Raw genomic sequence first — 57671 nt, forward strand, 5'->3', positions numbered from 1 at the left:
ATCTTGTGGTGTCTTAGTTAAGCCAAATATTTCCTGGCAAGTTGATTTGTGTACTTCTGCAACTTCTGCTGGTAAGTATTGATCATACCACAATTGAACTCCACTTGCTTTATTAACTGTATCCAGTATTTTTTGTGTTAATTCATCATCTGGTTTAAAATCTTTAAGTGGAATAATTTTACCTAATTTCTTACGTTCTTGAAGTGCTTGATCGTCTAATAAACTTTGGATTAATTTAAAGGCTCCCTCTTTGTCTTTACATGTTTCTGAAATTGAATATAAATTATCTCCAACAGTTCCTGCACAAAGTGATTGGTCTTCTTTTGAACTATCTAAGGCTGGAAATGGGAAGAAACCTAATTTACTCATAAAATCTGGATTTTCACCGAGTACTGTACCTGTAAACCATGATCCCATTAAATCCATTGCAGCATCACCTTTATATAATGCTTGTCTAGCTTGACCACTATCATCATCCATTCCATTAAATCCATCCATAAAATATCCTTTTTTAACCCAATCTTGAATCTTGTTTCCGGCGAATTCAAATGCTGGGTTTTCAAATGAGCCTTCTCCTGATGCTGCATTGGCAAATGCATCAAGACCACCAAAACGAGTTGCTAAATACATATAATACATAGATCCTGTCCATTTTGTAGCATTAGCTAGAGCAAAAGGTGCTACTCCATTTTCTTTTAACTTATCACATGCAGCTTCTAATTCAGAAATAGTTTTGGGTTCTTCTACTCCATATTTAGCAAAAACATCTTTATTATAGAAAAAACCTGCAACGGATACGTTTTCAACCGGAACAGCATAAATCTTGCCATTGTATGAGCATTGATTAATTCCAGCATCTATAAATTTATCTTTATAGTTGTCTTTGTTCATAAGATCCGTAAGATCAGCAATCTTATTTGAATTAACATAATCAATTAACCCTGATCCTCCCCATTGAATAAACACATCTGGCGTTTGATTTGCACTCATCGCCATGGCTAATTTTTGCTTATAAGAATCATTAACCTGATCAACAACTTCTACTTCATACTCAGGATTCGCTTCCATAAACCTTTTTACAGAAGCCTTAATTGCATCTGCTGCTGTTGCTGTTTGAATATGCCATAATGTCAATTTTGTCTTTCCAGATGCACTTGAACTTTGTGATGAATCACCACTTCCTCCACATCCAGCTAGTAGCGTTGAAGCCATAGCTACAAACATTAGAACTGATGCTATTTTTTTTAAATTTTTATTCATTATATTCCCCTCCATTAATTTATTTTATTATCATGCTTAAATGGTATCATCTATCCATAAGAAAAAATATTGAATAATTTATCTTTTATCTATAATTTTATATGTTTTTGTAAACATTTACTAAAACCATTGTACAAATATATAATCTCCTACTAAATAAGAAATCCCACAATAATATCTTATAAAATTAAATAATCAAAAATAGTAAACGAGCTGTCAATTCAATCCTTTATTATAGGATGCATTAACAACTCTTTTTTGTACATTTTATTAATTTTTGTCGTGTTCTCTATACAATATCAATACTAAAATATAAGCATTAATGGGGTGAGTTCATGAATAACTATGTCTTAATAACTGCAGCTTCTGAAGGAAAATAATTATTGTGATTTGTATTATCTTTCATTTATTTATGTTAAAAATAATTTAATATAAACTTAATTAAACAGTTAGTATATATAACTATTTTAGTGATATATATTTTACTATAATAAAACCGCAGATATACTTCACATTAGTGATTTATACACTTAAGTTTTTTACTTTATAAAATTCATATCTTTTTTCTTACATCTTATTAGGCATATCTAACAAAACTCATATCCAATGGATATGAGTTTTGTTAATTTAATTTATTAAGATAAAACACAGCCTTTGAAATTCAAATTATTATTAATAAATAATAACTTAAAAATTGAATTATTCTTAAATGTCAAAAATATAATTGCTGTTCTCAATTAACATTAGAAATTTATACTATATACTATTATTATATAAAATTTTAAGAATTGCTTCTGTTGCCCATCACTATCATTATCAAGAGTTTATATGCTCAATTTTATAGAAACAATTTTATTATTTTAACTGTTTGCTATAAATTGAGCATATTATTTCATAATTAAATCCTTATAATACTTCCACCACAAACTTGGATGACCTAATCAATATCCAATATCATTTTCTGAATTTAATACATGTAGCTGGTTTTAAGCTCTAACCAAATTCCTATATTCACCTTTTAAGTATTCAAAAGCATCTAACACATCTTTTGGTACCTCAACATGTGCAATATATCCTCTTCCATTTGGTCCATATCCACTTTCATTATCATTCAATCGTGGTATTTCACCCATAAGCAGTGAAATATATCTTTCAATATCCCACATTCCTAATATATTATTTTTCTCAAATGTCAACTTATCTTCTTTAACTATAACTTTAGTCTTATATGAAGCATAGTTTATTATATTAATATTGGAATCATACTTTCTAAATCCTGCTTCCATTCTATGCTGCATAGTTGCATCTTGAATAATAATGATATTTTTAGCCTCAATATTTTTCTCATTCAACAAACGCAATGCATATGTTACATTATTACCACAATTAGTAGATTCCCTTTCTATATAATAATCTTTTATATTATATTTTGAATTCATATACTGACCCATTATATCTGCTTCCATCTTATTTTCTGTCTCAATTTCCGGGCATTCTTCTTTTACTTTTTTTCTTAAACTTTCAGTAGTATGACCTTCTCCTCCAACAATCATAAGCTTTTTAGCTACGCCATTTAACATAGCTTTTCCAGCTACTTTACAGCCTTCTAGTATGCTTCCACCAAATAATATTAATGAATCAGCATGTTCTATATTATATTTCTTTATTAATTCTTCTCTAGTTAATTCTTGTACATCCCTTTTTCCACAAAAATCTGCTAATATATTGATCTTTTCTGCTACAACTTGTAGGCTCATGTATTTATCTCCCTTCTTGTATATATAATAATTTACATTGAATTCTATCACATTTCTACACCAGCCAAATGATTTCTTTCTGCTTCTTTTAATATTCCATTGCCATCATTATCTCTATCTATATAAATAAGAATATATCCTTTCTTCATTTCTCCTGTTGATATACTTACTGAATCAATATATCCCCATATGATTAAACTAACATTTTTAGCTAAAGATATTGTTGAAACAGAATATACATTTAATAAAACATGATCTGCAACCTTCTTTTCTGAAGATCGTAATGTATTATAATAAGATTTATTTCTATTCTTAATTTTTAGTTAATCTATTCAATTCATCTATAGCAGCTACAAGTTCAGATTCATACTCTTCATATAAATCTCCTTCATCTTCTCCAAGCTGTTCTTCATAAAATCTTATCAAAGACTGAAGTTCATCTATTCTACTCATATTATTCTCCTTTTGTTATATTTTAATTTTTTTATAATACTTTAAGCGTAATATCTATACCAATTTTTTACACAATCAATTTTATATTGTTGTATAAAACAAAACAGTAATAAATTAACCATAAAAAAAATTCCTATATTTTTTCATATAATATGTGAATCAATTATTTTTTCTCCACAATTTCGCCTATATGGAGTTAAAATAACCATTCTTATTTATATTTTAACTCTTAATTCGCATATAATATATATAAATATTATATTCTAGTTTATTAATTTCTCAGAATAAAAATCCGCGAAAAATATAGCTGATTTTTATTCTGTTCATTACTATTTCTCTAGAAATGATTTTTTTTATTTTTTCTACTCCACACCATGAAAAGGCTCAATAAATAAGCAAATTCTTAAGAATTTAAGCATATATGTTCTAATATTTATAACTTTATTTCTTCTAACAATTGTAAAATTTTATCTTTATAGATATGTTTCTTTTTATGATTTTAAAATGTTAACTACAGTATTTATTATCTATATAATACATACGTAGATTCATCTTCTTTGTATCTGTGAGCTCATCTGCAACCAAATCTTAATTTATTACTTTATCTAATCCTTTTTTATAAAAGAGCTATGTTTTTATAGACACAAATAATATTTTTATATATACTTAACTAGTTATTTAATATATTGATATAAAAATAATATTGGTTAAAATTATCAAACAAAAATTGATATTTTTATTAAAAAGGAAGTTAGGTGAAATTCCTACACAGTGCCGCTACTGTAATTAGGGAATGCTGATTCAAAATACACCATTGAACATAACCATGTTTGAGAAGGAGAATCAGTGTACTGATCTATAAGTCAGGAGACTTGCCATTATTATAATATCGATACTCTTCGGTAAAAGAGTGATATTAATAAAAATTAAATATCAAATGATGACTAAGAGTATCCTTCTATCTTTATATTGAAACAAATAAATATCAAATGATAAAAGGAGACAACATGAAAAAACAAAAAAAATTAATAACAATTCTATTAAGCATGATCATTTTATTAGGTCTTGTTTCTTGTGGTCTAAACAATAAAAACATACAAAACAATTCTTCAATCTCACAATCTGAGCTAAATACTGATTCACACTATCCTGTAACTATAACAACATATAACTATGCAAAGGAGCCTATTGAAATAACTTTTAATAAGGCACCTGAAAAAGTCGTAGCTATTTATCAAAATTCTATTGAAACAATGCTTGCATTAGGACTTGAAGATAAAATGGTTGCTGCTGCAGGTCTTGACCATGACGTAAAAGATGAATATAAGGATAGTTTCAGTAAAGTAAGTTATTTAGCAGAATTTACTCCTGATAAAGAAACTATAGTAATGGAAAAACCTGATTTTATATTAGGATGGTATTCTTTATTTGATGACAAAAGATTAGGTGATGTTGACTACTGGATTAACAATGGAACAAACACTTATATCTCATTAAATAGTGGAATATCTGAAGAAAGAACCATTCAAAATGAAATTACAGACATATTAAATATAGGTAAAATCTTCAATGTTGAAGATAAGGCTAAGGCTTTAGTAGATAATATTACTTCAAAAGTTGAAGAAGTTACTTCAAAAGTTGCAAATAAAGAAAAACAAACAGCTATGGTAATAGAATATTTTGATGATGATATCTATACTTATGGAGCTAAAACTTTAGCTGGAGATATGGTAACAAAATTAAAGGCAGAACTTTTAAATCCTGAAGGCGGAAATATAGGTGCTGAAGACTTAATAAATTTAAATCCTGATTGTATTTTTGTTTCTTATATGGACAGAGGAGATGAAAATGTTCCTATAGATGAAGTAAACAAAATACTTAATAACCCTGCTTTTTCAAGTCTTTCAGCAGTAAAAAATAAAAGAGTTTATGCAATACCATTAGGTGATATGTATTCCAGCGGTATAAGAACCATAGATGGTATAAACACTTTTGCTAATGGATTATATGGAAATGAATAAAAAACTTTTCAAAGATGTTCCTATATATTTAGGAACTTCTATTCTACTTTTAATCATACTTTTTTTATCAATATGTCTTTCTGTTACCATAGGATCTGTTGATATAAGTATGAAAGAAGTTTATGAAGTTATATTATATAAATTGTTTGGTATTGGTTCTTCATATAGTGGAACTGGTCCTATTTCTGATGTGGTCTGGCTTATAAGAATGCCAAGAATAGTGCTTGCTATTTCTGTAGGCGCTGGACTGTCTGTAGCTGGAATAGTTATGCAAGCGATAGTAAAAAATCCTCTTGCTGATCCTTATATACTAGGTGTATCATCAGGAGCATCTCTTGGTGCCACCCTTTCAGTAATTCTTGGATTTGGGAGTATCTTTGGAAGTAACTCAATTGGATTTATGGGCTTTATTGGCGCCTTTACAATATCTATTTTAGTTTTAGTGATATCAAATATTGGAGGACGAAGTAATTCTATAAAACTTCTTTTGGCAGGTATGGCACTAAGTTCAGTATGCAGCTCCTTTTCAAGCTTTTTAGTATATATATCTGATGATTCACAAAAATTAAAGACTATAACTTTTTGGTTAATGGGTAGCCTTGCTGGAGCAAAATGGGATGAAATAATCATCATACTTCCAATTATTATTTTAGGAACAATATTTTTTATAACTCAATATAGAACATTAAATTTAATGTTATTAGGTGATGAGGTATCAATTACTTTAGGCACAGATTTACATAGCTATAGAATCATATATCTAGTAATAACCTCTCTTATGATTGGCATATTGGTTTATGCTTCTGGTATGATAGGATTTGTGGGGCTTATTGTTCCACATCTAGTAAGAATAATTTTGGGAACTGATCATAGAAAGATAATACCAATAGCAGCTCTTTTAGGATCTATAATCTTAATATGGGCAGATGTGTTTTCAAGAGTAATAATAAAAGGAACTGAAATTCCTATTGGAATAGTTATATCAATAATCGGAGCACCATTATTTGTATGGCTTATGATTAAAAAGAATTATGGTTTTGGTGGTAATAAATAATGAATATAAAAACAGAAAATGTTAATGTAGTTTTAGAGGACAACAATATATTAAAAGACATAAATATAGAAGTTGATAATAAAGAAGTTGTAGGCATAATAGGGCCTAATGGAAGTGGAAAATCTACTCTTTTAAAATGTATATATAGAGTATTAAAGCCAAGTAATGGCATAGTAAAATTTGATTATGCTGATATAAAAAATATATCTGTAAAAGAAAGTTCAAAAAAATTAGCTGTGCTGTCACAGCATAATAACTATAACTTTGATTTTACTGTTAAAGAGATAGTTCTCATGGGACGCTCACCTCATAAAAAATTTATGGAAAGAGATAATAAAGAAGATTATGATATCGTAAATGATGCTTTAAAAAAAGTTGATATGATGAACTTTAAAGATAGAAACTTTCAGAGCTTATCTGGTGGAGAGCAGCAAAGAGTAATACTTGCAAGAGCTTTAGCCCAGCAGCCTAAATGCTTAATATTAGATGAACCTACAAATCATTTAGATATAAAATATCAGTTGCAGCTTATGAGAATAGTTAAAAGCTTAAATATAGAAGTGATTGCTGCCATTCATGATTTAAATATTGCTACTATGTATTGTGATAAAATATATGTTTTAAAAGACGGAAAAATAGTTCAGTATGGCACTCCAAAAGAAATTCTTACACCACAGCTTATAAAAAATGTCTATGAAGTAGATGCAAAGCTTATAGTAGATAAAGATATAGTTCATATCTCCTATTTAATATAGGAATATATTTTCCACGTCTTATTTTCAACTACTTCATAACAGAATTTTATGAAACTTTTTACGTATATTATAAATAATATAACATTAATTTTCTATTTGCATTAGTTAATTCTTTTTCAAAGAATTTAATCTTTCACAAATTTTGGGGTACAATAAGGCCCCACGAAGTTAGGCGGAATTATCTGAAAAATAATGTATTCCCATAATAAGCATACTAAGAAAATCTTATCTTCCTAAATTAGGCAGATAAGATTTTCTTCTACTGTTTTAAAATAATACGCTACCTTTGTACTATAATTACTTAAAAGCAACTATTTTATGTTGTAAATATATTTCTTCCATAAATAAAATTTTCTCTGGTATAAACTTAATAAATTAATCTTTTAAAATTCAATCAAATTACCTGAAAGTTCTTCCACGTACCACGCTTAAACCTGATAATGTATATAATGGCACGAAACATCCAGTCAATCCCCATAGCAATCCATACGCCAATAACTCCCATTTGAAAAATAACACCTAGAATATAAGCAAAGGATATTCTGAATATAAACAATGAACTTATTGATATAACCATAGTAAATCGTACATCCCCTGCCGCACGCAGCGCATTGGCAAGAGTAAATGAAGCTGGCCACAGAAAGATTGCACAACAATTATGAATCATAACAAGTATATAAGTCAGATGACGGACTTCTATAGGTAAAGAATAAAAATTTAAAATCCACTTAAGAAGCAGAATCTGGCCTAAACTGCTTAATATAGTTCCAATATAAGCACTCTTCATAAGTTTCTTTGTATAATTAGTAGCCTGTAAATAGTCACCTGCACCAACACATTGACCTACTACAGTAACTATAGCTAAGTTTATTGCATTTGCACACGTAATTGCAATCATAACTAAGCTGTTTGTAATTCCGTTTGCAGCAATCTGAGCTGTACCAAACATTGAAACAATACTAATTAAAAGAACCTTCCCCAGTTGAAAAATTCCGTTTTCTATGCCATTGGGAATGGCTATATTTAGGATTCTTCGAATCATTTCACCGTTCCAAGAAAAAATCTTAGAGAAAGAAATGAATACTTCATTTTTCTTATTGAAACACATATACAGCATAATGGCTGCTGCAACTGCACGAGCAATGATTGATGCAGTTGCAACACCTGCGACACCTGCATGTAATACAAAGATTCCAATTGCATTTCCAACCAAATTAATTAGATTCATAATAATAGAAACAATCATTGGCGTGCTGGAATTTCCCATGGAACGGAATAAAGCAGCACCGCAATCATAAATAGATAAAAACGGATATGACAATCCAGAAATAACAAAATAAGTTATAGCAGATGTCATAACATCAGCTTCAATATTCCCAAATAGAATACTTAGCATTGGTTTATGAAAAACAGCTACAAAAATTACAATTCCAACAGAAATAAGTGATGATATTCCAATTAACTGACTGGCAGCATTACACGCATTATCTCTATCTTTGTTTCCAATATATTGTGAAACAACTACAGCTCCTCCTGTAGTAAGTGCAGCCAGCAAATAAATTATTAACATATTTATCATATCCACCAGAGAAACACCTGAAACTGCCGCTTCACCAGTATAAGATAACATCATAGTGGAAACTATTCCAACAACTATAATCAGGATTTGATCCAAAAATATTGGAATAATCAATTTTCTAAGTGCCTTGTTTGAAAACATAAAAATACCTCTAACTAATATAAGAATCTATCTCATAATTTTTTCATTTCAAAACTTTTTCTAACCTTTCTAATCCTTCTCTAAGTAATGATCTAGAACATGCTATGTTTATTCTAATAAATCCTTCTCCTGCTTCACCATATGTTTGTCCATCATTGATTCTTAGGTCACCTTGTTCAAGTATTTTTTTACTGATCTCTTTTGAACTCATACCAAGACTTTTACAATCAATCCATATTAAATACGTAGCCTGAGGTACCACAACCTTTAATTTTGGAAGCCTTTCATTAATAAACGAAAGTAAATAATCTAGATTTCCTTTTAAATAATCCAATAATTGTTCTAACCATTCTTCTCCTTCATTATAAGCAGCAATTAATGCCTCAATTCCAAAAATATTAGGCTCTATTGCCTCATTTATATTTAGTGATCTATTTACTTTTTTTCTATACTCCTCATTAGCTACTATAATATTTGATATTTTTAGTCCAGCAATATTAAATGTTTTACTAGGTGCCGTACAAGTGATGGAATTCATTAAAAATTTTTCATTAATTGATGCAAATGGAATATGTTTATTTTCTTTATAAACCAAATCCCTATGAATTTCATCAACTAATACTAAAACATTATGTTTTAAACATATTTCACCTAATCGTTGAAGTTCATCTTTACTCCATACTCTTCCTCCAGGATTATGAGGATTGCATAAAATAAAAATTTTAACTCTTTCATCTGAAGCCTTCTTTTCAAAGTCCTCAAAATCAATTTCGTAAAACTCACCATTGTACTTTAGTTCATTTAATACTATGGTACATCTATTATTCGTTATGGACGTATTAAAATAATTATAGACCGGTGAATGAATTAGAACTTTATCCCCTGGTTCTGTAAATGCTTGTACAACTGCTGAAAGTGATGGAATTACACCTGTACTAGCTTCAATCCATTCCTTTTTTATTTCAAAATTATGTTTCCTATTCCACCATCTAACCTCAGCTTCATAATAGTCATCTGGAATATTAGTATATCCAAAGATTCCATGCTGCACTCTTTTTTCTAAAGCATTGATAATTGGATCAGCTGTTTTAAAATCCATATCAGCTATCCACATTGGTATAATATCTTTTTCCTGTGAGGTGTCCCACTTAACACTATTTGTATTTCTTCTATTAATAATAGTATTAAAATCATACTTCAAATTGATTACCTCCTTATAAATTATTATAATATCATACTGCTTTTCTTATAATTTGTATATTTTCAAAATCCAAATTGGGATCATCCAATATAATATCTTTAACATCTTCTACTTTTATGGTCCCGCTAAATGGATTCTTAATACTTTCAACTGTGTTTATGACTTCAGCTTGAACTGTTGAATATTCAAAGCTTAAATCTGTATCAACCATTTCACAATTTTCTAATATTAAATTTTCTGCATAACACAATGGCTGTGTTCCACTTATTTTGCAGTTAATAAGTCTTAGATTTTTAGAATACCATCCTAAATATTCTCCATTCAAAACAGAATCATATACTGTAATATCTTCTGTATTCCAAAAAGTATCTTTTGAGTTGATTACACACTCTCTAAAAACACCTTTTTTCACGTGTTGAAATGAGTAATTTCCATCTAATTTAAAATTATTAACTTCAACATTAGAACTATGTAATAATAAATAATTACCTTTAAATTTAGAATCATTAATCTTAACATTTTTACAGTCCCATAGTGTTTCCTCTGTATTCATAATAGTTTTATTAATTGTAATATTTTGAGCATCTCTAAAAATCTTAGGTGCATCAACTTTGCAGTTATTCATTATTATATCACTTGTATACCAAATGGCTGCACGACTATCTTCTGTAAAATAGCTGTCATAAACTTCTACATCTTTATTATGCCACATTGGATACTTACCCCAAAATTTACAATTATATATTCTTATATTTTCACTCTCTTTAATTGGAGATTCGCCTTCTAAAAATACACTGTCCTTTATTTCTGTATTAAAAGATTTAAATAGTGAACGTTCTCCTTCAAAAGTTCCTTTTTCTATTAATTTCATAACGTCAATTCCTTTTCATCTTTATTATTTTTTTAAATTCATTAATTTATATTTCTTCCATATATCAATATACCATCTGACCATATTACCCGATCAGATGGTTATTAAAATCGTAAATCAGTTATTTTCAGAGTAAACTTCTTTTGCCAAACTAAACGCTGCCCATGCATTTGGCCATCCCACATAAAATGCCAGATGAGTAATTATTTCATACATTTCTTCGGCTGTTACTCCATTATTCTTTGCATTAATTATATGGTATTTTAAAGAATTATCAAAAATACCTTTTGTCATTAATGCTGTAACTGTAATCACGCTTCGATCTCTAAGTGATAACTTATCCTCTCTTGACCATACTTCCCCAAAAAGAACATCATCATTAAGTTCTGCAAATTTGGGTGCAAATGTTCCAAGAGCATCTCTTCCTGCTGTCTGCTTTTTCATATATATTCCTCCACTCTATAAATAATATTTTTCATACTTATGACATTGTAATATTATCTTAGTTTTGCATATTCTTCATTTGTTACCGGTTCACACCATTCATTGGAAGCACCTTCTTTAGGAACAGATAATGCTAAATGTGCAAAAGCTTCATCTGCTACTGCACCATGCCAATGTTTAATTTCTGGTGCTATATATACTACATCTCCGCTTTTTAAAAGTTGTGGCTTTTTTCCCATTTCTTGATACCATCCATGGCCACCAACACAAATTAATATTTGACCACTACCATGATGAATATGCCAATTATTTCTACATCCTGGTTCAAATGTTACATTGCATATTCCAACTTCTTTATCATTTAAAGAGCTTAAATAACTTTTACCGATGAAATATTCTGCATATGCTGTATTTTCTTCACCAAGTAAAAAATCTGATACTTTTTCTAATTCTTTTCTATCCATTATTCTCTTCTCCTCTTTTATCTATATTATTTTATTTCTTTTATCTATATGCTTTTTCATAGATTTTCACGCAATCTTCATGTGATAATGGGCATGGATCACACATAAATACCCCCCCATTGTTTCTCTTGCGTTCTTTGCCATCTTATCAAATTCATCTTTTTGTATACTCTTATTTGATCAAATACACTTTGAACTTGCATATACTGCTTTCATGTATTATGATAACTCTATACTAATACCTAAACCTAACTTTAGGTCAATACTTTTTTAAAAATTTTTTTGGAGGTGTTTTATGGCTTATTCCATTGGAGAAATTTCAGAAATGCTTAATATATCAATATCAACTCTGCGCTACTATGACAAGGAGGGACTTCTTCCTCTAGTTAACAGAACTTCTGGAAATATACGTATCTTTGATGATACAGATGTTGAATGCTTAAAAATGATAGAATGTTTAAAAAATACAGGCATGCCACTTAAGGATATTAAAAATTTTTTTGAATGGTGCGAAGAAGGGGATTCCACAATTGATAAACGATATGAACTGTTTATGCACCAAAAGGCAAAGACCGAAAAACAGATTACTCTATTACAAAATGCTTTAAATCGCATAAATTATAAATGCGAATTTTACAGAATATCCAAAGAAAAAGGAACTACAAATCTTCCTGGTTTACGTGAAGAACTAGCTATGAAATTCCTAAATAAAGTGTCTGAAAAAGGAACACCAGAATAGCTTGGTGTTCCTAGATTTATTAATTAATCATATATAGTAAGAAGTCAAATTCCAATAAATTTATTTATCAATTTAATCACTATCTGTTATTTCTCTATCCCATGCAATATCTTCTCTAACTACCTTTGCTGGATTTCCTGCAACAACGGGCTTATGAATTATATAATAGTCCTTTTCTTCTAAGTAATTATTTTCATTTAAATAATTTTCTATTTCTTCATTAAATTTATAAAATTACATCTCTATTGCAATCTTTTGAATATATATAAGAAAATAATTCTCTTCCAACTCCATAAGCACATTGTGCAACATACGGGCCAAACCATATGAAATCTTCTTTCTTTATTCCCATCCACTTATCATCTAATAAATACATACCTTCACCACTTAAAACATAAGCGCCATGTTCTTGTACATGAGTTTCAACTATTGGATGACATCCACCTGGTTCAAATGCAAGTATATGCATATTCATATCATAGCCAAGATGTGTTGGAAGTAAATCTTTTATATATACATTTTCCATTTCATCATAAATTTTATATTCAATATCATTAACATTTCCAACACAGACTTCTGCTTCAATGCCTTCAAGTGGAATATATATTTGCTTATATAGAAGAAACTTTGCATTATCATTTCCTACATTTTTAAATGATATTCCAAGTCCAGCTGGTGAAAAGGCATATCCTCCATCAATTAACGTATATTTTTCTTCTCCAATTTTTATATCTAATGTTCCATTTAAACAATATATAAAACTTTCTATTTTATCTTCTTTAGCAAATGGTATAGTTGTTCCTCCATTTACATTGGCATCAACTATATATTGAACAAAGCTTGCTCCCATTTTAGGTGATGCAACTATGCTCACTATACACTCCTTAATATTTGGTATAACGTTATTTACCAAACCATCTTTTGGTATTACTGCATATACCCCCGGCTTAACTACAGCTCTTGTTGATAATAAATCACTTGGATATCCAATTTTTATATCTCCTCTTAAATCACTTTATTTGTCACATTAAAATCTAACTTTTTATATTAAAATGAAATTTTGTATGTCTTATTAAAAGTTTTAACTTTAAACTAATTATATTATTTTACAGTTTTTCTTTCAATTACATAATAAATTTTTGTATTTAAATTCTACTTTAAAGAAGCTGCTTGCATATATTAAAATATAATTTTATATATTTTTTCATATCTACCTTATAAAATCCAACTAATCTTTATTAGGCGCTTTTATGATATTTTTTTGTAGTCCATATATTGATTTATTTCCATTGAAAATATATGAAATAGAACAAACTACAAAAAAGTATGGCATATACTCATATCCAAAAACTTCAGCTCCTATAAATATAGGTGCTAAAAGTGTATTTGTAGCACTTCCGAATACTGCAGTATAGCCAAGAGCTGCAATAAATTCCACTGGCATATTTAATATATTAGCTAACACTACACCAAGGCTGCATCCAATAGAAAATAGCGGAGTAACCTCTCCTCCCTGATATCCAGCTGCTAATGTTATAACTGTAAGTATAATTTTTAAAAGCCAGTCAAATTCATAAATATGTTCTCCATTAAAGCTTGCATTTATTAAATTAGTCCCTAAACCTGAATATCTTCCTCTTCCACAAATAATAAATAAAATGCTTAATATTATTCCAACTACAAATATTTTTTTAATAGGATCTTCAAATTTATTGCCTAACTTTTCTTTTGCATATTTTAGAAATACAGAAAATATTCTTCCAACAAAGCTAAAGATAACTGCTATAATTACTAGTTTTAAAATAAACATAGCATCTATATTTATTTTTGTTTCCAGTTTGAAAGTAAACTTTTCTAAGTTCAATAAATGTGCTGTAAAGCTGGATGAAAAAGCTGCAATAATAATTGGAAGGAGAGCTGTATAATCAAGTGCACCTGCAATCAAAACTTCCAAAGAAAAAAAACATGCTGCAATTGGTGTCCCAAACAATCCGGCAAAACCTGCTGCCATTCCTGTTACTAAAAATACTCTCGAAGCATTTTCTATTTTAATTCTACTTCCAATATAATGAGAAACAGTGGCTCCAATTTGTACAGCTACTCCCTCTCTTCCAGCACTTCCTCCAAACAAATGGGTCATCCATGTTCCTATTATTGAAAGTGGTACAAGTGTTAATGGAATACTGTCTTCTTCACCATGGCCAACATTAAATACTAAGTTCATCCCCTTCATTGCTTTCTTACTAACTTTTCTATATATCAAGATTAAAAGCATTCCTGCAAGGGGAAGGAAGAAAATAAGCTTCATAAAATGCTCGCTCCTAGACTCCCCTAAATAAATTAAAATCTTTCCAAAACCTGCATCTATTGCTCCAACTATAACGCCAATAATAACGGCTGCCAAACTAACAATAATCATTTGCTTGTAACATTTAATAAACTCCTTCATTATGTATTACCTCCAATTTTACATAAAAAAACTGATAACTATCCGTAGCAATTACAGAAGTCATCAGCATATAGCGGTTTAGACATTTATGTCACGGGAGACTTTCATTCCCTATTTATATTCACTCTTTTAAATTTATACAAAATTCTTTTTAGATTATAGCATTTTAATATTATTTTGTAAATGCATTACATAGTTAATTTCATTCCATTAATTTTTCTTTTAATAATATCTATATTATATATTATTATTCATAGCTAACTCTTTTAATCCACTCACTAAATAGTGCATTAAACACTTCTGGCTGTTCTATCTGTAAATTATGTCCTGCCATATCTAGCACGGCAAAAGTTGCCCTTGGATAATTATCTAGAATACTCCATGTCCCCTTATATCCAACGCTTGAATCCTGACGACCTAGTAAAAATAATGTAGGTTTGTTAAACTTTTGATCAAACATATCCTTTTCGAAAGATAATTTTTTCCCACATTTATTAAGCTTATTCAAAAAATCATTATCAGCTAATTTTATACCAGATAAAATTTCATTGTTATATCTTGTCCAAGTTTCTTCTGTTTGAACTACTTGTATAGATCGAAACATTTCTGCTTCTTCTTTGTCAAGTTTTGATAATAATTCATCATCTTTCTTTAAAACAATATGTTTATGTCTTAAATCATGACCTTTAGTTGCTGGGCATAATAAAAATAATCCATCTACTCTTTCTTTCATTTTATATATTAGTCCTAAAGATAAATATCCCCCATAAGATTCACCCGCAAGTAAGAAATTCTCATCTGGAATAATTTTATCAATTACTTCAATAACAATGTCCAGCATCACATCAGAATTCACAATCCAATCTTTACTCTTTGTTTTTCCCATACCAGGCAGATCAATATATATTCTTTTATATTCATTACTTTCACCTAATATTGGTTCAATACATCCTGACATTAATCTATGGTCAACTGTATATCCATGAAGAATAACTATAGGCTTTCCATTTCCTTTAATCTCATAATTTAGATCTAAATCTCTTATTTTCAAATACATTTTTTATTCTCCTTTTTTATTTATCTTTGATATATGGTCAATACTAATTCTATTGGCTATAATATTATCAATAAGCTTTTAATTTATAATTGATAGATATCATCTTATTTAATAAATAAGCGATTTGCAACTATCTTATCAAAATAGTTTGTTATCAAACTATTTCTTTAAAAAAATTAAAAATTATTTTTTATTTTTAATAATGTTTTTAATAAATCCGACTTCTCCTTTTCTGAAATTCCTTTGTATACTGTAGATATTAAATCTTCAGATATTGATTCAAACATTGGTTTTAATGCCTTACCTTTTTCACTGAGACTTACATATATAACACGATTGTCTAAAGTATCTTTTGTTTTCTCAACATAGCCTTCCTTTATTAGTTTATTTACTAATGCTGTTACTGTTGATTTATCTTTTTCAATCTTCTCTGCAATCTCCTTCATAGTTAATTTTTCATTATATAAAAGTGCAAAAATAATGTCTCCATGAGAAGGTGCAAAGCCCTTCAAACCACATTTATTCATTTCATCTGTAATAAATGTATTTGCGTGATCTCTTATTCTTGAAATTAATGATATTATATCTTCTACTCTCATAAGATCATTATAGTTTGACATCAAACTATTGTCAAATATTTTCATTTTCTTTTGTATATATATGATTATTTTAATGTACTTCATTACTGATTTTCTAAATTTAATTAAATCAAAATATCTATTTATTACCTTTTCAAATTGTAATTTACTTGACTTGTGCATTAATTTAAGAAAATTTACCATCGGATTTTTATTGATATTTTACCAGTATAATTTTAAATAAAAAAGTAGCATGTAAACCTCAAACATGCTAGATTTATTGTTGCGAAACCAAATCTAAGGAGATTTATATGCTGACAACAATATTAAACCAAAATGAAACAATTATCAACTATATTTCAGAGTTAAATCTGCCATATTCTTCTGCGATAAAGAATCATATGGTAAATATAGTATCTGGAATTATTGTAACAGAAGGAAGCAAAACTATTTCATCTGTTCATAATAAAATTACATGCAATAGAGATCGAAGTACTGGTTCAAGGTTCCTAAGTTCATATTCATGGAATCATGAATATGTTACGCAAGAACGCATATTTCATGCAATATCTGAAATTTCCAACACTTGTGAAGATAGTGATGTTGGATTCCTAATCATTGATGATACCTTAACTAAGAAAAATACTTCAACTAAAAAAATTGAAGGCTTAGATTTTCACAATTCACATGCTGATGGCAATAAACCTAAATGGTCACACTGCTTAGTTACATCGCATTATAAGATTAATGATTATTCTATACCTTTAGATTTTAGACAATATCACCGAAAGGAATCGAGTAAAAAACTATCTAAAAAATTTCTAGATAAAAATGAACTTGCGATGGAACTGATTAATGAATTCACTCCTGTAACTAAAAACAATTATTTACTAGTTGATTCATGGTATACTTCAGCAAAAATTTTGCTTCACGGTTTAATAAATGGTTGTCACACTATAGGGAGAATAAAATCTAACAGAGTAATATATCCGGCTGGCATTAAAACAAATGTCAAAAAGTTTTCTTCATACATTAGGACTAATGAGACTAGCTTAGTTACCGCTAGTAATAACAAGTACTATGTTTATAGATATGAAGGAAAACTTAATGATATTGAGAATGTAGTTGTACTTATAAGCTGGACTAAAAACGATTTATCTGATAATCCAGCATTCATTATAAGTACGGATGTTTCACTCGATAATAAAACCATAATTTCATATTACGAAAAGCGTTGGGATATTGAAGTAAGTTATAGATATCATAAAACAGCTCTTGGTTTTGATGAATTTCAAATTCAATCTTTAAAATCAATACATAGATATTGGAGCATGATATTTTTAACGTATACTTTTCTTGAGATTTTCAGAGTCAAATGTGAAAAATTATATAAATTTAAAAATATTGGAGATGTAATATTACACTTCCGAAACAACTATTTGGTAAAAATAGTTTCTTTTGCACATGAATGTGCAGATAACGGGATTGATTTACAGTCTACTATTGCCAAATTAGGACTAGTAGCTTAAATTTTTCCTATTTACTGCACAAGTCTAGTAATTTATTGCTTTATTTCAGTTACAATATTACTTAAAATCCATTTCTTATTTTTATAGTCTTAATTATAGCATCATCCCATATCTGTGCTTCAATATATCTTATAGGTCCTTGTTCTCCTAAAGGATTCCAACTCTGAGGAAGTCCGTACTTATCAATAATCTTTAAAATTTCTTCATATGTATATACTTGTTTTCGATACTCTTTACTATCATCTCCTCTTGATCCAAAAACAGGAAACATATCCCCATATGTAAATGAAATATAATTAGTATCAATATCTTTTATCTCAATACTAATTGATGTTCCATCTTTATACCAAGATAACAACCATGGGCAGTCTTCTAATGTCATATAATGTGGTCTTCTTCTATTAACTCTACCACCCTTGCTTATAAATATCTTTTTGACAATATCTTCATACTCAAATCTTCTTTCTAAATATATTTCGTCTCTATTAGATGCAAAAATGGCTTTATTATTATAAATAATATTCATAATATTTTTAGCATCTTCAATTTTTAAGTCTGAAAGATTCATAAATGGTCCTATTTCTTTTTCATAGTAATGAAAAAGTCTCATCGTCTCACCTCAACTATTTTCAAAATATCTCTTTATCAAATTACAGCTTATACTTTGGAATATTATAACATATATACAAGTATCAAGTTATCCACTCTTTGAAAATTTTTTTATTATTTAATCATCAGTACAAATATTATTGTAATGTAATTCATGAAAGATTTTCTCACCATAAAAAAATCTATATCTGCAAACGAAATAGCTATGTACCCTAGTATATTTACTTCTTTTCAAAGATGTATATAAACTGATCATAACATGCCTTCTACAAAAATAACTTTTCTATATATAAAAAGATAATAACTTCTGTAAAAACTACAGAAGTCATTATTCTATAACTGTTTATTCATATTCTTTTGAAATTACTGAAAGTTTCCTAAGATAATTGTTCTCTCGATATTCCTTGCTAATTCTACATCCGCTATTACTTTAGGTAACCTTTTTATTCTAAATAGGATTTTTAGTTAGTATTAAATTTCTCACTTATGCATATTAGTATCAATTAAATCACCCAGTAATTATCATGAAATACAACCTGACGGTAAGTTCCAAAATTCATCCACTTATTAAATATTTCACTTTCTGAATCCTCTTTATTAGTATTATATTCACTTAAAAATGCTTTAAGTTCATCATCTGAATAAACTTTAATTTCAAAACCTCTTCCATTTATAACTGGATAGCTGCCATAACTATACTTATCAAGTACAATAATTTCACTTATTTTTTTATCTCTAACTTTAACAGCCACATTATCTCTTAAGATTAAAATATCAAAATTATCTGGATAATTATAACTTTCTCCCTTTGTTGGAATTGTATCGCCTACTGTGTATTTTGGATGCTTATCATAATATTTTGATACATTTAAACTATCTAAGTTATAATAGAATTCTTCAAATATATCTCCTCTTGCACTTAGATTTTCATATACAAATGCTACATCATTCTTTAAGTTTTCTTCTAAGCATTCTATTACACCACATGCTGAAGTCATATTACTTACCCTGTCAATTAAAATAAGTTCGCCTAGAGTTTTATGAGATTTAAAATTATCTACAACTATGTTTTCTGCCAAAACAATCTTGCAGTATGCAATTTCATTTTTTGTTAAAGAACTTGCTTCCTTATGCTCGCCACTATTTACATCAATTGCATATTCAATTTTTGATACAACTGCTGGTATTAGTTTTGTTCCAATCTTAGCTAAAAACTCTTGTCCATTATTTAATTTACTATCATCCATCCATAAAATAGTAGCTTCAATATGCTTTTCTGTGTTAATCTCAGAATCTTTGAATAAAACGCATCCCCTTGATACATCTACTTCTTTATTTAATGTAATAGTAACAGGCTGACCTTTATATGCATCTTTACTTTCTTTATCACCAATGTTGATACTCTTCACATATGCTTTTTCATTACTTGGAAGTGTTGTTATTTCATCTCCGATTGCTATTCTTCCTGCTTCAACCTGTCCTTGAAACCCTCTAAATTCATGGTTTGGGCGGCATACCCTTTGCACTGGCATATAAAATCCTTCTTCATCCTCATCGGATACATCTACGTTTTCAAGATAAGCTAAAAGAGGTTCACCATTATACCATGAAATATTTTCTGATTTCGTAGTTATATTATCTCCTTCTGTAGCACATAAAGGAATTATTTTTACATCTTTAAGTGAAAGTTCTTTTGAAAGATCATTAATAACTTTCTCAATTTCTAAAAATTTATTTTCATCATAATTTATTAAGTCCATTTTATTTACTGCAAATACAAAATGCTTGATTCCCATTAAAGAACAAATTCTGGCATGACGTCTTGTTTGAATTAAAACTCCCTGCTCTGCATCAACAAGTATAACAGCTAAATCAGCAAATGATGCTCCAACTGCCATATTCCTTGTATACTCTTCATGTCCTGGTGTATCTGCAACAATGAAGCTTCTATTATCTGTTGTAAAATAACGATATGCAACATCAATAGTTATTCCCTGTTCTCTTTCAGCCATAAGTCCATCAAGCAAAAGTGAATAGTCTATTTTTCCTTCTCTGCTTCCAACCTTACTGTCAAGTTCTAATGCCCTTCTCTGATCTGCATATAGAAGTTTTGCATCATATAATATATGTCCTATGAGAGTTGATTTTCCATCATCTACACTTCCGCATGTAATAAATTTAAGTAATCCTTTCATCTTAGAAATATCCCTCCCTTTTTCTTCTTTCCATACTTCCTGCTGCTTCATTATCAATAACTCTTGTTGTTCTTTCTGATGAAACTGCACTTAAAGTTTCTTCGATTATCTCATCAAGTGTTGTGGCTTCTGATTCACATCCGCCAGTTAATGGATAGCATCCGAGAGTTCTAAACCTTACTTTTTTATATTGAATTTCTTCACCAGGCTTTAATTTTAATCTATCATCATCCACCATAATTATATTTCCATCTCTATACACAACTGGTCTTTCTTTTGCAAAATATAATGGTACAATATCAATATTTTCTCTTTTTATATATTGCCATATATCTTTTTCTGTCCAGTTAGAAATAGGGAATACTCTCATGCTTTCTCCCTTATTTATTTTCGTGTTAAATAATTTCCACATTTCAGGCCTTTGATTTTTAGGGTCCCATGCATGAGCTTCATTTCTAAAAGAAAAAATACGTTCCTTTGCTCTTGATTTTTCTTCATCACGCCTGCCCCCACCAAAGGCAGCAGTAAATCCGTATTTACTTAAAGCTTGCTTTAAAGCCTGTGTTTTCATAATATCTGTATAAGCTGAGCCGTGATCAAATGGATTTATTCCTTGTCTTACACCTTCTTCATTGGTGTACTTAAGCATTTCTATACCTAGCTTTTTTGCTGTTTCATCTCTGAATTTAATCATTTCTTTAAACTTCCATGTAGTGTCTATATGCAAGAATGGGAATGGTGGTTTTTCAGGATAAAATGCCTTCATTGCCAAATGAAGCATTACTGAACTGTCCTTTCCTATTGAATACAGCATTACTGGCTTTTCGCACTCTGCTGCAACTTCTCTTATAATATATATTGCTTCTGCTTCTAACTCATCTAAATGAGATAATTCACTCATATATAGCCTCCATTTCTACTGCCATAGCAGATTTATAATTAAGTATTTATTTGACTATTTCCTATATTTACTTATATAAAAATTTAAATTGACTTAATTGATATTTATTTAAATTTTTTCTATTTTTAATACTTCACTTATATCAAGATTTGAACTACATTAATATTTATTTGAATCCTTTGGATTTAAATCTATAACATATGTTTCACCATCTGGTTTTTCTACCTTCCAGTGTACAAGTTCACCATCTTCTTTAACAGTAAGTGTGCTTCCTCTTCCCCCAATATCTGCACCAAGATATAATGAAATAGCCTGACTTTTGCATTCTTTAACACAAGACGTACATCCCCAGCAGTCTTTTGGATATTTAATAAAAGCCTTTTTATTATCATCCATTTTTATAAGATTCCCTGGGCATGCTTCTAAGCACTGCCTGCATCCTATACATTTATCTTTATCAATCTTTATGCTCATATTTTTCTTTTCCTCCTACAAGTTCTCGAAAAATAATTTGTATCTTTCCATCAACTGCTTTTGAATTTACATACTTAAGGTATACATCACTTTTCTCTGGATAATCTAAATTCTCTGCAAAGCTGTGCCATCTTGTCTCTTTTCTTGCCTTTAAATGAGCAATTACAGATAAACATACTGTAAGCCTCTCTTTTAATTCATATATAAACATAAGCTCATGCATATCTTTAGCAGCAAGATGTGAAGTTAATGAAATTAAATTTCTTATCTTTTCATCAGCCATATGAAGCTGTCTTTCATTATATTGATAATTGCTGCCTATACCACCTGCATAACTGTCCATTATTTTCTGCATTGCTTCTTCTAATTCTTCAACAGTAAAGCTTTCATTTTCTTCATTTAAAATACTTTCAATCTCATATTTCTTCTCTTTGATTAACAGCTCTTTTTCATGATCTTTTATTTCAGCTTCATTTTTAATCTTTAAATTATTAACTTCTAAGTTTGTTTTATTTTTACCGTCTAAATCATGAATTATAGATAATGCTGCAATTTCTCCTTCTACAAGAGCTCCTGTTACATATTTTTGAGGACATCCACCTGCCACATCTCCAGCTGCATAAAGTCCATGTATAGTTGTTTTTCTATTTGTATCTACCCAATATCCGCTTGCAGTATGCCCTCCAACTATGTATGGTTCTGTTCCTTCAATTTCAACATTTTCTTCACTTGGATTCTTTCCACTTTCTATCCATTTTAATGTCTGGCTTGGTGCCATATTAAGATATGCCTTTTTTAATTCATCATTTAATTCTTCTTTAATTCCTTGTGTTTTTAAATAACATGGACCTCTTCCTTCAATATTCTCTCTTACTGTTCCATATAGCCTTTCAGATGTTGTAATCCCATATTTACTTTCATAAACCTCACCTTTAGAATTTATCTGTTTTGCTAAAACACCTTGGGCAATTGTTCCTGTAGGTGCTATTGTGTCTTTACATCTTAATGCTATAAAACGCATTTCAAAAGTTGTCATTTCAGCACCGGCTCTTATTCCCATTGCATACCCTGCACCTGTATTAAAAGGCGGATACCACATTTTATGCCTTGAAAAGCCTGGATTGTTAGGTTTATAAAGACCTGCTGCTCCACCCGTTGCACATATAACCTTTTTAGCTTCTATAAAATATAAAACGTCTTTATTTACATCTATTGCAAATGCTCCATAAATCTTATTATCTTTAACAACATAATCTATAACATTCATATGATTGTATGCTGTAACGCCATTTAACTTCTTTACAGCATCTGCCAATATAGGCTTTATATTTTCACCATTAATTTTTATATTTCTATTGCCTCGTGCAACATATTCTCCATTTTCATCTTTTAAAATAACAAGACCTAAATCTTCTAATTTTTTTGTTACTTTATTTAGACCTTGAGACATTGTAAGAAGCAGATCTTCTCGTACAATTCCTTCTGCATCCTTTTTAGCATACTCAACATAATCCTCTGGCTTTCTTCCTTTTACAATATATGCATTGATTGCATTTACACCTGCCGCAAGACATCCACTACGTTTTATATTGGCTTTTTCAGCAATCAAAACAGAAAGATCTGAATTTTCTCTAAGCGTAATTGCAGCATAGCATCCAGCTGTTCCACCACCAATGATTAATACATCTGTTTTAAGATGCTTTATATCTACCTCAGTTTTCAAAAAATCGCCCCCTAAATTTAAATCTACGCTGAAACTTTAAATAAATACTGGATTTCTATCTTCCATTGCTGCATTTTCTATTAATACAGCTTTAGCATTTTCAAATGCATATAATCTATAAATTAGTACATTTACCTTTTCATTAAGCTTAACTTCAGGTTCCTCTAAAGAACGATTTGCAGTAAGAATCAGCCCCTTTACATTAACCTTAACTTCTATATAGCTTCCACGAAATGATATTTCTTCAATAATTCCTTCTTCTGCCGCACTCATATACTGATTTAAATTTCCCAGTTTCTTTATTCCAATAAACTCTGGTCTTATAACTGCTTTTTCTAAATTTTTAATATCTGTAAATCCTTTTAAATCATAATGTTTATCAAAAGATGTAGACTGTCCTATAAATTCTGCAACAAATGCATTTTCTGGATGTTTATATATTTCAATAGGTGTTCCAACCTGTTCAATTCTTCCTTTATTTGTGATTATTATTTCATCTGCAACTTCAATTGCTTCATCTTGGTCATGTGTAACAAAAATACTTGTTACACCAACTCTTGAAATCATTTCTTTAAGCCAGCTTCTAAGTTCTTTTCTAACCTTAGCATCAATTGCTGCAAAAGGTTCATCAAGAAGTAAAAGCTGTGGATTTGGTGCTAAAGCTCTTGCAAAGGCTACTCTTTGCCTCTGTCCTCCAGATAGTGCATTTGGATATCTATTTTCCATTCCTTTTAATCCAACTAGCTCTATCATTTCTGTAACTCTTTCCTTTATTTCTTTTTTACTCTTTTTTTGCACCTGTAGACCAAACGCTATATTATCAAATACAGTCATATATCTAAAAAGTGCATAACTTTGAAATACAAATCCAATTCCTCTTTTGCTGGCAGCTAAATCATTAACTCTGATACCATTTATAAAGATATCACCTGAGTCTGGTGACTCAAGTCCTGCAATCATTCTAAGAATTGTTGTTTTTCCACTTCCACTTGGACCTAAAAGCCCAATAAGTTTACCCTTCTCAATTCCAAAATTAACATTATTTGAAGCTTTATAATCTTCAAAAGTTTTATTTATATCTTTTAATTCAACGTACATCTGCACCACCAACTTTCTTCGACTTATATTCAACAATATTTTTTAGAATCAATATTATAATTGCCATTATTACTAATAGAGAAGATACAGCAAATGCTTCTGATAATTTAAATTCGTTATATAATATTTCAACATGCAGTGGCAGTGTATTTGTTTTTCCCCTTAAGTGACCTGAAATAACAGAAACTGCTCCAAATTCCCCCATTGCACGTGCTGAACATAAGATGATTCCATATAAAAATGCCCATTTGATATATGGAAAAGTTATTTTTCTAAAAATTCTAAATCCACCTGCTCCCATAAGTGCTGCTGCTTCTTCCTCATCAGTACCTTGTGCATTAAGTACTGGTATAATTTCTCTTGACACAAATGGAAACGTTACAAATATTGTTGCAAGTACTATTCCTGGGACAGCAAAAACTATTTTTATATTATCACTCATAAGAAATGGATGTGCCCAGCCCATTCTCCCAAAAGTTAATGTAAAAAGAAGTCCTGCTACAACTGGTGACATTGCAAATGGAATATCTATTAATGTAGTAAGAACCTGTTTTCCTCTAAAGGTGAATTTAGTAATACACCATGCTGCAAACAGTCCGAATATTGTATTCACCAATACAGCTGCTATGCTTGTAAATAAAGTTAGTTTTAATGCTTTGATGGTGTATATATCAAGTACTGCATTTGTATAAGAATTGAGTCCTTTCTTTAATGCATACACAATAACAACAATTAAAGGCAGTACAAGCATTATCAAAACAAATAAAATACTTATTGTCACTAATATATATTTTGTAGATTTAAAATTATTATCTTTACTCATTTCTGCCTCCTAGCTTGTCCTTTTATTCACTAGAGATTGAATAATATTTATAAGAAATAAAATTGAAAATGATGTAGCAAGTATTACAAGTGCAATTGCTGTTGCATCCGTATACTTTAATTGTTCTAACTTTGATACAATTAAAAGTGGTGCAATTTGTGTCTCATAAGGTATATTTCCTGCTATAAAAACTACACTTCCATATTCACCAATACCTCTTGCAAGAGCAAGTCCAAACCCTGTAAGCATTGCTGGAAATATCTCTGGAAATATCACTTTAAAAAATGTTCTTCTCTCACTTGCTCCAAGCATTGCAGCTGCTTCTTCATACTGTTTATCTAACTTTTCTAAAACAGGCTGTATAGAACGTACTACAAATGGTATTCCAATAAAGATCATAGCTATAATTATTCCTATCTTCGTATAAGCTATTTGTATACCAAACTTTGAAAAAATACGTCCAATCCATCCTTCATTTGAATATAAAGAAGTAAGTGCAATTCCAGCTACTGCTGTTGGAAGCGCGAATGGTAATTCTATCAATCCGTCTAATAACCTTTTCCCTGGAAAATCATATCTCACTAATACCCATGCAAGAACCATTCCAAATATACCATTAACTACCGCTGCAATAAATGCGCATCCAAAACTTACCTTATAGCCTGATACAACTGCACGTGAAGTAACAACTTCTAAGAACTCCCTAAAGCTCAAATTTGAGGCACATATGATTATGGAAACAACAGGTATCAATATAATCAAACTTAGCATTGATATTGTAATACCCATAGAAAGTCCAAAACCCGGTATAATTCTCTTTCCACTTTTTCTTTTTATACTTAATGATATTCTTTCCATAACTCACATCCTATTTTCTATAGATAAGGAGATGTCTTTAAGGCATCTCCCTTATAAGTCTCTTTATTACTTTGATTGATAAATCTGATCAAATATAGCTCCATCCTCAAAAAAGTCTTTGTATGCTTTATCCCATCCTCCAAATTGTTCATCTACAGTTACAAGGTTAATATTAAGGTTAAATACATCCTTATATTCTTTTAAAATTTCTTTATTAGATGGTCTATAAAAATTATCTCCAGCAATTCTTTGTGCTGTGTCAGAATATAAATATTCTAAATAAGCTTTAGATACTTCTTCAGTTCCCCTTCTCTTTACAGTTTCATCTACAACTGCAACTGATGGTTCTGCCAAAACACTTAAACTAGGAGTTACAATTTCAAATTCATCTGGATGCTCCTTTACAGATAAATAAGCTTCATTTTCCCAAGCAATCAACACATCGCCTTGTCCATTTTCAACAAATGTTGTTGTAGCACCTCTTGCACCTGAATCTAACACAAGTACATTTTCATAAAGATTTTTAACAAATTCTTTTATCTTTTCCGCATCTCCATTATATTTTTTATCCGCATACGCCCATGCAGCAAGGAAATTCCAGCAAGCTCCTCCTGATGTTTTTGGATTTGGTGTGATAACCCCTACTCCATCTTTTACAAGATCATCCCAATCTTTTATATTCTTGCTGTTTCCCTTTCTTACAAGAAAGACAATAGTTGATGTGTATGGTGAGCTGTTCGATTTAAATTCGTTAATCCATCCACTTTCTATTAATCCTGCATTTTCAATTGATGTAATGTCATGTGCTAATGCCAAAGTTACTACATCTGCTTCATTTCCTTCAATAACTGAACGTGCTTGTTTCCCAGAACCGCCATGAGATTGAGTTATATTAACATCTTGTCCAGTTTTCTCTTTCCAGTACTTTGCAAATTCTTTATTATATGCTTCATATAATTCTCTTGTTGGATCGTATGATACATTTGTAATTTCAATTGTTTTTTTCGCATCAGATTCTGCATTTGAACTTTCACCGCATCCTGAAAATGCTCCTAAAGCACATAATGTTGCTAACCCTAAACTAATAATCTTTCTTATTTTCATAATCTTCTCTCCTTATCAGTAATTCAATATGCTTTTATTTTTGCTTTATAATACATGCAACATCGCATATTTCCATATCTGTGAGAGATTATAGCCCCAATTTTACTCATTTCTTACTTTCACCCCATTTTTGTTTATTTATGGTATATTTAGGAGTATACATTCCTTTTCCGAGTATGTCAATAGGAAATCTATGATTTATTTTATAGATATGCTTTCTATAAAATAATGTGCAAAAAAACACCAGCATTTTTTAGTATACTGGTGTAAAAAAACTTTTAATATTTAGAGTGCTATAAACATTAGTACTCTTATCTCATATAAGACATATTTTTATTCAAATAAAGGAGTAGATAAATATCTTTCACCTGTGTCTGGTAATAACACAACAATGTTTTTCCCTTTATTTTCAGGTCTTTTAGCTAGTTCTGTTGCTGCATGTATTGCTGCCCCAGATGAAATTCCAACTAATACCCCATCTGTTTTAGCAACACTTCTAGATGCTTCAAATGCATCATCATTTTCAACTTTAATAATTTCATCAACAATATCAAGATTCATTACGCCAGGTATAAAACCTGCACCTATACCTTGAATTTTATGTGGACCAGGCTTACCACCTGATAATACTGGAGAGCTTGCAGGTTCAACTGCCACAATTTTGATATTCGGATTTTTAGCTTTTAATACTTCTCCATTACCAGTGACAGTACCACCAGTACCAACTCCAGCTACAAAAATGTCTACTTTTCCTTCTGTATCATTCCAAATTTCCTCTGCTGTAGTTTTTCTGTGTACTTCAGGATTAGCTTCATTTTCAAATTGTTGTGGTATAATTGCATTTCCATATTCAGCTACTAATTCTTCAGCTTTTTTTATTGCACCTTTCATTCCATCTGCACCTGGAGTAAGAACTATTTCAGCTCCTAATGCCGCTACAATTCTTCTTCTTTCAATACTCATTGTATCTGGCATTGTAAGAATTAATTTAAGACCTTTGGCAGCTGCTACAAAAGCTAGTCCGATTCCAGTGTTTCCACTAGTAGGCTCAATAATAACAGTGTCTTTATTTATTTTGCCATCTTTAATTCCTTTTTCAATCATTGCATTTGCAACTCTGTCCTTAACACTTCCTAGTGGATTAAAGTATTCAAGTTTTGCAATAATATTTGCTTCTAAACCGTTCTTTTCTTCATAATTACTTAACTCAAGTAATGGTGTATTTCCAATCAAATCTGTTAATTTCTTTGCTATTTTTGCCATAATTATTCTCTCCTTTTAATATATATATTTATAATTCTTCGTTATTTATTAATGATAAAATCGTAAATCTAAATAGACTTGTCCTATTTAATTTTAATAAGTATAATTTTTTAAGCTACTACTATATTTATAAAAAGCTCTGCATTTACATTGCATTTTCTTCTTATTTTTACTTATATTTGTATTATAGACTCTTTATTCCGAGTTTGTCAATAGGATTTATATGATTTATATTTATTCACTAAAAATTTATCTTCTAGAAATAGAATTTTTTAAGCAAAAACTTACTGTACTTTATACATTTCTTGATAAAAACAAAAAGAGTTAAAGAAATCGAAAGATTTATTTCTTTAACTCTTCTTCTACTAAGCTAATTCAGTCTTTTTACTAATATCCATATTGCTCATAAGAAAAATTATTAATGCTATCCAAATGAACCCAAATGTAATTGCATTAATTGCTGTAAATTTTTCTTTATATAAAATAACTCCTATAAGCAATTGTAAAGCTGGATTAACATACATTAATATTCCTGCTAAAGAATATGGTGTGCTTTTTATGCCTTGTGCAAAAAGCAATAATGGTACAGCAGTTATTATTCCTGCTAATGGTAATAACAAAAACTGCATTGGATTATGAATAACTCCAATAGCTCCAATTCCATTTATTTCTGCATAAATTATATATACTATTGCAATTGGTGTTACTGCTGCTGTTTCAATTATAAGTGAAACTTGACTTTCAGCTTTTACCATTTTTTTAATTGCTCCATATATTGCAAAACTTCCTCCAATTATAACTGCCAAATATGGAACCTGTCCATATCTTATTATTGGTATCATAACACCTATGAAAGCTATAACAACAGAAATCCATTGGTTCTTATTTAATTTTTCTTTAAAACAAGCAAATCCCATTAAAATTGTTATTATTGGATTCATATAATAAGCTAAACTTGCTTCAAGAATATGATTGTTGTTTACTGCCCATATATAGCTTCCCCAATTAATACTAACCATAACCCCTGCTGCACACAGCAATAAAATTTCTTTCTTATTTTTAATTACCTCTTTAATCTTTAATGATTCTTTTTTAAAAATTATTAATACAAAGCAGAATATTAATGACCAAAATATTCGTGATGCTAAAATGTACGCTGGATCTAATTGGTTTAAAAGTTTCCAAAATATCGGAAGAATCCCCCAAAGTACGTAGCACATCAAAACTGCAAATGCCCCTTTTTTCATTTTCTTCCCCCTTACAACATTGCTTATAGCTTTTTTATTCTTACTAGTATATAACTTCATGAGTAAAATTTGTATACATAATAAATATGAATGTATCAAAAATTTCTACTGCACAAAAATCTTATAACAGCCCTACTAAATAATCTTTTATTTATATAAATGCCAATTTATTTTCAGCAATTATATAACGTAATTATCAATTTTACTATTATGCCATTCTACTAAATCCTCTAATGTAACATTATCAACAACACCTTTAATTGCATCATCGATCTTTTTCCATAGTATAACTGTTACACATTCATTTTCACGTTCACATGTATTTACTTCGTCTTCAAAACATGGTACTGGGCATAGACTTCCCTCTGTTAATCTTAAAATACTTCCTACTGTATATTCTCTTGGCTTTTTGGATAAATTATATCCGCCTTGTGGTCCTCTTACACTTCTTACATAGCCTGCTTTTGTTAAGATAGCTATTATCTGTTCTAAATATTTATCTGATATCTCTTGTCTTTCAGAAATCTCTTTTATTCTTATTGGCTTACCATTTTCATTAATGGCTAAATCAAGCATTAATCTTAATGCATATCTTCCTTTTGTAGAAATTCTCATTATCCTATCCTCCTAAATTCACTTTTCATTTGCAATATAGGCATAGCCTTATTAAATAAATTGTTCGTAGCTCATCATAACTATATCATGATATATTCTTATCTTTGTATTTCTATTCATATCAAAATTCTAGTCTTTATTATATTTTATATCTATTCATTGTTTTTTGTACAGTATATAAAATCATAATTTTTTAATTCTTAATTTAATACATATAGAAATAGGCTTAATTTATATTGAAGTCATGTATGCATAAATTCCAATAAATTCATAAATATTGTGATATACTTGTATATAAATACCTGCTTTTTCAAATATAAAATTATAATTGTTAAAATATAGGAGAATCGTATGAAAGATAAATTAGAAAACATTATAAAAACTTTTATTAGAGAATATTCTCAAAATCATAATACCACTACTTCCTGGAATGAACCCTTAATTGCATATGCAGATGCATTTAATGAAGACTTTATTAAACTTAAGGAATTAGTAAGTCCTACCCATGCAATGCCTCATGATTTTTTATCTAATGCCAAAACTGTAGTTACATACTTCATACCATTTAATGGTGATATTATAAAAAGTAATATAGCCCATAAACATTCATCAAAAGAATGGTCAATAGCTTATATAGAAACAAATAAATTAATATATGATTTAAATACATTCATCAAATCTGAGCTAGAAAAATTAGGTTTTAACTCTAATATAATTCCTGCCACTCACAATTTTGATACTCAAAAGCTTATAAGTGACTGGTCTCATAGACATGTTGCAGCTATTGCTGGGCTTGGTACATTTGGAATTAACAATATGCTTATCACTGATAAAGGATGTTGTGGACGTGTTGGAAGCTTTGTAACAGATATGAAAATAGAGCCTTCTTCTAAAATTAAAAATGAAAACTGCTTATATAAAAGTTTAAATATATGTAAAAAATGTGTTGAAAGATGCGTTAATGATGCATTAAAAATAGATTCTTTTGACAGGCATAAATGTTATGAAATGTGCTTAATTAATGATAAATTTCATGATAATCTTGGACTTGTTGATGTTTGTGGCAAATGCTTAGTTGGAGTTCCATGTTCTACAAAAAATCCAAATAATATCTGATTTGTATAACTTGAAATTTCTAATAAGAAAAATATAGACAATCATCATATCTTTATTTATATCATTGATGATTGTCTATAAATATCTATTTGGAAAATAAGTCATTCTTACTATCAGAGTTCCAAGCATATTCAATATTATGAGCTATTTCATTTGCTTTTTCTTCTCCAAACCTGTCACTTACAAATCCTAACGTCATATCAATTCCTGCTGAAACACCTGATGATGTATAATACTTTCCATCTACAACCCATCTTGCTTTTTGTACCCAATTAACAGTATCATTAATAGATTTAACCCATTCAAATGCTTGCTTATTTGATGTTGCACTTTTTCCGTTTAATACATTTGCTTTTGCAAGAAGAGCTGAGCCTGTACATATTGATAAGCAGAATCCAGATTCTTCTGCTATTACTTTCAACATATTAAGAAATGATTCATCATTTACAAGTTCTCTTGTTCCTTGTCCACCTGGAATAACTAAAATACCTTTTTTATCAGCCAAATCAATATCCTCTGTTATAATTTGAGTTTTTTGTCTGCTTGTAATCATTCCACCATTTTGTGAATAGTAGTGAATATCATACTCTTGCACTTTACCTAATATTTCTAGTGGTCCAAAAATGTCTAATGTTTCAAAATCATTAAATAATACAATATTTACGTTCATTTTATCATCTCCATTAGCAATATGAAATATATAATAAGTTTAATTCCACCATAAACAATATAATTTATAACCATCTTTAAGCTTCTCAATAGATATATGCTCATCTATTTCACTTGGAGATGCTTCTTTAAACCAAGATTCTATCTCTTCTTCATTTGCTGTTGTAACAACAAAAGCAGTATCTGAGTATGGCCATTCTTCTTCAACATCTACATCAGCTATTTCTATATATACTTCCTTAACATTTTCTTTTTTCTCTATCTCTTTAAAAATCGCATAAAATTCCTTAACATCAAATTCATCAGTACATGCATTTGATGCAAAAGAACCTTTCACATAATTGCCTTCAAAAAAATCATTAACCGAAATTCTTTCATTATTTTCTATTTTATTAAGTAAAGCTCTTTTTTCCTTAGATGAAGGATTTAATTTAATTGCTGTATCATAATAATTATTAGCTTTATCTTCTTGACCTAACTTCTCATAGATTTTACCTATTTTATTACAATAAAGCTCGCTCTTATTATTAAATTCAAAAGCTTTTATATAATATTTTAAAGATTTTTCATACCTTTTATATCTTTCATAATAAGATCCTAACAAAAAGTATCCTTTTGCATCATTTGGCTTATCTTTAATTGCATCTAAATATTTTGTTAAACTTTGATCCATTTCAAAATTTTCTAAATTAACTGCTTTTTTATAATAGTTTTGTGCTTTATTTAAATCACCTAATTTTTCATAAATATCCCCTATAATTTTGCAATAATAATGATTATACGAATCTACTTCAAAAGCCTTCTTATAATATTTTAACGCTTTTATAAAATCATTATTTTTCTTATAATAATTCCCTATCCATGAATTTATTTTGGGATCCTTAGGATTCTTAGCTATCATTTTTTTATATTTGTCTAATTCACTATCCATAAAATCCTCCCTTCTATATGTTTCTTAATATATTATTACTCAATTGCCTCTTTTCATTTTTCTACTTCATAAGCATATTTTACTAAATGAATTATAAATTTACAATTGTATCTATTTTGGCTTTTTAAAAGAGTTGAATAAAAATATAGCTATTTAATTTTCAAAGAACGTTTTTTCATTTTAATTCACTGCTTAAAATCTAACTATTATATAATGTTAGAAATCCGAAAAAAATTTTTATTCTAATTCTGTTTAACATCTTAAAAACTTCTTCTTATCCCCAGTAAATAAGCAAATTCTTAAGTTTTTACACATATATGAACTAATATTTATGAATATATTTATTCTAATACTTTTAAGTTTATATCTTTATAAATATACTAATTTGTAAAATGTTATCTATGTGACTTCAATAAAATTTTTCTTCTCAAATTTAAAGGTTCTAAATATCATTTCATTTAATGATTTTAAATTTATCTTGAGTGTTATAAATATTTTTCCCATAGTTTTTAATTTTAGCGTTTAATGGACATAATGTATAACAAAAGTTAAATACACTAGAAATTTTATTTTGAGCAAAATAAAACTTCTAGTATATTTAACTTTTATTTTTAATTTTAATAATTATATACATTTTAACTTTACTCCATTAACTCCTGCTTTAAAACTTTTCATAAACAAATCGAATGTACCTTTAATTGATTGTGCATTATCAGTTTCATGATTTAACTTAAGTACTTCGATTGCGGTTTCGACAGTACATAACTCTCCTTCCGATGCACCTCTTCTCAAAGTATATTCTGACTTATAAATTGGATTTAATGAAATTCGCGGCAGTTTTTTTAAATAATCACTCTTTCTAAACATTTTTGCAGCTTCTTTCCATGTGCCATCCAAAATAATAAATGCTGGCGTTTTTTTTGAAGCTTTATATTCAAATTTTCTTTCTAACGATTCATCATTTTCTGTAGGAAATAGTATATATATTTCATACTCTTTACTATTAATGTAATCAATTAATTTTTCAGGAATATTTTTTCTCTCCCAAAGGAATAACTCCGTTGATTTTTGGTTAACCAATTTTAGTAATCTAGCTGTATTTGAAGGCCTACTAAATTCTTTTTCTGATGATAATATCCATATCTTTGCTTTAGTCTCTATCTTAGGCACAATATTGCATATACAATTTATTATTGGTAACCCGCATTTATTGCAACTTTCATATAATTTTGTAATTTGTTTAACTTTAAATTTAGAATCCATATTCTATCCTTTTAATACTTTTTTTATTCTTTGTTATTAATTTTTTCTTGTACATTAGTTTGTATTTCCTTATTATTAATCCTAAAAACTACAATTGCACTCAGCGAACTTACAACCATAACAAAAATAATACAAAAAGCAACCAAAAATATACATTTCCCTTTACTTATCTCCATTATTGACCAGCTCCTTTCATAATTAAATTATATCTAATATATCTTTATATGTAAACAATTACCCTTTTAAAAAGTTTCTAATAAAGTAAAAGAGGCAGCCTTAATTAGCTGCCTCTTTTTATAATAAGGTTAATTTATAAAGAATATTCTAAAAGCCGAATTAATAGAATTCTTGAAAAGTGTTCCATTATCATGTACTATAAAACCATTCATTAACATAGATTAATTTTAAGTAAAAAATACGATCCAATTTTGGAAAGTTCCGAGACCATAAAAAGTAATTCATTATAGATTGTCCATTTTTTATTTATATTTATTCAAAAATAAATTGCTTTATTATATTTATCATTTCACTTCTATATAAATCATTTTCTCTAGCTTTTATTAATGTATTTTTTAAGTTATTTTCTATATAAGACTCATAACACTCTTCTTTTAAATATGCTTCTAATGCATCTATAAGTTGATTTTCTTTTTTTCTAATCTCGTATTTATTATCTGAGATTTTTAAGTTACAATATAAAGAATTAATTGTTTTTAAAGCTTCCATTTATATCCCTTCCTTTTACCATAATATTCTACCTTATTCACGAACATACGTTCTATTTATATAATATAACTTCTATTATATTTTGTAAATAGTAAAATTTATAGTGACAACTTTTAAAATATAGATATTTATGTTCATAATCTAAATATCTATATTTTAAAAATTAACCTTACAAAAAGGATATAGCAATAATGAGATTATTTTAAAATGGACCCTATATAGTAGACACTAACTAAAAGATTGTCTACTATTATAGGGTCCATTTTAACTATTTATTTTTTCTTTAATTTAAATTTCACTATCTCTAAATTCAATTTTAGTACCTTCTGGTGCAATTATTTTAAACAAATATCCATTTTCAACTTTGTATATTTCTTCACTATTTTTTCTTTTGAAATTATCATATCCTAATGATTTTATTCTATTATATTCTTCTTTAATATCATCAACTTTAAAACACATATGTACAATTCCCGCACTAGATGAGGTATATTCTTTAAGCTTTTCACCTTCTTTATTTGTTTGAAGCTCTATCATAAAATCTCCAAGCTTTAACCAAGTATTGTACCCTCTGGTATGAACATTCTCTGTCTCATGAATTAATTCGAATCCTAAAATATTAGTATAAAAATTTAATGATTCTTCATATTTTTCTGTTTGAATGCAAACGTGATGTATAGATTTCATAATATATTCTCCATTCATTTTCTATATCCAAAATTCAAATTCCAATAAAAACCCGTCTTGTAAAGATAATAGTTTTCTAAAACAATAACCAATTTAACAAATTCTAAGCTTATGCCGAATTCATCAATTTATGCAAAGCAAAATATTATGCCAGTTCCTATTTTAAATGTAAAATAACCTGCTAATATTGAAATCAGAACTCTTATCAGAATATAACTTATTTCACTTTTTATTGATTTATATTCTGTCAATGATTTAACTATTGGTTTAAAAATACTGAAAACTTCAAATACAATTATAAGCATTAATAATATATACATCAATGTAATCATATTTACAGCATCTCCTTTTAATAAATTTTTATATACATATCAAATTTGAAATATAGAGTTTTCTTATAAATTTTTATTTATATAATCTTTCACCTAGATAAAATATTTTTTCTCTTAATTCTAAGTACCTTTTGCTAAAATTACATCTTTAAGACTAAGTTAAATTTAACTTACCAGTTATTGATATAACTGCATTCCCACCAATATATATTCTTCCTTCATTGCCCACCCTGCTTAATATAATTGAAGGCTTACCCATTGCTTCTCCTTGAATAAAAGTATTTTTATCCTTTTCCTCAATAAGACCTTCTTTTAAGAGATAATAAGTAAGCGCCCCATTCGATGTTCCTGTTGCACACTCTTCATCAATTGCATAAAGTGGTGCAAAATTTCTACAGTATGCAGTTGCCTTTTTGCTTTTTTCTAAATAAAACATATGAACGCCAACAGCATTGTATTTTTTAGATAACCTTATTACTTCTTCTTTATTTTGAATTGCATTATTTAATACTTCTCTTGATTTTACAGGTAGAAGTATATCAGTAAGTCCTGTATTTACTATGCAACATTTAATTTCTTTGTCTATATCATCATCCTTAAGTCCATAAGCTTTATAAATTTCTAAAACTTCGTCATAATTGAATTCCCTTACTATCTTTCCTTCTGCCATCTCAATCCAGACAACATTTTCTTTAACTATGACTTTTAAATTTCCAGCTAGTGTTTTTGCATAAAATTCTCCAGTACCTATTATCCCTTCATTACAAAGAACAGTAAAAGCAGATACAGTAGCGTGTCCGCACAAATCCACTTCACTATTTGGTGTAAAATATCTTATTTCAAAGCTATTTTCATCTTTACCTTTCTTAACAAAAGCTGTTTCGGAATGTTTAAGTTCTGCTGAAATATTTATCATTACTTTTTCGTCTAAGAATTCGTTATTTTCATCAACAATAACAACACCTGCTTGATTTCCTTGAAATACTTTATCTGAAAATGCATCTACAACAAATAATTTCATGATTTCACCTCACTATAATATACAAAATTTTATTTATATATTTATTGGATGTCCTAATATTCAAATTATTATCTAATATAATTCATAATAATTATTATACCATGTAAATACAAATAGTCGAAAATATTCCTGTTAATTATGGTATACTTATTTTTGTAAAAATACTAATTATGTGGTGATAATATGAATATAAACAATATTATAAATGACTATGGTTCTTACATATATAATTATGCATTAAAGCTTTCTTGCCATCCAGCTGTTGCAGAAGATTTATCTCAAGAAACCTTTATTAACGCATGGAAAAACATAGATTCTCTAAAAGATTCAAATGCAATAAAACCATGGCTTAGAAAAATATGCTTTAATCTTTCCTTAATGAATGTACGAAAAAATACAAAGAATCCCGAAAATCTTTATGATGAAATAGAAAACCTTGAGCAAGATGGCCTTTTATATGTATCTTCTATTCCAAATCCAGAAGATGAAATAATTGTAGATGAATACATAAGCGATATGCAAAATGGATGTTTTCTTGCTATGGTTAGAAAGTTGACCTTAAATCAAAGAATAGCCTTTTCTTTAGTTGATATGTTTGGTTTATCCTTAGATGATGTTTCAAACATACTTAATATTTCAAAAGTTGCTGTTAAAGGCCTTCTTTATCGTGCTCATATGAATTTGGATTCTTTCTTTTCTGATCATTGTAATATTCTAGATATAAATAATCCATGTAGCTGCAAAGCTTGGATTGATTTTGCCAAAACGAGAGACAGCCTTAAGAAAGATGCAAATAATAATAAGCATAAGCTAATAGAAAGATTAGATTATAAAAAATGTAACTATGTTTTTAATAAATCTACACGTGCTAAGGTTAACTATCTTTATAAAAATATGCCATTGAAGAAACCACAAAAAGAGTGGTATAAAAATGTAATTGATATTATAAATGATATGTACATTTGAAACTATAATTAGCTATAAATATCTCATAATACATAATTTCTACGTAGAAACTATAAAAATCATATAAATTTTTTCATGCTATCCGTTACTTTCCTCCTTTTAGTGCATCTATATAAATGAAAGCATATTTTCATTTATTTTAAGGAGGAATTTTTATGAATAACTATGAACAAGCAGTAAAGGAACTAGCACCTTGTGGCAATGACTGCTCACGATGTGCATCCTATGTAGACAGCAAAATTGTACATTTAAGCAAAGAGCTTAATGAAAATCTAATTAATTTTGAAAACATGGCAAAAAAATTAAAGGACCTTATGCCTATTTTTAACTACTATAAAGAATTCTCAGATATACTCACTCATTTTTCTAATGGAAACTGTGAAGGCTGTAGGTTTACAGATAAGCCAAAATGCCAATGCAGTATAAATTCCTGTCATAAAACCCAAAATGCGGATTTCTGTTTTGAATGTAGTAGTTTCCCATGCACACCAACCACTTATAATGAATCTCTTATAGAAATTTGGAAAAATAATAATAACAAAATAAAAACATATGGTGTAGAAAATTTTTATATTGAACAAAAAAATAAGCCTAGATATTAAAGTAAAAGCCAGTGAATTGATGATTCACTGGCTTTTACTTTAATATTTACTCTATACTAAACTTCTCTTTTAATTCGCCAAGTGGCGACAGATGACTGTCACCACTCAAATTATTTTCTAGTCAATTCCTCTAACAATTTATAAACACGTTTATTTAATAGGTGTTTCAATAAGCCCTTCTCTATTTATATCTTCACCTATTCCTTCTAATATTAATTTTACTCCTTCACATATTTTTTCTTTATCCATCATGTAAATTCCCCCATAAATACGGTAAATTATGCCTTAATTCTTTTTATATTTTCTCATAGTATTACTTTAAATACAATAAGTATAAATTTTTCATATTATTAAAAGTTAATACAAAATATATAAATATATTATAATACAATCTTTTACTATTCAAATCTGCATATTAAAGTTATAATTAATTGACAATTGGTATTTTCTTTTGATAACTTTAATATTGAAATATTAATTGAATATGTGATCTATAAGGAGATATTATGAATAAGACTTTTGAAGAATTAAATTTAAATTCAAATATAATTGAAGGATTAAAAAAACAAGGAATAACTGAACCAACTTCTATTCAAAGTGCGTGCATAATTCCAGCTTATGAAAATAAAGATATAATAGGTGAAAGTTATACTGGAAGTGGTAAAACACTTGCTTATCTACTGCCTCTATTTCAGAAAATAGATACATCTAAAAGAGAAATGCAAGCCTTAATATTAGCTCCAACACATGAATTAGCACTACAAATTGAAGCACAAATTAAACTTCTAGCAGAAAATTCAGAGATTCCTATGACTTCTTTATCTATTATTGGAGATGTTAATATCAATAATCAAATAAAAAAGCTTAAAGAAATTAAACCTCATATAATTGTAGGTTCTACTGGAAGAATACTAGATTTAATAACAAAGAAAAAGATAACTGCACATACTATAAAAACTATAGTAATTGATGAATGTGATAATTTATTAAATCCAAAAAGAATTGCTGTGGCAAAGAACATAATTAAAACTACAATGAGAGATCGTCAGCTTATGGCATTTTCAGCTTCTATAAAAGAAGATACTTTAAATGCTTGTAAGGAATTAATGAAAGAGCCTATAATAATTAAATCAGAAGATAAACCTTCACTCAATCCAAATATTGAGCATTTATTATTTGTTTGTGATAGACGTGATAAATTTGATACATTAAGAAAAATTATTGCAGCTTCTAATCCTAAAAAAGCTATTGTATTTGTAAATAATAATGAAGATATTGAACTTACAACTGCAAAATTAAATTATCATGCTAAGGATTGTTTTGCTATGAACAGTCATATTTCTAAAGAAGATAGAAAGCTTGCTATAGAAAGCTTTAGAAATGGTAAAATTAAAATACTAGTATCTTCTGATATAACCGCGAGGGGGCTTGATGTTGAAGATGTAACACATATATTCCATCTAGATTTACCATTAAAACTTAATGAATATTTACATAGAGCTGGAAGATCTGCAAGAGGAAATAAATCTGGTATTTCTATTGCTATAGCTACTGAAAAACAACTTAATATAATAAAAAAATATGAAAAAGAATTTAATATAAAATTTGAAAATAAAAAAATCTTTGGTGGAAAAATTGAAGATTCTAACTCGCCAAAACAATTTGATAGTGAACCTAAGCATAGAAATAAATCTTATAATAATAAAAATGGAAAATCAAAGTTTCATAACTAATGAAACAATAAATAGGCTTTATTTCATAAAAAAATAAGCATAGATATTTATCCTAAAGTGATACCTATCTATGCTTATTTTTATTATACTTAGTTAATTTTTAATTTCATAAATTAATGCGCTGCACACTCAATCAAAAAAATGACATTAATTATGATAATTTTAACTAATAAAACGAATTGTCGCATTAATAACTTCGATCATAATTATTATAGTTTTCTACTTTATGCGGTAACCCTATTTTGCAATTATAATATATTTATTAATCATTTATTTCCAGAATAATAATACATATTCCTATCAATACTCCTGTTATTATTATTCTAATAATATCGTCATCACTTATTCCAATTATCCCTAAAATATAGTCTCTTGAAAAGAATAAGATTAGAGTAAAGCAAATATAAATTATTTTATAATATTTTTTAGGCTTATTCTCTTTTATTTTCTGTAAATAATTTAATCCTGATTTTTTATCAATTGTATTAATCAATAAAGATACTCCTAATCCCATAATCATACTAATGGTCCATTTCATAAAATATCCCCCTCACCCACCACCCTTATTTTAACATATATGCCACATACTTGGCATTGTTCGAAACATAATTATTTATGAAAACCATCAATCTTTTATACTTTTCCTTAAAGTAATAAGACTATTATATTCTTCATCCAGCCTTTTATATTCCTCACTTCCAATTGTGCAGCTGCTAAGACAGCTTAAAATATAAGTTATTTTATTTTCCAATAAAATTTTCTCTTCAAGTTTATTTTTACTTTTCTTATCTTTATCTTTTTTCTTATTTTTCTCAATATTATTTAGATATTCATGTATTCCATATTCATATCTAATTATTTTTTTATTATTAAAAACAAGTAATTTATCACATATCTTTTCAAGCATATATCTATCATGAGTAACAAGTATAATTGTTCCATTATAGCTTCGCAATGTTTCTTCAAGCTGTTCTCTTACATGAAGATCGATATGATTAGTCGGCTCATCTAAAATCAAAACTTCACATTGTTCTTGTATCATTAAAATAATCTTTAATTTCATTCTTTCACCAAGGCTTAAATACTTGACTTTTCTATCTAACATCTCTGCATTAAATCCAATTAAATTTAGTTTTGTTCTAAGCTGACCAAGTTCCTGCCTATTTTCAAAATTAAAAAGTTCTATAATGCTGCATTCTTCATTAAGTCCAATTACATCTTGACTTATATAACCTATTTTTCTTGTAGGGCTTATATAGAGGTCACCATCAACATCCATTTTTCCTAAAAGTGCTTTAATAAAAGTAGTCTTTCCACATCCATTAGGACCATATATCCCAATCTTTTCACCATGCTTAATGTAAAAAGAAGATTTTTCAAACAGTATCTTTTTATCAAAACTTTTAGAAATGTCTTTTGCATCTACTACAACAGCCCCAATCTTTTTAGATTCCTTTATTTGAAATAAAACTTTTTCTTCTTCTTTAGGCTTTTCTAATCCTTCAACCTTCATCTTCTCTAGTCTTTTTATTCTGGATTTTATTTGGTTATCCATCTTTTTGGCTTTAACTCTGTTGTATTCTTTTCCACCAAATTTATTTCCTGTTTCTATGGCTTTTTTTCTAGACTCTCTATGAGCCTTGTCTGACCATCCTTCCAATTCCTCTATCTGCATATTAATTCTATTCTTTATTTTTTCCTGTTCAACATATAAATGAACTGCATTTTCATAATCTTCCTGCTTCTTTTTTCTATAATAAGTATAGTTTCCATTATATTCAGTAATTTTTTGATTTTCTATTTCAATAATGCGTGTAACACATTGATCTAAAAAATATCTATCATGTGAAATTATTATTATTGTTCCATTAAACTTCTTTATTTCCTTAACAAGATAAGCTACACCTAAGTAATCTAAATGGTTAGTCGGCTCATCTAAAACAAGAAAATTATAGTCCCTATGAATAACATCATTTAAAAGCTTCTTTGTCTTTTCGCCCCCACTTAATGTACTTTCTAGATCTTCATACTCAGTTGCCTGCTTCATATAACCTATCTTTACGTTATTCTTATACCATATTATTTCTCCAGAAGTCGGTTCTATTTTCCCGCATATTATATTTGCTAATGTAGTCTTTCCTGTACCATTAGATCCGACAATTCCTATTGTTTCTCCGAGCTTTATTTTAAAATCTATTTTATTAAAAATAACATTTTCACCATATTCTTTACTTAAATTTTTACTTTCCATTAAAACTGTCATATTATCACCTCTATATCTTGAGGTCTTACTCTTATTTATTTCCGCTTTAGATTAACTTCAATATTTAATAAAAAAGACTATAAATGAATTCAACTCATTTATAGTCTTCTTAAATATATAAATTCTTTTACATTCTAAATCAATATATTTTTTTACTTCTAAAACTATTATAAATTTTTTAAGTAAATATATTAATTTTACTTAGAAGAACATATCATGAGTATATCGAGCTTTATCAATTTTTGCACAACAAATAAGGCATTCCTCAAATCTTGTTTTACAAATTTTCTTATTGATTAAGCTAATATCTTCATTTCGTTCTCCTTTCTATAATCATGGTATATGTTTATATTATTCCTACAGAATAATTTTGTCAATACATTTAATTTTCTGCTCTTTTCTCTAAACTTCCATAAGTTAATAAAGCCATACATTGATCAAATGAGTATATTCCACTTCCATCTGGATTTCCAAATGCGCCATTAAATTCACTTGCAACATTATTTATTCTCATTTTCTCCATTTTATTAACAGCTAAATCTATAAGTTCTCTATCATTAAGTTCATTTCCTATTAAAGCTACTATTGAATATACTGCAGTTGATTCATATTCATAACCATTAACCACATTTCCATCAACAGTATATTTACCTAAAATACCATCTTTTTTTATTGCATTCTTTAGCCATGATATTGTGCTTTGCTTTAATTCTCCTTTCTCTGCTAGATGAAGAAGAGTTACCATAGCTTCTGCTGTATTAAGATCATCTTTTTCATATTTTTTTGTTTTATAATTATACCAGCTATAATATAACGGAAATTCATCACTTATATATCCATTTTTTACGATATCAAAACTATTCTTATAAACTTTTTTAAACCTTCTATCAGATTCTGATAATTCCTTAAGCACTTCAAAATCTGCATAACATAAAGTTAGCCTTTCAGCCTTTTGATTGTACTCAAAATCATAGCTATCTACTAAATTACCTTCTTCTACGTTATACTTATAAATTGCTTTTCTATATTTTCTTAACTCTTTATTATTCTTTCCAAATTTATCGAAGCCTTCTTTTAATGCACCATAAATTCTCAAATCATCTATTGCTGCATTTACTCTGCTTGCATTATTATCCTGAACTCTCCATGAAACAAGTTCATCATTTTTCATATACTTATTTATGTAATCTAATGTTGTTTTAAATAATTCTGCATCATTTGTAAGTTCTGCATATTCGAGCATTATTCCTTGGGATTCACTTAATATAGTTTCTTTTATATTATCCTGATTATCGTTTAGTAAAGTTGTTTTTATACCTCCTGAAGCATTAGTTAATTTATTTCTAACAAAATTTTCAGTGGCCTTATACCCGCCATCTCTTCCATATCCAATTAATGCTTCCAATTCATTATTATCATTTATTATTCCTTTAATATGTTTTATTAATGTTCCATCTTTATTTATTATCAAAGTACTTGGTATTGTATCTATTTGAAATTTATAATATGCGTTTGAAACCTTATCAAATGCAAGTGAAAATGCTATATTACTCTCTCTTAAAATCTCTTCATCCGTTCTATCTACCAAGATAAATTTTACATCATCATATTTACTCAGTACATCTTCAAATTTTCTTATATCATCTAATTTATAATTTGTAGTTCCATCAGCATTATTCCAAAACATTATTATTACTATATTATCCTTTAAATCTGATAATTTATATTGCATATCCTTTGAATCAACAAAGCTTATATCTGAAGGATTTTCATATAAATTACACAATTCTGGCATAATGTTCTTTTCTAAATTTATATTATTTTCTTCTTGTTCTAGTATTCTTTTTTCTTTAATTCTTTCACTTATAATATTTTTTCCTACAATTATACTTGATATTATTCCAATAGATGCTATTGCAATAATTATTTTTTTCTTTCTGTTCATGAAATACTCCTAATTTCTAATTTTATATTTATTATACTCTTATAAACTCTATTTTAATATATTTTATCTATGTAACACAATTTTCTCATACAGAATAATTATTTTTTTCAGATCTTGTAATTATTTTATTATCTGATTCTTCAAGAGTAGTTTTTATATTTTTAATTAATTCAATACTCAAATAAAAAAATCGCCAAGGCGACTATGATATAGTCTTCTATAAAAATGCAAATCAAATAGAATACAATAGCTTTTATAAAACGTAATCCTTTAAGCCGTCGATTTTTTCAGCGCACTCTGGATTTTCTGAGCTTGCCGAATAAAAGGCAGGCGCATATAATTTATTTTTTATTCTTTAGGAACTATGCATTAGTCTATTGCAATATTTTTTTAAATAACTTATCCACAGATTGTCCGTCAATATAATTTCCTAAAGAATAAAAAAGACTATAAATGAATATCCACTCATCTCTAGTCTTCTTTAAATATCATTATTTTTTAATTTATTTATCTTTATTATTACGCATTTTATTTCTAACTAAAATAAATACTATGCCTAAAAATAAAATAAACATAATTGAAGTTGAAGCTAAAGTATATAAAAAATATTGCTTATTTTCGATAATCTTCTTACCTAAAGAAGGCTTTACCTTTTCCTCTACATCTTTTTGAAATCTATACATTTTAGCATCTAAGTTATCATCAATTAGGATACAATCATCTTTTAATGCCCATGTAAGTTTTTCATCCTTTATAAATTTATCAATATATTCTAAAGAACTATCCTTAGCACCTGTAAGCACCAAAATTGCTTGTCCTTCTTCATATGGAGATGATAGTAACTGCATAGTTCCAACATTCTCTGCATAATTATTTGATAAAATCAGCTTTTCATTAGACAATAACTTTGTATTGCTTTCATCATATTTAAAATATAAATTTTTGTTTAAATTGCTTATAAATTTATTACTTTTTGGTGTACCAACAGCTATAATATTTTTATCTTTATAATTTACTGAGCTATTCAAGCAGTCACTTCCTCGGCAAACCTCTATATTTCCATATGGATCTGCACTTTTCCCATAAATAGCAAGCATTTTACCTGCTAATGTAAGTTCTTGTGCTTTTGCTTCATCAGGAATTACTATTAATACCTGGTTGAATCTTTCATCTTTTTGGAATGGATGTGGCAATGTGTCAAATTTAGGTACTATTGATGTATTTATTGGCAAATACAATATAGAATCCTTTGTTACATACGCCCACGGCATATCCATTTGTCTTGGTGTACAAATAAGATCTTGTATTTCTAAATCAAATGCTATGGACACCTTGCCAGCAGAAGTTCCTACAACATCTGCTGGAATTGTAAATGTTAATTCATCTCCTGATGATCTTTCTTTAGTTAATTTCTTACTTGCAATTGGAGTCTCTCCCCAATACACAGTAATTAATGAACGTGTAAAGTCTAAATTTTCACTATACCTAAACTTTAATGAAATTTTTCCTGCTGAAGATAATATATAGTCATTCAATGTAGATAAATACAAATCACTCTTTTGTCTAAATGGTCCTATAAATACCATTCCTCCATCAGTAAGGCTTTCAATTGTATAAGTATACGCTGAACTATCATTTAATTTAGTAGAATTCTTTATTACATCCGCACTTCCAATCCTCACCATAGCTACATTACTATTTTCTTGATCAACTCTATTTTCATCTGAAATCATCCGTGCACATTCTATTAGTCCTTCTTCTTTATTTGATACTAATAAAAGCATAGGATTTCCATTTGCATCATTAATAAATAACACAACTCCATTATCATTTAATTCTTTAGTATAAGGTGATACATATTCTTTCATCTCACTAGGCAGATTTTGGGTAAGTGAAACTAAAATAGTGTTTGATGAGTTGAATTTTCTATAATCACTGTATGAACCCATATTTAAATTATTTTCTTCAGATGTCTTTGTTCCTAAATTAGCAGCCAAAATCATAGAAGCAGATAATTCTCCGTTATCCTTTTTATCAGATACTAAGATAGCTGTATCTTTTGCTGTAGGATCCATAGTCGATATAAAGGGGTATGGATAATATAAAATCTTGTTATTATGATTTTCTACTTCATACCCAATTCTTGCATATGAATTTTTACTTATATTTATCCAGTTAGCACCTGAATAATCATCTATACATCCTTCATCATTATATAATCTTACATAACCTGATACTCCCAGGTTATTAAATCCCTCTTTTAATAATTCTACTGGAATTACTGCATATATTATTTGAGGTCCACTATTTTCATATTTGATTTTGCAAGAATAAAATGGCTTATTATTAATTGAAAATGTTATAGTTGCAGGAATATCAGTAATTAATTGACTTAAGGAATATTGTATACTAACTATTGCATACTTTGTATTCCAATACTTTGGTATTTTAAAATATAAGCTTTCTGTTGATAAAATCCCATTAAGTGTTTTATCAGAGCTCCATGAAAAATCTGATGAATAAGTTGTTTTGGTAACTTCTGGAAGGTCAACAATCGTCTTGCTTGGTTCACTAAGCATAGTTGAAATAATGCTATTTATTCCTTCTTCATTTGTTACTCTTTCTTCTTTATCGTCATTTTGCGGTTCTGCAAAACAATATGTAGATTGCACAAATAATGCTATTATACCTGTCACAAATATACATAATACTTTTTTACATATGCTACATTTTTTATATTTTTCATTTAATCTCCCCATATTATTAACTCTCCACCCCACTAATATATTTATGATTCAATTGACCGCTCTGTCTTATACCACTTTACTTCACGTTTAAAAATAACATCATTCAATGTTTGTACTATAGCATTTAGTACAACAAATACCCACAATTTAGAATACGTAAATAACATTATTATTACTAAAAATAATGTCTTAAAATTAAATTCATTTTTCTCTACTGCAACGGTAATTAATATATTAAGAATAAATATTAAAATAGCCATTCCCCATAATAATGTAGAAAATCCACCTAATGTAACATGAGTTATTCCTAATATACCTAATACAAAAATACTATCTGAACAAATTAATGATATTAGCATAAGAACATACACGCTGCAGTAATATAGTACATCTAGACGCATTGCTCCTGCACTTTTGTCCAAAATGTATTTAAAATTTGATGAAATAACATATAAATTTCCTTTTGCCCAACGTGTTCTCTGTTTAAACCATACTCTAAGTGAATGTGGTTCTTGCTCCCAAGTTACTGCAAATGGTATAAACTTTATTGCATATCCCATTCTATATATTCTAAAGCTTATTTCAGTATCTTCTGCTAATGCCTTTGTATCCCATCCACCTATTTCTTCTATAATACTTCTCCTTATTACAAAGTTAGTTCCTGGAATTGTACATAATTTAAAAAAGAACCATCTTCCGGCTTGATTCATACATTGATATGCTAAAGTCTCTATATTTACAAATCTTGTAATAAGAGATGCATTTTTATTTCTAGTTCTGAACTTTCCTATAACTGCGCCTAACTTATCGTCTTCCATTAAATTTTCCACAAGTATTCTTAAAGAATCTTTCTCCGGAGTATTATCGGCATCATATATTGATATAACACTGCCACTTGCAATGGAAAAGCCTATATTGAGTGCATTGGATTTTCCTCTACCTCCTACAATATTATCAGTATTTATGACTATTATTTTTCTATCCTTATTCTTTTCTTGGATTTCATGTAATACCTTTGCTGAATCATCATTTGAATTATCGTTTATAACTATTATTTCAAACTTATCTTTTGGATAATCAAACTCTAATAATGATAAAACTGTCCTTTTTATTACGATACTTTCATTATGAGCTGGGACCATAATTGATACCATTGGATATTCATCTAGCTCTATGGATTTATTATCTTTCTTTGCTTTTATATAATAAATAAATCCTCCTACAGACAAAAATACATTTATAAGCATTAAAATCCATATACATAAAATTGCAAACAGTGATAAATAATCAATTAGCATCAGAATACCCCCTTAAAATTTAAAACATATTAATGAAAGAAACTCCTTTTGTTATTTTTTCTTGCTATTATAATAAAAATTATAAAGATAAAAGAAATTATACCTACAAATACTAATAAAACTTTATTGCTATTTGACATTAATCTTGCCATTCGTCCAACAATATTTCTTTTATAATCAAAATTTTCTTCATACTTAAATGGCTCATAGCTTAATGAAACTACTTTTCCTTGAAATTTTAATATTTTATTTTCATATTTTAAAACATACTGATTTGTATATACTGATTGATCCATATCCCACATACTTTTCATCAGTACATTAGATTTCATTATTATATCTATTGTTTCTTCTATATCTTCTATGCTGTCATTTATATTCAAGTAAACTGCTGTTGAATGAACTCTTATAGGGCAAAATTCTTTATCATTTAGCATTAATGCTGGTGAAACTATATTGTGTCCATCATTATAAATCTCATTATTAAAATTATTTTTGTTCCTTTCTTCATTGCTAGATTCATATAAAAATATTGTTTTAAATCTTCTTAATATATTTTGTCCATTTTTGCTATAAATCCAATCTTTAGGTGCTTCTAAGCCAATTGGATAAACATTGTATTGAGAATAGGCTAAATATGAAGTATTAATTTTTTCATTTATTTCTTCTTCAATTACTTCTTCTCTTTGTATAATTGGACTATGGAGTATTATTGCCCCTCCATTGCTCTGAGCATATGAAAGTATTTCACAAAACTTTTTCATTGCTGGATATTCCGAATTTATATATATTGGCATGACACTTATTATATATGGAATCCTATACTTATTCATTATTTCAATTACATTAAATAATTTTTCTGGGTCTACAAATGGATATATTCCATCAAGAACAATATATTGTGCGTAATTGTGTGGAAGCCCTTTATATTGCCACATCCATAATGCAATTTCTTGAGTCAGCATTGCTTTTAAAATATCATTATCACAATCATATACTGCAATATAAGATAAATTTCCACTCCGCACAGAATAATTCCCTGAATACTTTACAGAAGCAATTTTCCCGCTTGCATATTCAAAATCCCCTTTAAGTAATATAGTATCATCTGTTTTTAAATATAAAGAAATGTCTTTTTCATTAGAGAAGTTATAATTTATCTCATATTCACTTTTACCTTGTTCTACATACCCAATCGAATTATCCATATAATTAATTATATGTTTTATTAATCCATTACCTATTACCATAAACTTATTATTACACTTATATAGTTTCTGTATAAATTTATCATCTGCATTTTCTTTCTCACTATATATAATAATATTGTTGAATTTATCAAGTTTATTTACTGAGTCCTCTATGCTGCTATACGAAACTTTATATCCAAGATAAGTTAAAATATCTGAAATAGAACCAAATTCCTTTTCATTAGATGAATTCTTATCATAAAGCAAAAGAATATCTCCATCATCACTTCCTTTACCATTTGCATATACTATATTGGTAATGCTCATAAGAAATATGATGCCTACTAGTATTATGGTAGTTATTTTCTTATACATCATACTGCATCTCGCCTTCTACTTTACTTTTATAGCCAATGACATCATCACCAAATTCAGAATTATATTCCTTAAATCCAATTTGTATATCTACAATTATTGATCTATCTGCTATTCCCCAAAATGAATTATTCTGTCCCATAGAATTTTTAATACGCTTAGCTACAATATTTGCGCCTTCTGAGTCACAAGTTAAAATAGTTCCTATTTTTCCATGTTCTTCAAGTATAAATAATTTATCCTCAAACCTAATTGTATCTTGAAATATCTTAGCCATTTTTTGTAATAATTCTTCATATTCATTTTTACTTAATATTTTTCGTAATTCTTCTCCATAACGTAATTTAGCTATCATCACTGTTATTGGAAGATTATTACGCTGGCTATATTTGATTGTGGATCTTAAATCATGATAAAAACAATTTATATTATATAATCCAGTTAATGGATCTATCATAATTGCTTTTTCAACCTGTTCTTTCAATAAAATATTTTCTAATTCTATTTTACTTAATGTCTTTGTATATAACATTATTGATAGCACTGATACTATTGGCAATATGATCCATAAATAATTAACAAGTGAAACATTTATTCCTTGAGAGTATATTTGAAATATTTTATATGATGTATAAAATACTGTCTGAGCTGCTGCTATAACAATTCCATATATATAACTAGAAAATACAGTAAGAAGTATTCCTAAGAACATTGTAATAATCATAATTTCATTTTCCAGCCTATACTGTGAATCTGATACATAGGTAATTAAAGTAACTATTGAAATTGTTATAATAAAAAGTAACATAGCAAAATCTTGAATTAAATAGTTATAATTCCTTTTCTTATCAGACATTATTCCCCTCCATTCTGAATTATATTTAATTTGTGAAATATTCCTGAGAAACAAAAGTAAATAAGTAAATCAATAGATAAACTAAAGATAAATATATGCTTATTTAATTCTGAATCTCCACTCATAACTATAGCCTGAATTGCTTGATATAATCCTGAAAAAATAACTAACATCATTATTTCTAGTGTCATATTATTACCTTTTTTATCAATTAAAAATAATCTCCTGGACTTATTTCCCCATAAAATAATAGTAAGTACATATAGCACAATTACAACCCCTATTGTCTTAGGTGCTGATTGCATTTTAAATGTGCTCCAGGATGACCAAAATAAGCTCTTGGCTTTTGGATTAAAACCAGCTTCTTTTTCATAATTTCCGCTGTAGGATATTCTTGTATTAAATGCTTCTTTTGAAGCTATATTTAACATATATACCATTGATATAGGATGCTTAATGTAATATTTGATTATATCAATTGAATTATATTTATCAAAAAATCCATTATTTAAGCTTTCATTTGCCCCTGTTGTAAGAGGGTAAAAATCATTTGTATTAGTATCTGCTAATACAGAATAATTAGAATCTATTCCAAACTCTTTTAATGTTTCTTCAGGATTTTTTGACTGAAGTAATATTCCTCTTGTCATAGCGTTATATTTACTTGATAATGTAAAATTACTTTCAAGATTAGAGCTTGACCATAAAAAGCTAAAAAATAATATCATACTTACAAAAACACATAAAGCCTTATATAAAACTTTTCTTTCCATAAAGATGAATCTTACAGATAAAATTCCCAGAAAAATGCCTAGAACTAAATATTGTTTTTCTGATGTAATTAAAATAACACCACTAATTGTGTACAATATTAACCATAAAATATCACTATCTTTATTATTAAAAGATAGTGCAGAGCAAATACATAGAAGAAAGCAAATAAAAACTAATGGTTCAGAATAAAAAGAACAAAAATAAGTAGTATATGATACATCTGAAAATATTATAATTCCCAAAATTCCTATTATTACACCTTCTGTAAAGTTATTCACTCTCTTTGCTGCATGAGTTACAATTATAAAAAATGCAGGAATAAACAATATGGTATATACTAGTCCCATAAACCTCATATCAAAAAAAGAATCCTTAGTAAAAATCTTATCCAGATTCAATGCAATTTTTATAAAGATATTAACACTAGATATTCCTTTTTCTCCTATAAAGGCCTTTTCCGGTGATACCATGTATCTGCGATTATAATAATTGAAGTAATTATCTTCCCTATTCTCCCCTATATGATCTATTCCGAAATGTCTCATATTTCTAGAAAATGATCCATCATCAGAAATTCCTAAGTATGGATATACAAATAACATGTAAACTATTAAAAATAAGGCAATAACACTTGACCATAACCCTATTGTTCTAGCTGAATATTTATCTTTCATCTTCTCATTTATTTTATTAATATAATTACTTATAAAATTATATATTTTCCTTATAATCTTATAACTTCTTAAAACCCACTTAAACTCATCTTTATTCTCATTCATTTTGATCATTACTCCTCTCTTCAAGCCTTCCATAGGCTAATAGCGCCATACATTGATCAAATGAATATATTTCTGTTCCATCTGCATTTCCAAAGGCTCCATCATATTCGTTTTGTGTATCATTTATCCTCATTTTTTCCATTCTGCTTAATGCTAAGTTTATTAATTCCTGATCATTCATCTCATTACCAATTAATGCAACAATAGCGTATACTGCTGTAGATTCATATTCATATCCGCTAACTACATCACCATTAACTTTATATCTTCCTAAAATTCCAGTATTTCTTATTGTATCTTTAATCCATGATACTGTATTTTCTTTAAGCTCACCTACTTCTACTAAATGAAGTAAAGTCATCATTGCCTCTGAACTATTTAGCTCATCCATGGTATAAGTTTCGCCATTATAATCATACTTACTATAATATAAAGGGAATTTATCACTTATATAACCATTTTCTACAATATCAATACAATTATCATAAACATCAATAAATCTTTTATCATTCTTAGATAATTCTTTTAATGTCTTAAAATCTGCATAGCATAAAGTTAATTTCTCTGCTTTTTCTTTATACTTAAAATCGTAACTATCTACTAATCTTTTTTTGCTTACATTATATTTATAAATGGAATTTCTATATTTATTTAAATTTATATTTTCTATTCCAAATTTCAATTTTCCCTCATTTAAAGCTCTATAAATTCTCAAATCATCTATAGCTGCATTTACTCTAGTGGCATTTCCATCTTGAACCTTCCAAGATACCAGCCTATCTTTTTTCATATATTCATTTATATAATTAAGTGTATTATTAAATAGATTTTTATCATTTTTTAATAAGGAATATTCGAGCATAATGCCTTGTGACTCACTTAGTGTGCTTTTCTCTTTAGTTTCAGATTTAAATTTAATATTTACTCCACCTAAATGATTAGTTAATTTTTTTGTAATAAATCTTTCTGTAGCACTATGGGCTCCTTCTAATCCATAATTAATTAGTGATTCCAGTTCACCCGTGCTCTTAATTTCTCCCGCCTTATACGTTAAAATATTACCATTTATATCTATTATTAATGTAGTTGGTACAATCTTAATTCCAAGTTCTTTATATATCTTTAAATTTTCATCAAATACTGTATGAAAAGGTATATTATTTTCATTTAAATATTTAATTGCACTTTCCTTGGTTTCCTTATCTCCATCTAGCTTATTTACTAAAAGAAATTCAACATTATCAAATTTGTTTACTATGTCTAAAAATTCATTTGATTTTTTTAGTTCTTCATTACAATATTTACACCAACTAGCCCAGAAGGTTATTACTACTACTTTTCCTTTTAAGTCTTTTATATTTAACTTACTTCCATCTTCTTTAGTAAAAAATATATTTTCACTTGTATCATATAAATTACAAGCTGTTGGTGAGAGATTCATTATTGTTGTTAACTCGGCAGGTCTTTCATCTTCATTTTTTTCACTATTATTATCTTTTAGTACATTTTCTTCACTATGATCGGTGCTGATTGGACCATTATTTAATACCAATAAAATAGTGCACGCAAAAAAGATAATACAGAAAAATACTATTAAATATAAACATGCCTTTGATATTCTTTCTAACTTGATTCTCATACGTCAACCCCTATATTAAAATATATATTGTTCATATAAAAATTATATTTTTTCGCTATATTCTTCAGTCACAGTTATTTTTACATGTCCTTCTATTATTGCTTTTTCCATATCAAAAAAGTTACTTTCTTCAGGAAAATTATGATTTTTCATTTTATTTAAGCTACTTTCTTCAGTTGCCTCTATATGTTTATTTTCTATTATAAAATCATGACTTGATGAATTATATGCAATCTTTTCTTTAGATAAATTCCTATAATATTTGTATATATCACCAACCCCTACTGCACCTAAAATAGATATAATCTGCATTGCATAATAATGATATCTTGGCTGACTTTCTAAACACATGTGAGTTATTACTGTACCAATAAATAATAAAATCATAGTGTGAGACAAATCGCTTTTTTTTAGTATAGCAATCATTCCTGCTAGCCATGAAAAAATTACTACAAACAAATAATAGTAATTACATACTTTCATATAATCATATAAATATTTTTCTATTTTGCTATTTAAGGTACCTTGATTATCCATGCATATGATATTTATTGCAGGGCTGTAATCATCATTATTCCAAAGCAATGTAAATTTTTTAAACATTAGATTAAATGTTCCGACATAATTATTTTTAACTCTTGTAATTGCTTTATCTCTGCATATTTTTTGAGCTTCTGTAGCTGAATTAGTAGTATTATAACTATCTTCTAAAAGTTTAGCATCTCCATCATTCCAACCCCCATCAGAATCTATATTCGTACCAACTAAAAGGTTATATCCAAATGAATCAATTCCATTTGCAACATTTCTGCCAATCCTATCTTCTATATGTGCTGTAATAACATTTGAGCATATTAGATAGCTGACTAATATTAATATGACACACCTCCAGCCTTTAGATATAAATACAAGTGAAACTGGAGTATCAAGAATATCTTTTTTAAGATATATCTTAGATGACAATAAGACAATAATAATAGCTATTAATAAAATCATTGCCATAGGTCTAACTGCTGAAGCAAACGCCAATAGCATTCCAAGTATGATATATTTAACTATTCCCATATATGATTGTCCACTAAATTCGTTATATTTTTTTGTTATATAAACAAACCATAGAAAACATCCAAATAGCATACAATTAAATACAGGTTCTGATGCAAGAAAGTTGCTAAAGAAAATTTGAGATGGCCAAAAAGTTGATATAAAAACAGCAAATAAAGCTGCAATACTTCCTGAAATATACCTAACAATTTTATATATAAAAAATGAACATACTATTGATGATAATACGCCAAAATAAAGACCTGTATTTAAACTATCACCAAATATTCTAAAAATTAATGATAATATATATGGGTACCCCATAACATGTGGAAACTTAGCAATATAATCACATAATCCTTCTCCTTCAGTACTTAGTGTTCCATTTTGTAATAATCGTGCAATATCGTAGTAAGTTTTATAATCAGATTCTAGTTTCATTGGTAGACTTTTAATAACTCTAATTCTTAAATATAATCCAGTTATTAAAATTAACATTAATATTATAAATTCTATAACTGATTTATTCTTCTTCATAAAGTCATGTATAAATTCTTTTGATAAAATATATAATACACAATTAAATAATAAAACTATAAAACAAGTAATAATTAAAAATGCTCCCATGTATAAAAAGTTATATTCGGAGCTTTTCCCCAAATTTTCTACACCACATATTATTATAAAAAGCATAATAACATTGAAAACTGCTATTGAGAAGTATGTAAATAAATTACTTTTAAATTCCATTTTGTATTCCTACCTATTCAAATTTTCCAGAGCGCTAAATGCAACATCAATATTTATATAATATGCTTGCTAATTGTATAATATTTCAATAATTAATTTTTTTCTTATGTCAAAAATAATTATACTTTTCTTCAACATCATAATAAGAATATTTTTAAATATATAATAATTTTATTATATATTGGTAACACTGTAATTAAGGTTTTAAATACCTGTAAATATATAAATTGTTTATGGAGGATTTTATAATGAAAAAATTTATTTGTACTGTGTGTGGATATATCCATGAAGGTGATACACCACCTGAAATCTGCCCTATTTGTAAAGTAGGTGCTGACAAATTTGAAGAAATGAAGGATGAATTAAATTTTGCTGATGAACATAGAATTGGTATAGCTGAAGGCTTAGATGATGGATTATTAGAAGGTTTACGTGCCAATTTCATGGGAGAATGTACTGAAGTTGGAATGTATATTGCAATGTCACGTGCTGCTGATAGAGAAGGTTACCCCGAAGTTGCAGAAGCTTATAAAAGAATTGCTTGGGAAGAAGCAGAGCATGCGGCTAAATTCGCTGAAATATTAGGTGAAGTAGTATGTCCTAGCTCAAAAAGCAATTTAAGTGCAAGAGTTGAAGCTGAATACGGTGCATGTGAAGGTAAAAAGAAACTTGCAACACTTGCTAAACAAAAGAATTTAGATGC

Annotated in this window: 52 protein-coding genes, 1 pseudogene and 2 riboswitches (2 of these 55 cut by a window edge); of the genes and pseudogenes, 10 read left to right on the top strand and 43 right to left on the bottom strand. The window is 28.2% G+C overall.

The features are described from left to right. From CNEONATNEC86_RS14225 to CNEONATNEC86_RS21325, 3 genes are all read right to left on the bottom strand, one after another. On the bottom strand, nucleotides 1-1260 hold the 5' portion of the coding sequence (locus tag CNEONATNEC86_RS14225; RefSeq protein ID WP_159136279.1) for an extracellular solute-binding protein. The gene continues 54 nt to the left of window position 1, outside the view; the window shows 1260 of its 1314 coding nt (coding positions 1-1260); it begins with the start codon at nucleotides 1258-1260; its stop codon lies beyond the left edge, outside the window. A gap of 986 nt (nucleotides 1261-2246) precedes the next feature. Continuing rightward, the gene (locus CNEONATNEC86_RS14230) at nucleotides 2247-3017 is read right to left on the bottom strand and encodes a YdcF family protein (protein ID WP_159136280.1); all 771 of its coding nucleotides are present in this window, start codon (nucleotides 3015-3017) and stop codon (nucleotides 2247-2249) included. A 312-nt stretch (nucleotides 3018-3329) separates the two neighbouring features. After that, nucleotides 3330-3470 (bottom strand): hypothetical protein, encoded by a 141-nt coding sequence (locus CNEONATNEC86_RS21325; protein WP_172437817.1) that lies wholly within the window; start codon nucleotides 3468-3470, stop codon nucleotides 3330-3332. Between the two features lie 687 nt (nucleotides 3471-4157). Beyond that, a riboswitch (cobalamin riboswitch) is annotated at nucleotides 4158-4364 on the top strand. 113 nt (nucleotides 4365-4477) lie between these two features. Here CNEONATNEC86_RS21325 and CNEONATNEC86_RS14235 point away from each other — a divergent pair. Genes CNEONATNEC86_RS14235 through CNEONATNEC86_RS14245 form a run of 3 tightly spaced genes read left to right on the top strand, consistent with a single transcriptional unit; the run spans nucleotide 4478 to nucleotide 7300 of the window. Further along, nucleotides 4478-5491 carry an ABC transporter substrate-binding protein gene (locus tag CNEONATNEC86_RS14235; protein ID WP_159136281.1) on the top strand — a complete coding sequence of 338 codons (1014 nt, stop codon included), beginning with the start codon at nucleotides 4478-4480 and terminating at the stop codon, nucleotides 5489-5491. Further along, nucleotides 5478-6545, top strand: a complete 1068-nt coding sequence (locus CNEONATNEC86_RS14240; RefSeq protein WP_200848534.1) for a FecCD family ABC transporter permease — start codon at nucleotides 5478-5480, stop codon at nucleotides 6543-6545. Before CNEONATNEC86_RS14235 ends, CNEONATNEC86_RS14240 begins: the two co-directional genes overlap by 14 nt. Continuing rightward, nucleotides 6545-7300, top strand: a complete 756-nt coding sequence (locus CNEONATNEC86_RS14245) for an ABC transporter ATP-binding protein (protein WP_159136282.1) — start codon at nucleotides 6545-6547, stop codon at nucleotides 7298-7300. The genes CNEONATNEC86_RS14240 and CNEONATNEC86_RS14245 overlap by 1 nt, the downstream gene beginning before the upstream one ends. 394 nt (nucleotides 7301-7694) lie before the next feature. On the opposite strand, the gene CNEONATNEC86_RS14250 is transcribed toward CNEONATNEC86_RS14245, so the two are convergent. From CNEONATNEC86_RS14250 to CNEONATNEC86_RS14270, 5 genes are all read right to left on the bottom strand, one after another. Continuing rightward, nucleotides 7695-9020 carry an MATE family efflux transporter gene (locus CNEONATNEC86_RS14250; protein WP_159116562.1) on the bottom strand — a complete coding sequence of 442 codons (1326 nt, stop codon included), beginning with the start codon at nucleotides 9018-9020 and terminating at the stop codon, nucleotides 7695-7697. Nucleotides 9021-9063: 43 nt separating this feature from the next. Continuing rightward, nucleotides 9064-10221, bottom strand: a complete 1158-nt coding sequence (locus CNEONATNEC86_RS14255; protein ID WP_159116563.1) for a MalY/PatB family protein — start codon at nucleotides 10219-10221, stop codon at nucleotides 9064-9066. A 31-nt stretch (nucleotides 10222-10252) separates the two neighbouring features. Next, nucleotides 10253-11092, bottom strand: coding sequence for a DUF3737 family protein (locus CNEONATNEC86_RS14260; protein WP_159136283.1), 840 nt, complete (start codon nucleotides 11090-11092; stop codon nucleotides 10253-10255). A 117-nt stretch (nucleotides 11093-11209) separates the two neighbouring features. Beyond that, the gene (locus CNEONATNEC86_RS14265; protein ID WP_159136284.1) at nucleotides 11210-11536 is read right to left on the bottom strand and encodes a carboxymuconolactone decarboxylase family protein; all 327 of its coding nucleotides are present in this window, start codon (nucleotides 11534-11536) and stop codon (nucleotides 11210-11212) included. A gap of 53 nt (nucleotides 11537-11589) precedes the next feature. Then, nucleotides 11590-12000, bottom strand: coding sequence for a cupin domain-containing protein (locus CNEONATNEC86_RS14270; RefSeq protein ID WP_159136285.1), 411 nt, complete (start codon nucleotides 11998-12000; stop codon nucleotides 11590-11592). A 295-nt stretch (nucleotides 12001-12295) separates the two neighbouring features. Here CNEONATNEC86_RS14270 and CNEONATNEC86_RS14275 point away from each other — a divergent pair, with 295 nt between their 5' ends. Then, nucleotides 12296-12739 carry a MerR family transcriptional regulator gene (locus CNEONATNEC86_RS14275; protein ID WP_159136286.1) on the top strand — a complete coding sequence of 148 codons (444 nt, stop codon included), beginning with the start codon at nucleotides 12296-12298 and terminating at the stop codon, nucleotides 12737-12739. A 226-nt stretch (nucleotides 12740-12965) separates the two neighbouring features. Here CNEONATNEC86_RS14275 and allE read toward each other — a convergent pair whose 3' ends face one another. From allE to CNEONATNEC86_RS14295, 4 genes are all read right to left on the bottom strand, one after another. Beyond that, entirely contained in the window at nucleotides 12966-13730 is a 765-nt protein-coding gene (allE, locus tag CNEONATNEC86_RS14280; protein ID WP_125148703.1) for a (S)-ureidoglycine aminohydrolase, read from the bottom strand. 237 nt (nucleotides 13731-13967) lie between these two features. Further along, a complete protein-coding gene (locus CNEONATNEC86_RS14285; RefSeq protein ID WP_159136287.1) occupies nucleotides 13968-15188 on the bottom strand; it encodes a chloride channel protein in 1221 nt (406 codons plus the stop codon). A gap of 47 nt (nucleotides 15189-15235) precedes the next feature. Beyond that, nucleotides 15236-15309, bottom strand: a riboswitch (Fluoride riboswitch). A 126-nt stretch (nucleotides 15310-15435) separates the two neighbouring features. Continuing rightward, the gene (locus tag CNEONATNEC86_RS14290; protein ID WP_159136288.1) at nucleotides 15436-16245 is read right to left on the bottom strand and encodes an alpha/beta fold hydrolase; all 810 of its coding nucleotides are present in this window, start codon (nucleotides 16243-16245) and stop codon (nucleotides 15436-15438) included. A 176-nt stretch (nucleotides 16246-16421) separates the two neighbouring features. After that, a complete protein-coding gene (locus CNEONATNEC86_RS14295; protein WP_230132053.1) occupies nucleotides 16422-16928 on the bottom strand; it encodes a MarR family winged helix-turn-helix transcriptional regulator in 507 nt (168 codons plus the stop codon). Nucleotides 16929-17134: 206 nt separating this feature from the next. On the opposite strand from CNEONATNEC86_RS14295, the gene CNEONATNEC86_RS14300 reads away from it, so the two are divergent. After that, on the top strand, nucleotides 17135-18352 hold the full coding sequence (locus CNEONATNEC86_RS14300) for an IS701 family transposase (RefSeq protein WP_058294124.1): 1218 nt from the start codon (nucleotides 17135-17137) through the stop codon (nucleotides 18350-18352). A gap of 61 nt (nucleotides 18353-18413) precedes the next feature. On the opposite strand, the gene CNEONATNEC86_RS14305 is transcribed toward CNEONATNEC86_RS14300, so the two are convergent. The 12 genes from CNEONATNEC86_RS14305 to CNEONATNEC86_RS14360 form a co-directional block, all read right to left on the bottom strand. Beyond that, nucleotides 18414-18962 (bottom strand): hypothetical protein, encoded by a 549-nt coding sequence (locus CNEONATNEC86_RS14305; RefSeq protein ID WP_159136289.1) that lies wholly within the window; start codon nucleotides 18960-18962, stop codon nucleotides 18414-18416. Between the two features lie 502 nt (nucleotides 18963-19464). Beyond that, on the bottom strand, nucleotides 19465-21156 hold the full coding sequence (locus CNEONATNEC86_RS14310) for a sulfate adenylyltransferase subunit 1 (RefSeq protein WP_159136290.1): 1692 nt from the start codon (nucleotides 21154-21156) through the stop codon (nucleotides 19465-19467). Nucleotide 21157: 1 nt separating this feature from the next. Further along, a complete protein-coding gene (gene cysD / locus CNEONATNEC86_RS14315) occupies nucleotides 21158-22057 on the bottom strand; it encodes a sulfate adenylyltransferase subunit CysD (RefSeq protein ID WP_058295862.1) in 900 nt (299 codons plus the stop codon). Nucleotides 22058-22216: 159 nt separating this feature from the next. Beyond that, nucleotides 22217-22531, bottom strand: a complete 315-nt coding sequence (locus CNEONATNEC86_RS14320; RefSeq protein WP_058295863.1) for a 4Fe-4S dicluster domain-containing protein — start codon at nucleotides 22529-22531, stop codon at nucleotides 22217-22219. Beyond that, on the bottom strand, nucleotides 22515-24254 hold the full coding sequence (locus tag CNEONATNEC86_RS14325; RefSeq protein WP_058295864.1) for an adenylyl-sulfate reductase subunit alpha: 1740 nt from the start codon (nucleotides 24252-24254) through the stop codon (nucleotides 22515-22517). The genes CNEONATNEC86_RS14320 and CNEONATNEC86_RS14325 overlap by 17 nt, the downstream gene beginning before the upstream one ends. A gap of 36 nt (nucleotides 24255-24290) precedes the next feature. Continuing rightward, entirely contained in the window at nucleotides 24291-25352 is a 1062-nt protein-coding gene (locus CNEONATNEC86_RS14330; protein ID WP_058295865.1) for an ABC transporter ATP-binding protein, read from the bottom strand. Continuing rightward, a complete protein-coding gene (cysW, locus tag CNEONATNEC86_RS14335; protein ID WP_159136291.1) occupies nucleotides 25342-26175 on the bottom strand; it encodes a sulfate ABC transporter permease subunit CysW in 834 nt (277 codons plus the stop codon). The genes CNEONATNEC86_RS14330 and cysW overlap by 11 nt, the downstream gene beginning before the upstream one ends. Before the next feature lie 9 nt (nucleotides 26176-26184). Further along, nucleotides 26185-27033 carry a sulfate ABC transporter permease subunit CysT gene (gene cysT, locus CNEONATNEC86_RS14340; RefSeq protein ID WP_159136292.1) on the bottom strand — a complete coding sequence of 283 codons (849 nt, stop codon included), beginning with the start codon at nucleotides 27031-27033 and terminating at the stop codon, nucleotides 26185-26187. 66 nt (nucleotides 27034-27099) lie between these two features. Continuing rightward, the gene (locus tag CNEONATNEC86_RS14345) at nucleotides 27100-28137 is read right to left on the bottom strand and encodes a sulfate ABC transporter substrate-binding protein (protein WP_159136293.1); all 1038 of its coding nucleotides are present in this window, start codon (nucleotides 28135-28137) and stop codon (nucleotides 27100-27102) included. A 333-nt stretch (nucleotides 28138-28470) separates the two neighbouring features. Beyond that, a complete protein-coding gene (gene cysK / locus CNEONATNEC86_RS14350) occupies nucleotides 28471-29400 on the bottom strand; it encodes a cysteine synthase A (protein WP_058295869.1) in 930 nt (309 codons plus the stop codon). Nucleotides 29401-29765: 365 nt separating this feature from the next. Further along, on the bottom strand, nucleotides 29766-30647 hold the full coding sequence (gene rarD, locus CNEONATNEC86_RS14355; RefSeq protein WP_159136294.1) for an EamA family transporter RarD: 882 nt from the start codon (nucleotides 30645-30647) through the stop codon (nucleotides 29766-29768). Between the two features lie 180 nt (nucleotides 30648-30827). Next, the gene (locus CNEONATNEC86_RS14360) at nucleotides 30828-31262 is read right to left on the bottom strand and encodes an RrF2 family transcriptional regulator (RefSeq protein ID WP_159136295.1); all 435 of its coding nucleotides are present in this window, start codon (nucleotides 31260-31262) and stop codon (nucleotides 30828-30830) included. Nucleotides 31263-31613: 351 nt separating this feature from the next. Between CNEONATNEC86_RS14360 and CNEONATNEC86_RS14365 the strand changes: the two genes are divergently transcribed. Continuing rightward, on the top strand, nucleotides 31614-32378 hold the full coding sequence (locus CNEONATNEC86_RS14365) for an epoxyqueuosine reductase (RefSeq protein WP_159136296.1): 765 nt from the start codon (nucleotides 31614-31616) through the stop codon (nucleotides 32376-32378). A gap of 85 nt (nucleotides 32379-32463) precedes the next feature. Here CNEONATNEC86_RS14365 and CNEONATNEC86_RS14370 read toward each other — a convergent pair whose 3' ends face one another. The 8 genes from CNEONATNEC86_RS14370 to CNEONATNEC86_RS14405 form a co-directional block, all read right to left on the bottom strand. Then, a complete protein-coding gene (locus CNEONATNEC86_RS14370) occupies nucleotides 32464-33048 on the bottom strand; it encodes a DJ-1/PfpI family protein (protein WP_159136297.1) in 585 nt (194 codons plus the stop codon). A gap of 39 nt (nucleotides 33049-33087) precedes the next feature. Continuing rightward, on the bottom strand, nucleotides 33088-33978 hold the full coding sequence (locus tag CNEONATNEC86_RS14375; RefSeq protein ID WP_159136298.1) for a tetratricopeptide repeat protein: 891 nt from the start codon (nucleotides 33976-33978) through the stop codon (nucleotides 33088-33090). A 624-nt stretch (nucleotides 33979-34602) separates the two neighbouring features. Further along, nucleotides 34603-35241, bottom strand: a complete 639-nt coding sequence (locus tag CNEONATNEC86_RS14380; protein ID WP_058295875.1) for a tRNA-uridine aminocarboxypropyltransferase — start codon at nucleotides 35239-35241, stop codon at nucleotides 34603-34605. A gap of 23 nt (nucleotides 35242-35264) precedes the next feature. After that, a complete protein-coding gene (locus CNEONATNEC86_RS14385; RefSeq protein WP_159116576.1) occupies nucleotides 35265-35417 on the bottom strand; it encodes a hypothetical protein in 153 nt (50 codons plus the stop codon). Between the two features lie 313 nt (nucleotides 35418-35730). After that, nucleotides 35731-35967 (bottom strand): hypothetical protein, encoded by a 237-nt coding sequence (locus CNEONATNEC86_RS14390; protein ID WP_058295876.1) that lies wholly within the window; start codon nucleotides 35965-35967, stop codon nucleotides 35731-35733. Between the two features lie 288 nt (nucleotides 35968-36255). Then, nucleotides 36256-36654, bottom strand: coding sequence for a VOC family protein (locus CNEONATNEC86_RS14395; RefSeq protein WP_159136299.1), 399 nt, complete (start codon nucleotides 36652-36654; stop codon nucleotides 36256-36258). A 128-nt stretch (nucleotides 36655-36782) separates the two neighbouring features. Then, nucleotides 36783-36986 (bottom strand): hypothetical protein, encoded by a 204-nt coding sequence (locus tag CNEONATNEC86_RS14400; RefSeq protein WP_159136300.1) that lies wholly within the window; start codon nucleotides 36984-36986, stop codon nucleotides 36783-36785. 154 nt (nucleotides 36987-37140) lie between these two features. Then, nucleotides 37141-38007, bottom strand: a complete 867-nt coding sequence (locus CNEONATNEC86_RS14405; RefSeq protein ID WP_159136301.1) for a PhzF family phenazine biosynthesis protein — start codon at nucleotides 38005-38007, stop codon at nucleotides 37141-37143. Nucleotides 38008-38190: 183 nt separating this feature from the next. Here CNEONATNEC86_RS14405 and CNEONATNEC86_RS14410 point away from each other — a divergent pair, with 183 nt between their 5' ends. Next, nucleotides 38191-38973, top strand: coding sequence for an RNA polymerase sigma factor (locus tag CNEONATNEC86_RS14410; protein ID WP_159136302.1), 783 nt, complete (start codon nucleotides 38191-38193; stop codon nucleotides 38971-38973). 155 nt (nucleotides 38974-39128) lie between these two features. Next, complete coding sequence (locus CNEONATNEC86_RS14415) at nucleotides 39129-39575, top strand: DUF3795 domain-containing protein (protein WP_159136303.1); 447 nt, start codon at nucleotides 39129-39131, stop codon at nucleotides 39573-39575. 159 nt (nucleotides 39576-39734) lie between these two features. On the opposite strand, the pseudogene CNEONATNEC86_RS14420 reads toward CNEONATNEC86_RS14415, so the two are convergent. Beyond that, nucleotides 39735-39827 (bottom strand): annotated as a pseudogene (locus CNEONATNEC86_RS14420) (GTP cyclohydrolase I FolE); the annotation flags it as partial. A gap of 254 nt (nucleotides 39828-40081) precedes the next feature. On the opposite strand from CNEONATNEC86_RS14420, the gene CNEONATNEC86_RS14425 reads away from it, so the two are divergent. After that, nucleotides 40082-41308, top strand: coding sequence for a DEAD/DEAH box helicase (locus CNEONATNEC86_RS14425; protein ID WP_058295882.1), 1227 nt, complete (start codon nucleotides 40082-40084; stop codon nucleotides 41306-41308). Between the two features lie 262 nt (nucleotides 41309-41570). Here the strand turns inward: CNEONATNEC86_RS14425 and CNEONATNEC86_RS14430 are convergent, their stop codons facing one another. The 10 genes from CNEONATNEC86_RS14430 to CNEONATNEC86_RS14475 form a co-directional block, all read right to left on the bottom strand. Next, complete coding sequence (locus CNEONATNEC86_RS14430; protein WP_058295883.1) at nucleotides 41571-41846, bottom strand: hypothetical protein; 276 nt, start codon at nucleotides 41844-41846, stop codon at nucleotides 41571-41573. An 87-nt stretch (nucleotides 41847-41933) separates the two neighbouring features. Continuing rightward, the gene (gene abc-f / locus CNEONATNEC86_RS14435) at nucleotides 41934-43571 is read right to left on the bottom strand and encodes a ribosomal protection-like ABC-F family protein (RefSeq protein WP_159136304.1); all 1638 of its coding nucleotides are present in this window, start codon (nucleotides 43569-43571) and stop codon (nucleotides 41934-41936) included. Between the two features lie 382 nt (nucleotides 43572-43953). Beyond that, a complete protein-coding gene (locus CNEONATNEC86_RS14440) occupies nucleotides 43954-45516 on the bottom strand; it encodes a TlpA family protein disulfide reductase (RefSeq protein ID WP_159136305.1) in 1563 nt (520 codons plus the stop codon). Nucleotides 45517-46019: 503 nt separating this feature from the next. Continuing rightward, nucleotides 46020-48275: a cellulose biosynthesis cyclic di-GMP-binding regulatory protein BcsB gene (locus CNEONATNEC86_RS14445; RefSeq protein WP_159136306.1), complete on the bottom strand. Its 2256-nt coding sequence runs from the start codon at nucleotides 48273-48275 to the stop codon at nucleotides 46020-46022. A 29-nt stretch (nucleotides 48276-48304) separates the two neighbouring features. Further along, nucleotides 48305-49561 (bottom strand): glycosyltransferase family 2 protein, encoded by a 1257-nt coding sequence (locus tag CNEONATNEC86_RS14450; RefSeq protein WP_230132205.1) that lies wholly within the window; start codon nucleotides 49559-49561, stop codon nucleotides 48305-48307. Nucleotides 49562-49590: 29 nt separating this feature from the next. Beyond that, nucleotides 49591-51129 carry a DUF2334 domain-containing protein gene (locus CNEONATNEC86_RS14455; protein WP_159116581.1) on the bottom strand — a complete coding sequence of 513 codons (1539 nt, stop codon included), beginning with the start codon at nucleotides 51127-51129 and terminating at the stop codon, nucleotides 49591-49593. After that, complete coding sequence (locus tag CNEONATNEC86_RS14460; RefSeq protein ID WP_159136307.1) at nucleotides 51119-51982, bottom strand: GGDEF domain-containing protein; 864 nt, start codon at nucleotides 51980-51982, stop codon at nucleotides 51119-51121. The genes CNEONATNEC86_RS14455 and CNEONATNEC86_RS14460 overlap by 11 nt, the downstream gene beginning before the upstream one ends. After that, entirely contained in the window at nucleotides 51982-53535 is a 1554-nt protein-coding gene (gene wsfD, locus CNEONATNEC86_RS14465; protein WP_159136308.1) for a glycan biosynthesis hexose transferase WsfD, read from the bottom strand. Before wsfD ends, CNEONATNEC86_RS14460 begins: the two co-directional genes overlap by 1 nt. Then, a complete protein-coding gene (locus CNEONATNEC86_RS14470) occupies nucleotides 53528-55174 on the bottom strand; it encodes a TlpA family protein disulfide reductase (RefSeq protein WP_159136309.1) in 1647 nt (548 codons plus the stop codon). The genes wsfD and CNEONATNEC86_RS14470 overlap by 8 nt, the downstream gene beginning before the upstream one ends. A gap of 42 nt (nucleotides 55175-55216) precedes the next feature. After that, nucleotides 55217-56968: a glycosyltransferase family 39 protein gene (locus tag CNEONATNEC86_RS14475; protein ID WP_058295892.1), complete on the bottom strand. Its 1752-nt coding sequence runs from the start codon at nucleotides 56966-56968 to the stop codon at nucleotides 55217-55219. Nucleotides 56969-57216: 248 nt separating this feature from the next. On the opposite strand from CNEONATNEC86_RS14475, the gene CNEONATNEC86_RS14480 reads away from it, so the two are divergent. After that, nucleotides 57217-57671, top strand: the 5' portion of a protein-coding gene (locus CNEONATNEC86_RS14480; RefSeq protein ID WP_159116586.1) for an NADH peroxidase. Its footprint extends 88 nt past the window's final position; only the first 455 of its 543 coding nucleotides appear in the window; the start codon lies at nucleotides 57217-57219; its stop codon lies off the right edge, out of view.

The organism is Clostridium neonatale (assembly GCF_900465025.1).
In the GTDB taxonomy this organism is placed as follows: Bacteria; Bacillota; Clostridia; order Clostridiales; family Clostridiaceae; genus Clostridium; species Clostridium neonatale.

What these genes read in the sequence shown, in the direction of transcription:
- cysW (WP_159136291.1), bottom strand. Translation starts at nt 26,175, where the DNA reads ATGAGTAAAGATAATAATTTTAAATCTACAAAATATATATTAGTGACA.
- CNEONATNEC86_RS14310 (WP_159136290.1), bottom strand. Translation starts at nt 21,156, where the DNA reads ATGAAAGGATTACTTAAATTTATTACATGCGGAAGTGTAGATGATGGA.
- CNEONATNEC86_RS14230 (WP_159136280.1), bottom strand. Translation starts at nt 3,017, where the DNA reads ATGAGCCTACAAGTTGTAGCAGAAAAGATCAATATATTAGCAGATTTT.
- CNEONATNEC86_RS14400 (WP_159136300.1), bottom strand. Translation starts at nt 36,986, where the DNA reads ATGATTACATTGATGTATATATTATTAATGCTTATAATTGTATTTGAA.
- CNEONATNEC86_RS14360 (WP_159136295.1), bottom strand. Translation starts at nt 31,262, where the DNA reads ATGAGAATTTCTACAAAAGGAAGATATGCATTAAGATTAATGCTTGAT.
- cysK (WP_058295869.1), bottom strand. Translation starts at nt 29,400, where the DNA reads ATGGCAAAAATAGCAAAGAAATTAACAGATTTGATTGGAAATACACCA.
- wsfD (WP_159136308.1), bottom strand. Translation starts at nt 53,535, where the DNA reads ATGAATGAGAATAAAGATGAGTTTAAGTGGGTTTTAAGAAGTTATAAG.
- CNEONATNEC86_RS14270 (WP_159136285.1), bottom strand. Translation starts at nt 12,000, where the DNA reads ATGGATAGAAAAGAATTAGAAAAAGTATCAGATTTTTTACTTGGTGAA.
- CNEONATNEC86_RS14345 (WP_159136293.1), bottom strand. Translation starts at nt 28,137, where the DNA reads ATGAAAATAAGAAAGATTATTAGTTTAGGGTTAGCAACATTATGTGCT.
- CNEONATNEC86_RS14290 (WP_159136288.1), bottom strand. Translation starts at nt 16,245, where the DNA reads ATGTATTTGAAAATAAGAGATTTAGATCTAAATTATGAGATTAAAGGA.
- CNEONATNEC86_RS14390 (WP_058295876.1), bottom strand. Translation starts at nt 35,967, where the DNA reads ATGGAAGCTTTAAAAACAATTAATTCTTTATATTGTAACTTAAAAATC.
- CNEONATNEC86_RS14245 (WP_159136282.1), top strand. Translation starts at nt 6,545, where the DNA reads ATGAATATAAAAACAGAAAATGTTAATGTAGTTTTAGAGGACAACAAT.
- CNEONATNEC86_RS14455 (WP_159116581.1), bottom strand. Translation starts at nt 51,129, where the DNA reads ATGATGTATAAGAAAATAACTACCATAATACTAGTAGGCATCATATTT.
- cysD (WP_058295862.1), bottom strand. Translation starts at nt 22,057, where the DNA reads ATGAGTGAATTATCTCATTTAGATGAGTTAGAAGCAGAAGCAATATAT.
- CNEONATNEC86_RS14370 (WP_159136297.1), bottom strand. Translation starts at nt 33,048, where the DNA reads ATGAACGTAAATATTGTATTATTTAATGATTTTGAAACATTAGACATT.
- CNEONATNEC86_RS14330 (WP_058295865.1), bottom strand. Translation starts at nt 25,352, where the DNA reads ATGTACGTTGAATTAAAAGATATAAATAAAACTTTTGAAGATTATAAA.
- CNEONATNEC86_RS14445 (WP_159136306.1), bottom strand. Translation starts at nt 48,275, where the DNA reads ATGGGGAGATTAAATGAAAAATATAAAAAATGTAGCATATGTAAAAAA.
- CNEONATNEC86_RS14475 (WP_058295892.1), bottom strand. Translation starts at nt 56,968, where the DNA reads ATGGAATTTAAAAGTAATTTATTTACATACTTCTCAATAGCAGTTTTC.
- abc-f (WP_159136304.1), bottom strand. Translation starts at nt 43,571, where the DNA reads ATGACAGTTTTAATGGAAAGTAAAAATTTAAGTAAAGAATATGGTGAA.
- CNEONATNEC86_RS14265 (WP_159136284.1), bottom strand. Translation starts at nt 11,536, where the DNA reads ATGAAAAAGCAGACAGCAGGAAGAGATGCTCTTGGAACATTTGCACCC.
- CNEONATNEC86_RS14460 (WP_159136307.1), bottom strand. Translation starts at nt 51,982, where the DNA reads ATGTCTGATAAGAAAAGGAATTATAACTATTTAATTCAAGATTTTGCT.
- CNEONATNEC86_RS14275 (WP_159136286.1), top strand. Translation starts at nt 12,296, where the DNA reads ATGGCTTATTCCATTGGAGAAATTTCAGAAATGCTTAATATATCAATA.
- rarD (WP_159136294.1), bottom strand. Translation starts at nt 30,647, where the DNA reads ATGAAAAAAGGGGCATTTGCAGTTTTGATGTGCTACGTACTTTGGGGG.
- CNEONATNEC86_RS21325 (WP_172437817.1), bottom strand. Translation starts at nt 3,470, where the DNA reads ATGAGTAGAATAGATGAACTTCAGTCTTTGATAAGATTTTATGAAGAA.
- cysT (WP_159136292.1), bottom strand. Translation starts at nt 27,033, where the DNA reads ATGGAAAGAATATCATTAAGTATAAAAAGAAAAAGTGGAAAGAGAATT.
- CNEONATNEC86_RS14295 (WP_230132053.1), bottom strand. Translation starts at nt 16,928, where the DNA reads ATGAAGTACATTAAAATAATCATATATATACAAAAGAAAATGAAAATA.
- CNEONATNEC86_RS14405 (WP_159136301.1), bottom strand. Translation starts at nt 38,007, where the DNA reads ATGAAATTATTTGTTGTAGATGCATTTTCAGATAAAGTATTTCAAGGA.
- CNEONATNEC86_RS14365 (WP_159136296.1), top strand. Translation starts at nt 31,614, where the DNA reads ATGAAAGATAAATTAGAAAACATTATAAAAACTTTTATTAGAGAATAT.
- CNEONATNEC86_RS14320 (WP_058295863.1), bottom strand. Translation starts at nt 22,531, where the DNA reads ATGAGCATAAAGATTGATAAAGATAAATGTATAGGATGCAGGCAGTGC.
- CNEONATNEC86_RS14235 (WP_159136281.1), top strand. Translation starts at nt 4,478, where the DNA reads ATGAAAAAACAAAAAAAATTAATAACAATTCTATTAAGCATGATCATT.
- CNEONATNEC86_RS14415 (WP_159136303.1), top strand. Translation starts at nt 39,129, where the DNA reads ATGAATAACTATGAACAAGCAGTAAAGGAACTAGCACCTTGTGGCAAT.
- CNEONATNEC86_RS14450 (WP_230132205.1), bottom strand. Translation starts at nt 49,561, where the DNA reads ATGCTAATTGATTATTTATCACTGTTTGCAATTTTATGTATATGGATT.
- CNEONATNEC86_RS14380 (WP_058295875.1), bottom strand. Translation starts at nt 35,241, where the DNA reads ATGGATTCTAAATTTAAAGTTAAACAAATTACAAAATTATATGAAAGT.
- CNEONATNEC86_RS14385 (WP_159116576.1), bottom strand. Translation starts at nt 35,417, where the DNA reads ATGGAGATAAGTAAAGGGAAATGTATATTTTTGGTTGCTTTTTGTATT.
- CNEONATNEC86_RS14470 (WP_159136309.1), bottom strand. Translation starts at nt 55,174, where the DNA reads ATGAGAATCAAGTTAGAAAGAATATCAAAGGCATGTTTATATTTAATA.
- CNEONATNEC86_RS14440 (WP_159136305.1), bottom strand. Translation starts at nt 45,516, where the DNA reads ATGAACAGAAAGAAAAAAATAATTATTGCAATAGCATCTATTGGAATA.
- CNEONATNEC86_RS14395 (WP_159136299.1), bottom strand. Translation starts at nt 36,654, where the DNA reads ATGAAATCTATACATCACGTTTGCATTCAAACAGAAAAATATGAAGAA.
- CNEONATNEC86_RS14410 (WP_159136302.1), top strand. Translation starts at nt 38,191, where the DNA reads ATGAATATAAACAATATTATAAATGACTATGGTTCTTACATATATAAT.
- CNEONATNEC86_RS14305 (WP_159136289.1), bottom strand. Translation starts at nt 18,962, where the DNA reads ATGAGACTTTTTCATTACTATGAAAAAGAAATAGGACCATTTATGAAT.
- CNEONATNEC86_RS14260 (WP_159136283.1), bottom strand. Translation starts at nt 11,092, where the DNA reads ATGAAATTAATAGAAAAAGGAACTTTTGAAGGAGAACGTTCACTATTT.
- CNEONATNEC86_RS14375 (WP_159136298.1), bottom strand. Translation starts at nt 33,978, where the DNA reads ATGGATAGTGAATTAGACAAATATAAAAAAATGATAGCTAAGAATCCT.
- CNEONATNEC86_RS14425 (WP_058295882.1), top strand. Translation starts at nt 40,082, where the DNA reads ATGAATAAGACTTTTGAAGAATTAAATTTAAATTCAAATATAATTGAA.
- CNEONATNEC86_RS14430 (WP_058295883.1), bottom strand. Translation starts at nt 41,846, where the DNA reads ATGAAATGGACCATTAGTATGATTATGGGATTAGGAGTATCTTTATTG.
- CNEONATNEC86_RS14300 (WP_058294124.1), top strand. Translation starts at nt 17,135, where the DNA reads ATGCTGACAACAATATTAAACCAAAATGAAACAATTATCAACTATATT.
- CNEONATNEC86_RS14285 (WP_159136287.1), bottom strand. Translation starts at nt 15,188, where the DNA reads ATGAAGGAGTTTATTAAATGTTACAAGCAAATGATTATTGTTAGTTTG.
- CNEONATNEC86_RS14250 (WP_159116562.1), bottom strand. Translation starts at nt 9,020, where the DNA reads ATGTTTTCAAACAAGGCACTTAGAAAATTGATTATTCCAATATTTTTG.
- CNEONATNEC86_RS14240 (WP_200848534.1), top strand. Translation starts at nt 5,478, where the DNA reads ATGGAAATGAATAAAAAACTTTTCAAAGATGTTCCTATATATTTAGGA.